The sequence below is a fragment of the Pseudomonas onubensis genome (genome assembly GCF_965653655.1).
GTDB lineage: Bacteria > Pseudomonadota > Gammaproteobacteria > Pseudomonadales > Pseudomonadaceae > Aquipseudomonas.
The window spans coordinates 1-44,919 of the sequence record NZ_CBFHAZ010000045.1 but is presented as its reverse complement, the minus strand read 5'-3'; the positions used below and the strand labels follow the sequence as shown (position 1 = coordinate 44,919).

General features: G+C 59.8%; 28 protein-coding genes and 4 tRNA genes. 18 read left to right on the top strand and 14 right to left on the bottom strand.

The features are described 5' to 3' along the window. Positions 1 to 169: 169 nt before the first annotated feature. Positions 170 to 928, bottom strand: a complete 759-nt coding sequence (locus tag ACTD9P_RS16290; protein ID WP_438868484.1) for a hypothetical protein — start codon at positions 926 to 928, stop codon at positions 170 to 172. A gap of 386 nt (positions 929 to 1,314) precedes the next feature. Between ACTD9P_RS16290 and ACTD9P_RS16285 the strand changes: the two genes are divergently transcribed. From ACTD9P_RS16285 to ACTD9P_RS16270, 4 genes are all read left to right on the top strand, one after another. Then, positions 1,315 to 1,390 (top strand) — tRNA-Glu (locus tag ACTD9P_RS16285). A 3-nt stretch (positions 1,391 to 1,393) separates the two neighbouring features. Next, positions 1,394 to 1,469: transfer RNA gene (locus tag ACTD9P_RS16280), tRNA-Gly, on the top strand. A 105-nt stretch (positions 1,470 to 1,574) separates the two neighbouring features. Then, positions 1,575 to 1,650 (top strand) — tRNA-Glu (locus ACTD9P_RS16275). Between the two features lie 5 nt (positions 1,651 to 1,655). Next, a tRNA-Gly gene (locus tag ACTD9P_RS16270) sits at positions 1,656 to 1,731 on the top strand. 19 nt (positions 1,732 to 1,750) lie between these two features. Here the strand turns inward: ACTD9P_RS16270 and ACTD9P_RS16265 are convergent. After that, entirely contained in the window at positions 1,751 to 2,950 is a 1,200-nt protein-coding gene (locus ACTD9P_RS16265; RefSeq protein ID WP_438868483.1) for an MFS transporter, read from the bottom strand. Positions 2,951 to 2,985: 35 nt separating this feature from the next. Continuing rightward, positions 2,986 to 4,329 (bottom strand): MFS transporter, encoded by a 1,344-nt coding sequence (locus tag ACTD9P_RS16260; RefSeq protein WP_438868482.1) that lies wholly within the window; start codon positions 4,327 to 4,329, stop codon positions 2,986 to 2,988. Between the two features lie 258 nt (positions 4,330 to 4,587). Between ACTD9P_RS16260 and gltS the strand changes: the two genes are divergently transcribed. Beyond that, positions 4,588 to 5,799, top strand: a complete 1,212-nt coding sequence (gltS, locus tag ACTD9P_RS16255) for a sodium/glutamate symporter (protein ID WP_438868481.1) — start codon at positions 4,588 to 4,590, stop codon at positions 5,797 to 5,799. Between the two features lie 8 nt (positions 5,800 to 5,807). Here gltS and ACTD9P_RS16250 read toward each other — a convergent pair whose 3' ends face one another. From ACTD9P_RS16250 to ACTD9P_RS16240, 3 genes are all read right to left on the bottom strand, one after another. Next, the gene (locus tag ACTD9P_RS16250; RefSeq protein ID WP_438868480.1) at positions 5,808 to 6,812 is read right to left on the bottom strand and encodes an NAD(P)/FAD-dependent oxidoreductase; all 1,005 of its coding nucleotides are present in this window, start codon (positions 6,810 to 6,812) and stop codon (positions 5,808 to 5,810) included. Further along, a complete protein-coding gene (locus ACTD9P_RS16245) occupies positions 6,799 to 8,979 on the bottom strand; it encodes a hypothetical protein (RefSeq protein ID WP_438868479.1) in 2,181 nt (726 codons plus the stop codon). Before ACTD9P_RS16245 ends, ACTD9P_RS16250 begins: the two co-directional genes overlap by 14 nt. A 116-nt stretch (positions 8,980 to 9,095) precedes the next feature. Continuing rightward, on the bottom strand, positions 9,096 to 9,887 hold the full coding sequence (locus ACTD9P_RS16240; RefSeq protein ID WP_438868478.1) for a response regulator transcription factor: 792 nt from the start codon (positions 9,885 to 9,887) through the stop codon (positions 9,096 to 9,098). 138 nt (positions 9,888 to 10,025) lie between these two features. Between ACTD9P_RS16240 and ACTD9P_RS16235 the strand changes: the two genes are divergently transcribed. The 3 genes from ACTD9P_RS16235 (at position 10,026) to ACTD9P_RS16225 (ending at position 17,950) form a co-directional block, all read left to right on the top strand. Beyond that, a complete protein-coding gene (locus ACTD9P_RS16235; protein ID WP_438868477.1) occupies positions 10,026 to 11,129 on the top strand; it encodes a polyamine ABC transporter substrate-binding protein in 1,104 nt (367 codons plus the stop codon). A 51-nt stretch (positions 11,130 to 11,180) separates the two neighbouring features. Next, positions 11,181 to 11,438, top strand: coding sequence for a hypothetical protein (locus ACTD9P_RS16230; protein ID WP_438868476.1), 258 nt, complete (start codon positions 11,181 to 11,183; stop codon positions 11,436 to 11,438). Between the two features lie 335 nt (positions 11,439 to 11,773). Continuing rightward, on the top strand, positions 11,774 to 17,950 hold the full coding sequence (locus ACTD9P_RS16225; RefSeq protein ID WP_438868475.1) for a hypothetical protein: 6,177 nt from the start codon (positions 11,774 to 11,776) through the stop codon (positions 17,948 to 17,950). Positions 17,951 to 18,068: 118 nt separating this feature from the next. On the opposite strand, the gene pdxR is transcribed toward ACTD9P_RS16225, so the two are convergent. Continuing rightward, positions 18,069 to 19,550, bottom strand: a complete 1,482-nt coding sequence (pdxR, locus tag ACTD9P_RS16220; RefSeq protein WP_438868474.1) for a MocR-like pyridoxine biosynthesis transcription factor PdxR — start codon at positions 19,548 to 19,550, stop codon at positions 18,069 to 18,071. Positions 19,551 to 19,627: 77 nt separating this feature from the next. On the opposite strand from pdxR, the gene ACTD9P_RS16215 reads away from it, so the two are divergent. The 7 genes from ACTD9P_RS16215 to ACTD9P_RS16185 all read left to right on the top strand — a co-directional run bounded on the left by ACTD9P_RS16215 (position 19,628) and on the right by ACTD9P_RS16185 (position 33,308). Further along, positions 19,628 to 21,289 carry a M24 family metallopeptidase gene (locus tag ACTD9P_RS16215; protein ID WP_438868473.1) on the top strand — a complete coding sequence of 554 codons (1,662 nt, stop codon included), beginning with the start codon at positions 19,628 to 19,630 and terminating at the stop codon, positions 21,287 to 21,289. A gap of 235 nt (positions 21,290 to 21,524) precedes the next feature. Continuing rightward, a complete protein-coding gene (locus tag ACTD9P_RS16210; RefSeq protein WP_438868472.1) occupies positions 21,525 to 23,303 on the top strand; it encodes a ShlB/FhaC/HecB family hemolysin secretion/activation protein in 1,779 nt (592 codons plus the stop codon). A gap of 9 nt (positions 23,304 to 23,312) precedes the next feature. Further along, a complete protein-coding gene (locus ACTD9P_RS16205) occupies positions 23,313 to 23,819 on the top strand; it encodes a toxin-activating lysine-acyltransferase (RefSeq protein ID WP_438868471.1) in 507 nt (168 codons plus the stop codon). A 42-nt stretch (positions 23,820 to 23,861) separates the two neighbouring features. Beyond that, positions 23,862 to 32,096 (top strand): two-partner secretion domain-containing protein, encoded by an 8,235-nt coding sequence (locus ACTD9P_RS16200; protein WP_438868470.1) that lies wholly within the window; start codon positions 23,862 to 23,864, stop codon positions 32,094 to 32,096. Positions 32,097 to 32,107: 11 nt separating this feature from the next. After that, complete coding sequence (locus ACTD9P_RS16195; RefSeq protein WP_438868468.1) at positions 32,108 to 32,422, top strand: hypothetical protein; 315 nt, start codon at positions 32,108 to 32,110, stop codon at positions 32,420 to 32,422. 62 nt (positions 32,423 to 32,484) lie between these two features. Then, on the top strand, positions 32,485 to 32,739 hold the full coding sequence (locus ACTD9P_RS16190; protein ID WP_040268219.1) for a hypothetical protein: 255 nt from the start codon (positions 32,485 to 32,487) through the stop codon (positions 32,737 to 32,739). Positions 32,740 to 32,759: 20 nt separating this feature from the next. Continuing rightward, entirely contained in the window at positions 32,760 to 33,308 is a 549-nt protein-coding gene (locus ACTD9P_RS16185) for a hypothetical protein (protein ID WP_438868467.1), read from the top strand. 72 nt (positions 33,309 to 33,380) lie between these two features. Here the strand turns inward: ACTD9P_RS16185 and ACTD9P_RS16180 are convergent, their stop codons facing one another. The 6 genes from ACTD9P_RS16180 to ACTD9P_RS16155 all read right to left on the bottom strand — a co-directional run bounded on the left by ACTD9P_RS16180 (position 33,381) and on the right by ACTD9P_RS16155 (position 40,879). After that, positions 33,381 to 35,120, bottom strand: coding sequence for a dipeptidase (locus tag ACTD9P_RS16180; protein ID WP_438868466.1), 1,740 nt, complete (start codon positions 35,118 to 35,120; stop codon positions 33,381 to 33,383). A gap of 360 nt (positions 35,121 to 35,480) precedes the next feature. Next, entirely contained in the window at positions 35,481 to 36,698 is a 1,218-nt protein-coding gene (locus tag ACTD9P_RS16175; RefSeq protein ID WP_438868465.1) for a phospholipase D-like domain-containing protein, read from the bottom strand. A 54-nt stretch (positions 36,699 to 36,752) separates the two neighbouring features. Further along, positions 36,753 to 37,400, bottom strand: coding sequence for a MotA/TolQ/ExbB proton channel family protein (locus ACTD9P_RS16170; RefSeq protein ID WP_219268178.1), 648 nt, complete (start codon positions 37,398 to 37,400; stop codon positions 36,753 to 36,755). Positions 37,401 to 37,425: 25 nt separating this feature from the next. After that, on the bottom strand, positions 37,426 to 39,711 hold the full coding sequence (locus ACTD9P_RS16165; RefSeq protein WP_438868464.1) for a TonB-dependent receptor: 2,286 nt from the start codon (positions 39,709 to 39,711) through the stop codon (positions 37,426 to 37,428). Positions 39,712 to 39,734: 23 nt separating this feature from the next. After that, entirely contained in the window at positions 39,735 to 40,469 is a 735-nt protein-coding gene (locus ACTD9P_RS16160) for an energy transducer TonB family protein (protein WP_438868463.1), read from the bottom strand. Between the two features lie 2 nt (positions 40,470 to 40,471). Beyond that, positions 40,472 to 40,879 carry an ExbD/TolR family protein gene (locus ACTD9P_RS16155; protein ID WP_200434511.1) on the bottom strand — a complete coding sequence of 136 codons (408 nt, stop codon included), beginning with the start codon at positions 40,877 to 40,879 and terminating at the stop codon, positions 40,472 to 40,474. A 190-nt stretch (positions 40,880 to 41,069) separates the two neighbouring features. Here ACTD9P_RS16155 and ACTD9P_RS16150 point away from each other — a divergent pair, with 190 nt between their 5' ends. Then, positions 41,070 to 41,624, top strand: coding sequence for a GNAT family N-acetyltransferase (locus ACTD9P_RS16150; protein ID WP_438868462.1), 555 nt, complete (start codon positions 41,070 to 41,072; stop codon positions 41,622 to 41,624). Further along, positions 41,621 to 43,195 carry an alkaline phosphatase D family protein gene (locus ACTD9P_RS16145; RefSeq protein ID WP_438868461.1) on the top strand — a complete coding sequence of 525 codons (1,575 nt, stop codon included), beginning with the start codon at positions 41,621 to 41,623 and terminating at the stop codon, positions 43,193 to 43,195. Before ACTD9P_RS16150 ends, ACTD9P_RS16145 begins: the two co-directional genes overlap by 4 nt. Here the strand turns inward: ACTD9P_RS16145 and ACTD9P_RS16140 are convergent. After that, positions 43,192 to 43,818, bottom strand: coding sequence for an alanyl-tRNA editing protein (locus tag ACTD9P_RS16140; RefSeq protein WP_438868460.1), 627 nt, complete (start codon positions 43,816 to 43,818; stop codon positions 43,192 to 43,194). The two genes, ACTD9P_RS16145 and ACTD9P_RS16140, sit on opposite strands and share 4 nt — an antisense overlap. 89 nt (positions 43,819 to 43,907) lie before the next feature. Here ACTD9P_RS16140 and ACTD9P_RS16135 point away from each other — a divergent pair, with 89 nt between their 5' ends. Beyond that, on the top strand, positions 43,908 to 44,840 hold the full coding sequence (locus tag ACTD9P_RS16135) for a LysR family transcriptional regulator (protein ID WP_438868459.1): 933 nt from the start codon (positions 43,908 to 43,910) through the stop codon (positions 44,838 to 44,840). Positions 44,841 to 44,919 lie beyond the last annotated feature (79 nt).

Here is a 44,919-nt window from a genome sequence, read left to right as displayed (position 1 = left end):
GGTCAGGAGAGACACGCAACTGGAACCCTATCGGGACGGTGTATCTGAACCCTGAAAGGGAGCTGACCGTGGTAATAAAAATCGCGTAGCGCGACGGTGGACGCGACAACTACCTTGAAAAACGCCGAGATCTTGATCTTGATTTTGATCTGAGGCGCCCCCCAAACCATCAATCGTAAATAGCTTTCTTCTTCCACTCCGCATCCGCATCCACAACTTTAAGCCCTTCAGTCAACTCATTGACCTCATCCTCAGCCGGCTTGCTGTTAGTCAGTACCGTCGAATTAGCACGGGCCAATTGATTCTCCAGCAATTGCAACTGCGCGCTATAGAGCACCGGCTCCGGCTGTTTACGCAGATACTGCACGCCACGCTCGAACGCCAGGCGTGCCTGACCAGGTTGATTCTGTTGCAGCGCATGCTGGCCAAGGTTATTGAAAAACTCAATGTGCAGCAGCACCAGGATATGACGAATTTCCTTGATCCAGTGCTTGGCCTCGTTGGTCGGCAGAAACCCGTCCTGCGCCGCGCGAGTCACTTGACCATGCAGGGCTTCAAGGAGGAAACGCACATCCTTGGCCTTGGCTTCAGTCTGGATCGGCGCCGGTGGGTTGGTCACCGGAATCGATTCGCCCTGGGCGATCAGCGCATTCAACTCACTGATACGCGCCTTGAGTGCTGCGCTGGACTTATTGAGGTGCAGCAGGCGCTGGTTGACGTTGAGCTCAAGGCGGGTGAGCAGCAGCTTGAGCGCCGGGGTCATCAATTGGCCAGGAAAGGTCTCGGTGATTTCTCCACACCGACGCAGCCGGTCATTGAGCTCGATCTCGGTGCGTTTCTTTTCCAGTTTGCTGTTTTCCACCACGTGGTTCATGTAGCCAATGGCGATCAGTATTACGATCCCGGCTATTACCAGCAGGGTGATCATGAGTGGTGTCACCGGTGTGACCTCTTTTATAGGGTTTGCTGTGGAGTGTAGTGACTGGGCCATCCGGCGGATAGGGCTGTTCGACCAGTTGTCCCAGGTAGTTCTTCTATATAGGTAAAAGCACCATGGGCAAGGGCTCCCTGCATGGATGCACATTGCCATCATTTGCTCGGGCGAACTATAGCGCCTTGTCGGGTGCCATAATATAGGCGTCAAAGCCTAGACGGACAGAATGCCCGCAAAGGCCTGGAAAGCAGGGCGAAGTCATTGATTTAAATAAATTTATCCTTGGGGGTTGACGACCTTTCAATCCATCCATAGAATGCGCGCCACTTACAGCGTAAAGCACACAGCGAAACGCGGTAGGGAGTGAATGTTGTACGTGTGTCCCCTTCGTCTAGTGGCCTAGGACACCGCCCTTTCACGGCGGTAACAGGGGTTCGAGTCCCCTAGGGGACGCCATATGCGGGAATAGCTCAGTTGGTAGAGCACGACCTTGCCAAGGTCGGGGTCGCGAGTTCGAGTCTCGTTTCCCGCTCCAATTTACAAGCAATGTGGCCCTCGGGCGGCATTGAGTGAAACCAGGGCATAATCTTCGGATTTAACCTCTGGGCACTGAAATACACACCATGTGTTTCAGTTGTGTGTCCCCTTCGTCTAGTGGCCTAGGACACCGCCCTTTCACGGCGGTAACAGGGGTTCGAGTCCCCTAGGGGACGCCATTTTTGCGGGAATAGCTCAGTTGGTAGAGCACGACCTTGCCAAGGTCGGGGTCGCGAGTTCGAGTCTCGTTTCCCGCTCCATATTTAACGAAAACGCCGATCAGCAATGATCGGCGTTTTTGTTTGCGCTGATTTTAATCAGCTGGGTCAGGAACACACCCAGGCCCACCGTGACCGCCGACATGACAGCCAGCAGCGTGACCGTCGTTTGTGCGCCGACCAGCGTCAGGAGATAGCCGCAGACCAGCGGTGTGATGGCCTGGCAGTAAAACACCGGTGCCGCCATCTTGCTGGAAATCACCGCATAGTCTTTTACCGGCACGATCGCCAGGGGCAGGGTGCTTCGCACGATGGCGCGAAGGCCATTGCCGGCGCCGTACAGCACCAGGCCAAAGGCCGTCAGGCTGGGCACGAGAGCCAGGATCAGGATACCGGCAGCCGTCGTGGCGACGCTGATCAGCATGGTCCAGACCGGGTGTTTGTCGCGGGTCAGCAGGTCGATCAGCCGGCACGCCACCGATGCCGGGCCGATGATTGCACTGAGTGCGATGGCAGTCGCCAGGGAATGGCCCCGCGCCTGGAGCAGCACAATGACGATCACCGAAATCGCTGTCATCAGCATCGCAGACAGTGAAAACAAGGTTGTCATCACCCAATAGATTTTCGGCGCGATGGATAGCGTGCCCGCAGCGTGCGTGTTGGCGGGGCGCGCCAGCGCTGGCTGCTTTGGCAGGCACAGCCGATAGATCGGGAAAACCCCGAGCAGCAACACCACGCCATAGAGCCAACACGTGCCCCGCCAGCCCAGGGTTTGCACGGCAATCGCCAGCAGTGGCCAGATCAGCGTGGTGCAAAAGCCGGAAATCAGCGTCACACCGGTAATCATCGGGCGGGCCTTCATGCCATAAATCGCCCCCAGCGTCGCAAAGAGCGCGTCATACAGGCCCGCCGCCATCCCTACGCCAGTCAACACCCAGGCACACAAAAATATCGGCAGTGTTTGCGCACTGGCCATCATCCAAAGCCCTGCCGCCATCAGCGCGCCGCTGCTGGCCAACACCGGCCGGCCGCCGTAGCGGCTGATCAAGCGCCCGCACAGTGGCGAGGCGATGCCCGCCGCAAGCAAACCAATGGACGCCGCGCCCAGCACCCATTCCCGCGCCCAGCCGGTTTCTTCTGCAATCGGGGCGGCGAGTACGGCCAGCAGGTAAAACGAGCCGCCCCAGGACACAATCTGCAACAGGCCCAGCCACACCGTTTTGCCGATCGATAACCGCTCTGCGTCGAGAGTGCTGCTCACAATGAATCCTTTACGTGGGGCGCCAGGGGGCAGTGCTAGGCGTGTGCTTTATGGGGAATGGGCTCGGCGATGGTCAGCAACAGCACGAAGCTGGTGAAGGAGCCAACGGCGAGGAAAATGAACACATAATTCCAACCCAGGCTGTCGAGCAGCAGGCCGGTCAAGAAGGGGGTGGCCGCAGCGCCCAGTTGCCCGACCATGTTCACGATGGCATTGGCGATGGGAAAACTGGCCCTGGACGCCAACCCCATGGGGTAGGACATATAGGATGAAAAACCCAGGCTCAGCACCACGCCGGTCAGCATCAGCAGCAACCCGTAGGCGATCGGCTCTGCGGGCGAGTTGATCAGCAGGTACATCATCAGCGAAGTGCCCAGGGCTGACAGCAGCATGCCGGGTTTGCGCCGCCCACCCAGGAAACGGTCTGAACAGTAGCCGCCCAGCAGGTTGCCCAGCACCGCGCCGACCCAGGGCGCCGCAGAAACGAGGCCCATGTTCATGATCGAGAAGTGTTTGACCGTGATCAGGTAAGTGGGGATCCACGTCAGCAGCACGCTGGACACGCCCAGCTGGAAGCAGTAACTGGTCGCACAGCCCCAGATATTCCACGATTTGAACACCTGGCGGCTCGAGGTGAGCGCAGGTTCAGCACGGCGTTTGATCAGCACATCGAGCCTGTTCAGCCAGCTCGCCACGGGTTTGGCGGCCACGGATGCAGTGGCTTGCGCCGGGTCGGGCTGATCAAGAATGTAATCAAGCTCGGCCTTATTGACGAAGCGACTCTTCGAGGGGTGATCGGCGACCAGCAAGTACCAGGCGATCGACAGCAGGATGCCGGGAATGGCGAAGAAAATGAAAATCTCGCGCCAGCCCCAGATCGAAATGATGATTGCGCACAAGGGCGGGACAATGACCGGGCCAAACTTCACCGCCGACAAGAAGATCCCCGAGGCTATGCCTTTCTCTTTGGCTGGGAACCAGTTGTTGATGGTGGCCGTCATGCTGATCGGCAATGGGCCTTCTGCCAGCCCCAGGCCAAAACGATAGATTTTCAGCATCAGCAGTGAGCCTGCGGTGCCGACCAGTCCGGTCAGCACCGAGGTCAGGATCATGGCCGACGGCAGGATTTTGCTCACGCCGATGCGGGCAAAGGCAAAACCTGCAGGAATTTGCGCCAAGGCATAAGCGAGCAGGAACAGGCTCATCAGGCCGCCTGCCTCAGCGTTGCTCATGTCGAACTCTTGGCGAATGAACGGCATCGCCACACCGAGGTTGGCGCGGTCGGCCGCCGCAATGGTGTAGATGACGAAAATCAAACCGGCGACCGCCCAGCGATAGCGGCTGCGTGCGACTGGCTGCGCAGACTCTGTATTAGCCATGGTGCGACCTTATTGTTGTTGGTATTCGGGCTTAATTTAGAGCGGGCAAACAGTCAAAAAAAGCGACAAAAACTCACCCGGTTCCATCGCTTTTAGTGGTTTTAAAGGTATTTCGACGAGTGAAAATCTCAAACCTGTAGGTCTTGTTGTTAAGTGAGTAGGAATAGTCTGTAGTTAATGGCGGGTGGGTGTGTACATGTCCTGCTGTCTTTACTCTGGCCAGCCCCGTGTGCCTGTTCACTTCGGAGAAATGCCCAGATGTTCCAACTCGATTTTTATTCAACCCTGGTCGCCGCCTCTCTGGTGCTGCTGTTGGGGCGCTGGCTGGTCGCCCGCATCAGTTTTTTACGCACCTACAGCATTCCGGAGCCCGTGGTCGGCGGCTTGTTGGTGGCGGCACTGCTGCTATTGCTGCGCGTATTGACGGACATCGAAGTTCGATTCGACGCCTCATTGCAAGCCCCCTTGATGCTGGCGTTCTTTGCCACCATCGGCCTGAATGCGGACTTTGCCAGCCTGAAGAAAGGCGGGCGCATCCTCGGCATCTTCCTGCTGGTCGTGACGGCCCTGCTGGTGGTGCAAAACGCCATGGGCATTGCCCTGGCCAAGGCGCTGGGGCTCGACCCGTTGATGGGGCTGCTGGCAGGTTCCGTCACCTTGTCCGGCGGGCACGGCACTGGCGCAGCCTGGGGGGCGGTGTTCAGTGAAAAATATGGTGTGGCCTCGGCGTCCGAACTGGCGATTGCCTCGGCGACCTTCGGCTTGGTGCTGGGTGGGCTGATAGGTGGCCCGGTTGCCCGCTTGCTGATCAAGCGTGTGCAGGTGCCCGGCGTCGAGCTGGCGCAGCCGCCCCAGCCCAAAGGTTTTGAGCAGCCCAATCAGGAACGCGTGATCACCTCGTTTTCATTTATCGAGACGCTGGCATTGTTGGCGGTCAGCTTGCAGGTCGGCACCTTCCTGTATGGCTTTATTAAAGGTACGGCGTTCGAATTACCCACATTTGTATGCGTGCTGTTTGTGGGCGTGGTGTTGCGCAACGGCTTGTCGGCGCTGGGCTGGCATCAAGTGTTTGAGCGTGAAGTGTCGCTGCTGGGCAATGTCAGCTTGTCGTTGTTCCTGGCGATTGCGCTGATGTCGCTCAAGCTTTGGGATCTGGCGGCGCTGGCTTTGCCGATCGTGATCCTGTTGGCGGCCCAGGCATTGCTGATGGCCCTGTTCGCGATCTTCGTGACGTTCCGGGTCATGGGCCGCAACTACGACGCGGCCGTGCTGGCGGCGGGGCATTGCGGTTTTGGCTTGGGTGCCACCCCGACCGCCATTGCCAATATGCAGGCGGTCACGCAGCGCTTCGGGCCATCGCCGATTGCGTTCCTGGTGGTGCCGATGGTGGGGGCGTTTTTTATCGACATTACCAATGCGGTGGTGATCAAGCTGTACCTGGCGCTGCCATTTCTGGGCGCTGCGGGGTAAGCCTGCCTTTATAGCCAGGCTGGCGGATAAGGATGGGCACGATAGAACTCGCGCAGGGCGAGCACGTCACGCTGCACTGTTTTTTGTACCCAGGCCTGATAGGCCGCTTGTACGGTCGCTTCGCCGGCCGGCCAAAGCAGGCAGTCGACAATCGCGGAGGTTGTTTGCAGGCCGGACATTAATGCCTTGATCACGCCATGGGAGGCGCAAGGGTCCAGTGTTGCTGCCGCGTCACCGACTAAAAAGAAACCAGGCCCGGCCGTAGTGCAGCACACTCTCCAGGATACGTCCGCACCGCGGACCTGGCCGATTGCCTTGCAGCGCTGCAGTACCTGTGGAATCAAGCGTTGCTGGCCTCCCTGGGTGAACGCCAGTTGGGTCCAGTGCAGGCATGTACGGCTGATACGAGCAATCCAGTGCCAGCCGTGTGGGTGGGCGAACAAGCCCATTTTGTCGTCTGCAAGGCTATTGTCCTCGCAGTATCCGAACCGCGCGATCAAGCGCGGTGAGAAACGCCGCCAGGGTATCTGCAATTGACGTTGCAGCCAGTGGTGCCGTCCCGTGGCGTCTACCACGAATTTGCCCGTCCATTGCAGGGTGCCCGCACGTACACCTTGCACACGATTGTGTTGCAGCAGCACTTGGCTGGCATGTTTGAGGTACGTGACCTGCACACCCACGGCTTGTGCCCGCTCCAGCAATTGTTGGTCAAGCACCGCGCGCGAAACCTGGAACCCTTGCCAGGCAATAGCGCGCCCCGGGCTGAAGGCATTGAAACGAGGCGGGCCATCCCAATGCACCCAATGACCAAGGTGACGTGGGCAGTTCTGGAGGTTGATCTGCAGTTGCTGCAGCAGTGGCTCAACGCCTGGATGCAGTGTTTCTCCGGGCCTGTATCTGGGGAAGCGGGTCTGCTCCAGCAGCGCGACTCGCATCCCCCTCTGCGCGCAGCCAATTGCTGTGGCACACCCGGCTGGGCCGGCGCCCACGACAATGACATCAAAGTGACTCATCGTGTTGCTGCCAAGCTGCACCGTCTTGGCGAATAAGCACAGCGTCCTCGCCCATATACAGCTCGATGTCTTGCTCTATCTCCACCTGACGCAGCTTGAAATTGTGCGTGGGTGTGGCGGTCTCGCCGTGTTTGAACAGCCTGTAGTAATGCACCTCGCCCTTTAGTCGCACGCCCGCTTCCTGTTGTGCCATTTCGAAAGCTTTGTCGGGTAATTGCACTGGGTAAAACGACAGCAACGGCCAGCGTTTTCTCTGTTCTTTGTCTGATCCGGCGCCTACTGCCTGATAAGCACGGCGCATCCCCAGCACTCTCTGGTGGTACTGCGCGGTACTGGTCTGCCCGGTGATGGCCAGCGACAGTTGACCCTCCAATGCGGCCTGCGTGTAGTCGCTGTATTCATAAGCGCCGTACTGCACCACTGTGCGCCCCTGGGATTCAATCAAGGTGGGACCGGCGCGACCATCCCATGCAGGGCTGTCGCCCAGGCCGATTTCGCTGTCTGTCAGCGGAATGACCGTGGCGGAAACATTGCGCGGTTCAAAACTGCGGGTGGAGTCCGGCGCCACCCCCGGCCAGTACGAGCCGAGTGCCGCACAGATGCGTGCATCCTCAGTGAACGGGCTGGCTAACTGATAACCGCACAGCATGTTCGTAAACGGAGCGTCTACCAGGCCCCGGCCCACTTCCCAGCCCGGGCCAAAGACCCCGCTGGCGAAATCCGGCAACCAGGATTGCCGTTGAGCATGCTGCACCGGCAGGGCCGAGCCGGGCGTTGTGGAAAACTGTGGGTGGGAGACGATGGCAGTGACGCCGCGGTCTTCAGGGGCGAAGAACCCACCGGCCAGGGCTTGATTGATATAAAAACGCACGTCGGACAGTGGGTTCACCCGCGTATGCCAAACCTCTGGACAGGGCGGCGCAGGGCAAGGGAAAACCCCAGGGTCACTGGACCATCGCTTGAGTTCCCGCTGCCCGCACAACGGAAAAAAATCCGGCGCACCGATGATGGAGTAGGCGGCGATGCTCGCCAGTTCCAAGGCCGGGCAGTGGGCACGTACCCAGCCGTCGGCCATGGCATCCTGGTAATGCAGGGCTCGGTAGCCGCCCGCCTTGACGATGGCGTCGACATCCTCACGCTGGTTGAGGTCTTCGATCGAACCGTCGTCGCGCAGATGATGGCGCCCATGCACCAACCCGCCGGTATTTGGCGGCATCATGAACGACAGCGGGCGGTCTTGGTAATAGGCCAGTTCCACCAGCGCTTCTTTGGCGTCGGGCATCAACAGCCCCGGCGCAAACTCATCGGTATTCGCCCAATGGCACAAGCCCTCGGTGATGACGAAAGGCGCGTTGAGTATGTCAGGCTCTTGCCAGCCGGTATCGGGAAAGCGCCGATGGATCTGTGCGATTTTTTCATTGATCTGATGGTTTTCCAGCTGCACGGTCAGGTCCATCCCGGCCAGGCACTCGTTGCCATCGAACACCTTGTGCAGGGGCACCCAGAACTCCAGATCCACATCGATAGTTTGAGCATCCATTGGGCCAAACCGCGTCGGTTGGCCGGTGTGCCGGGCAGCGATGAACGCGCCGTAGCGCGCCGGTATAACCCGCATCTGATTCGGCTGGCCTTCGACAAAGGGCAAAAAGCCTCGTTGCTGCGGGTTATACAACGCATTCGCTGTGCCGACCCGGGCCACCCCGGTGCGTGAGAAACACAGGTCTGCGTGGCGGCTGTGCACGGTTTCGGCGTAGGGCCGGTATTCATAGGCAAACACTGCAATCGCCAGTGGCGCCTCACCGGCCCGTTGCTGCAACGCCGCCAGGGTCGGGGGAGTGGCGCCGTAGACATAATTGAGGATGTGCTCGATTTCAGCGGCTGTGGGGAAGGCCTTGAGCGTTTCACCGTTAACCCCGGTGACCACATTGGGCGAGGCGAATGCATGAAACAGCAGGCTGTCGGCCGGGTGCCCAGGTTCTATGCCGCGTGTGGCAGCGGCGGAAAAATCCTCAAAGCCTGCCAGGGTGCGATCAATCTGCAGAGGCCTGGCGAGTTCTTCACGCAGGCTTGTCGAGGTGATGTCCAGGCCGTGATGCATCAGCAGGTCACGCCATCCTGCCGGGGCCAGACGTGTGCAAGCGTGTTCGACATCGCTGATCAAGGGCATCACGACTCCTCCGATAGAAATCAAGGGAAAGAGTACGCAAAGGTTTAAAGCGCGGTAACTGACCGAACGGCTAGGCCGCCGTTGAGGGCTTCCAGGCAGGGTGGGCGGTCGTTCGTCTAATTGACGGTGTAAACGTCCTGTTTGGGCATGAAAAAACGCGAAAACAGTTCGGACTGCGACTTGATGTTGAGCTTGTTGTAAATATTGCGCCGGTGCACCTTGATGGTTTCGGTCGACAGCGCCAGTTTGCCGGCGATCTCTTTATTGGAGAAACCACTGAGCAACAACTTGAGCACGTCCTTCTCGCGCGTGGTGATCTGCGTGCCCAATTGCACGATGGCTTCAGACCAGGGCGGCGGTTCACTGAGGTGTTTTTCTTCATCCACTTCAAAGCACATGCGTTGATGCATCAATGCCATGACCCACGGCTTGATGATATCCAGCGTGGTGATCTGCTCCGGGGTGTAGCGCGTATTACTGCCAAATGAAATACACAGGGTTCGATCCGCATCGAGCTGGACGTTGTATTGCACCTCATCGACGGACACATACCGGGCGAAATACTGATGGTAGTACTCGGTGGTCAGGAAGTGCTCGGGAGCAATGTCTGACAGATGGAAAAAACCGCTCTGGGGGTTTTCTCGGTTGGCAATGTAAAACGGGTCCAGCAGGTAAAGGCCTTTTACATACAGTTGCGTCAGGGCATCCACTTCGTCGGCATCCGCTACCTCGGTCACGCTGACGACATTGACCTGCTGGTTGCTGAACACCAGGACCACCCAATTGTCGATTTGCACATACTCATTCAAGACGCGAACCAGCGAGCTCCAGAAGGCTGGGCGGTTCAGCTCCATGATCAGCTTGCCGGCCGACCGATGCCAGGCGAGGTTGTGAAGGTCGAGTGACATGGACTACCCCTTTAGGGTTAGGGATTCATGGGGCTGAGCTAAGTATTTGTAGGTATTTACTATTCGACGACGCCGGGTATATTCACCCACCAGCGTTGATGGCCATGAGGGCCTGTCGTTTTTGACAAGGATAGTTATATGAATAAATCACATTTGCGAGCCCTTTTTTTAGCCTCGCTTGTCTGTGCGGGGGCCAGCACGCCCGCAGCGGCGGCAGAACCTCGGGTTAACCTGTACAACTGGTTCGGGTTGATCGCGCCAGAAACGCCGAAGGAATTCGAGCAAAAGACCGGCACCAAGATGCACATCGATACCTTCGACAGTGCCGAAGTCATGCAAAGCAAGGCCATGGCCGGGCGCACCGGGTATGACGTCGTTGTCGCCACCTCCAACGTGTTGCCAAGCCTGATCCAGGCGGGTGTGCTGGCCCCGCTCGATCGCAGCCAACTGAGCAACTATGCGCATATCGACCCGGAAATGCTGGCCTTGCTCGCCACTAACGATCCGGGTAACAAATATGCGATTCCGTACCTGTGGGGCACCACCGGCATCGGCTATGACGTGGATAAGGTCAAGGCCGCACTGGGCGATAGCGCCCCGGTGGACAGCTGGGACTTGATCTTCAAAGAAGAGAACATCAGCAAGCTCAAGTCCTGCGGTGTGGCGATGCTCGACTCGCCGAGCGAAATCATCTCAATCGCCTTGCATTACCTCGGCCTGCCGAGCAACAGCCAGAACCCTGAAGACTACCAGAAGGCCCAGGCGCTGCTGCTTAAAATCCGCCCTTACGTACTCTATTTCGACTCCTCCAGAACCGACGCCGACTTTGCCGATGGCAATATCTGTGTGGTCGTGGGCTGGGCGAGCGGGGCACTGACAGCCCAGGCCATCAATGAGAAAAACCGCACTGGCCGCAAGATTGCCTACAGCTTGCCGCGCGAGGGCGGGCTGGTCTGGTCGGAAAACTTTGTGTTGCTCAAGGATGCACCGAACGCGAAGGCCGGTTTGGCGTTTATCAATTACATGCTTGAACCCGATGTGATTGCCAAGAGCTCCAACCACACGCTGTACCCGAATGCCAACAAGGACGCCACCGCGCTGGTTGAGCAGAAGTTGCGTGATAACCCGTGGATTTACCCGTCCAAAGAAACTATCGCCACGCTGGTGCCGCTTGAGCCGTTGCCGTTGAAACTCGAGCGTATCCGCACGCGGGTGTGGACCAAGGTCAAGAGCGGTACCTGATTTTTAAGCGTTGATAAGGCCGTCGCACAGGTTGCAGGGAAGGAGAGAATCATGTGCCCACGCGATGATCGATACAACCTGGAGTCAGAGGAATACAACGCCTACAAGGAGATCGAGGAACAAATCGGTCTCTGCACGCCCGAGCAAGCCTGGGCCATGTATTACGTGTCGACCGGGATGGTACGTGAATACATTACGCGGGCGGTGATGGCGCACATCGGCCGGGGCAACCGGGCGCTGCTGCTTGAGTTTCCGGAACTGGCCCGTGTTGAAGATCGGTCACCTATTCGTTACCGCAGTAATGGATAGAGATGCCCTGCCCAACATCCTGCTTGCCCCAAAGGCCGCCATCACTTTGTGTCAATAGTCATATCTGTCACCAGGTACGCCTGTTGTTTTATCTGACGCACAAGGTGCGGCATGGATGGGCGATCTGTTTCCAAGTGCATCCACACGTTCGGATCTAACCCTGTAGGCAAAGGGTAAAACGTTTATCTGAAGGGGACGGGAAATCTGTAGTCAAGAATTGCAGGTGGAGTGGCCCTTTTCGGAATGCTAATTATCTCTCGTGGGATTTTTTGGCAGGGAGGCTATGAATCAAGCATTCACAGGCATTTCTCCCTCCACTCCACGGTAGACAATCAATGATTTCGACTCAATATTCCGTTTTTCCGATAACGCCTTCCCCTGCTTCTCAAGGTAAAGGCACGCCTAAGGCCACCGAGCCTGAATCAGAGGCAAAACAGCAAGCCTCGACTCAGCATGAGCAGCCGACGTCGCAGCCCGAGGGCAAGCCGACGCCATCTCAGCCGTTCGCCCGTGAACAGGCATTAACGCGACTCAAGCGTTCTTTGGTCGAGACCCTGAGCCTGCCCGGTGAAGACGCAGGCCTTGGGCCAATCCCTGCTCAAGCCGAAGATGACAGCGCGCTGGCGCAAGTCTTCGGCTCAATGTTGAAGCGGGTCGCAGGGCAGCCGGTTTCGGCGGCGGGTATTGTCGGCGAATTGCCCAAAGACGCTACATTCAGCCGCTGGTGGCGCCACTTTTACGACACCTTCCAAAGCCCTGATTATCAGGACTGGGCCAGGAGTATCGGGCTTGACACCTCCACCGTGGTGTATTCGCCCCAAGACGGCAGCCTCAGCGGGAGGGTCAATGGTCAGCACACCGTCTTTCAGCCGGGTGACGACTCTGGCTGGACTCAAGTGGCGGCCCCCATCTGGGCAGCCAGCCAAGTCGTTGCTCCAAATATCACCTCCATACCTATTGGCGACACGTTTAAAAGCGATGCGGCTCCCTTTGAAGCGATCGCCGATTTTTACGGTGAGCCGCTCGATGCCCCCTCGCACGTGGCTCGTGCACGGGCCGATCAGATACTCCAAAGCAAAGCATTTGCTCCCCTCGATCCCGATGATTTATCCAGGCAAGCCGCCGATCGCACGCCACAAATGCTCGATGGCCATGACGCTGCGCTCAAACAGCATCGCACTCAATACGCCGAACAAAAACGCGGTGACGGTCAGTTGGCCAGCCACTATGCAGGCTGGCTTGAAAGCAGGCCCGCCGATACGCAGGTAGAGTTGCCGCCAACGTCTGCACTCGGCACGTGGTGGCTGCACTTGCACACGACCTTTCAGGACCAGGCTTATGTGGAGTGGGTAAAAAAAACAGGCCTGGATCCAGCCTCGGTGACCTTTTGCGCTGTGGATGGCAGCCTGAGTGGTCAGGTCAATGGCAAACAGGTGCGCTTCACCCAGGACGACGACTCCGGTTGGGCCCAGGTATCTGAATTCATTTGGGAGGCAGCAAAGGTTGCGGCGCCCGGTGTGGATGCCATACGCGTCGGTACTGGCTTCAATGGCAGCAATGCACCACCTGAAGTCGTCGCGGCTTTTTATGGTGAGCAGCGCAACCCGTCTGCACAAGACGCGTTGGCTCGCGCGGCGGTATTAAACCGCAGCAAAGCATTTGCCCCTGTTGCGGCGAATGACCCGTTGAGGGGAGCGAATGCTCGCTCCAGGATGGCGCTTGAGGCTCATCAACAGGCCTTCACCGCCCATCAGCAGGACTATGCCACACGGGCCGCAAGGGCGGCAGGCGATAGCGAACTTGCAGGCAAATACCGTACAGACCTGCTGGCCGCACGGGCCGGAGACTCTCGTGCCAGTATCTACACATTGGGGATTCCCCAGGCTTCCAGTTTCGGCCAGGCCTGGCAGCTCTTTCACGACACGCTCCAGAGTCGGAACTATCTCGACTGGGCGAAAAAGACCGGGGTCGACACTGCTACGGTGACCTTTTCTGTGCAGGATGGAGGCTTCTCTGCCAGGGTTAATGGCGAGTTAAAGCACTTTACCCAAACCGACAACTCCGGCTGGGCCCAGGTATCCGGGCCTATCTGGAAAGCCGCGATGACTGCCGCGCCGCAAACCAAGACCCTGAGCACCCGGCCTCCTTTCGGTGCCGATGCCGCGCCCTTTGAAGTCATCGCCGACTTCTACGGTGAGCAGCACGACATCGCTCCAAGCCAGGCCAGGGACCGCGCCGCGCAACTCGCTCAAACCCCGACGTTTGTCCCACTTGACCCCAATGACCCGATGCGGCCGCCGGCTTTGCGCAGCCCCGCGGGGATTGAGCAACAGCGCCAGGACCTGCTCCAATACCGTGAACGCTATGCCGCGCACGCGGCGGCGGATAGCCAGTTGGCTGCTCGTTATGGCGAAACGCTGAAGTCTGCACGGGGCGGTGAGGTGCCTTCCGACGCCCAGGTCACGGGCATCTCGCCTCACTCGACGTTCGGCGGCTGGTGGCAGCAACTGTACGCTGTGTTCCAGAATCCGGAGTATCTGGACTGGGCCAAGAGAAACTCGGTCGATACGGCCACGGTAACTTTCTCGCCCAAAGATGGATCACTCACCGCCACCGTCAATGGCCAACTCAAAACCTTCACTCAGGCGCAAGACCCCGAATGGGCATACATTTCGCAGCCCATATGGGCTGCCGCACAGGTTGCCGCGCCCAAGGCATCCGTGATTCGCACGGATGCCACGTTTAAACCCGACAGCGCGCCCCTTGACCGCGTGGGTGAGTTCTATGGCGAAGACGTCGCGCTCACTGGGCTTGCGGCCACGGCACGCGCCGACGCGCTGGCTACCAGCAAAACCTTTACCGACACGGATCCGGACAACCCGCTGAGACGGCCGATGGACCGCACTCAAGTAGCACTTGAAACCCAGCGACTGCAGCTCATAGAGCGTTATGGCGACTACCGGACGCGCAAAACGGGTGACGCCGAATTGGCGGCGGCGTACGGTACTGCGCAACTGAAGGGGTTGGCTGCGATGGAGTCAGGCGACCCCAGCCAGGATACGTCCCCCTCTGTTTCTGTGCCTGCCGACTCCACCTTCGGACAGTGGTGGCGCCAGTTCAATGATGCGCTCCAAAGCCCGGCTTTTCTCGCTTGGGTAAAAGACAGCGGTCTGGACCCGACCTCCATGAAGCTGGACCCTGAAAAGGGCACGCTATCGACCAGGGTCGGCGGTAAAGAGGTGACGTTCAGCCTGCACGACTCGTCCGGCTGGGCCCAAGTGTCCGGGCCGATACGGGATGCCGGTAAGCTGTTTGTCGGCCCCCACCGAAGTCTCATCGACCTGTCCAGCCTGGATCGCCAACAGGTGCCTCTATTAACTGTTGCGCAGTTCTACGGTGAAAATTTAGGCGCCAACGTCGAGGAAATCCGGGCGCGCGCTACAAAGTTTAAGGCCGGCGAGACGTTTAGGCCGCCGTCGCAGGTAGTGGCCAGTTCACCGCAAGCATTGGCTCACCAGCAGGAAGTGCTTGCCGATGCCGCCGATAAACACAGCCTGCTTGTCGCGTTGATGGCGTTGTACAACGAGGCGAAGGAAGATCCGTCGGTCGACATTGCCAGCCGTTTAAAAGACACGAACATGGAGGTCGAACCGGGCTCCTCGTTCAGCAACAACAATGACCTGGGTCTGGAGGATCAAATCAGCCTGCACGGGTTCCTCTCCAACTGTGGCGTGTCTGTGCCGACCACACTGGCGCAACTGGCAAACATGGTCGCGGTGCTCAGCATCCCGTTGCCGACCGCGCCGGTAGACGCCAATTACTGGGGCTTGATGTCGCGCTCGCAGGCGTTAAGCAACGATCAGAAAACACATATCCAAGACGCCGCCCGCTCGGCTGCGCAAACCTTGGGAGCCCAACAAGGCGGCCTGTTCAACGCATTTGCCGAGGCAAACAGCAGCCTTGTTACCCCCATAGACCCGCAGGCGCTGCAAGGGCAGTCCCACCCCGAGGCCATCCTTTCACGCTTGCTCGCAAGCCCCGAAGCCCAGGCATTGGGCCAAAAACTGGAAGCCCCGCTGAGCGACGTTTCCCCCGCGAGCAGCAACAATGAGCGAGTGTTGGCTGCCCTGGTACTGGACCTCGACCCCGACGCCGGTAAACAGCGCAATCAAGTGGCCGGTTTTGACCTGGCAAGTCCCGCCAACAGAGGGCACACAGCGGCCACTATTTTCCAGCGCCTGGTGGACCACCTGGTCACCCACAAAAACATCCGGCGTGAGATGGCGCCTGCTGCCGCGCATTTGCTGCTGGCCGGCGCAGCGCCTCAGTTCCTGGTTAAAGACCTCCCGGCTGGCTTGCGCTACGGCTCCCATACGTGGGCCAGCATGAGTGCCGCCGTGTCCCGGATAGAACAGAGCAACGCCGGTGCCAGCAGTCGGATGACCTTTGAACAAATCATGAGCTATGGCAATACGTCGGCGGTCACACCCGAGTCGGTAATCGTCGAGAACCAGGCTCAAGCGGATGCTGTGGTCGACTGGGCTGCGAGCAAAGGGGTGATCGATAGAAATGACACCGAGACCTACACACCCGCTCAAGTCACATCGGCGTTGGAAGCGTTCAACATAGAGATAGAAACGTCGAACAAACACGCCGATGCATTCACTCAACCCGTTCCGTCGCTGCACGCCAAGGCCTTACGCATTCTGCAAGAAACATATGGGTATCAATATGACTACACCACGCCTGTAGCTCGCTTCATGACCGAGGAGGGGAAGGAAAGCCAGCTTCATTCTGCGGTCGACCTCTATATTGAACGCAAGCTGGATTCGGTTATAAAAACCGGACAGGGTATAGGTGTTGAAATTGGACCCGGGCGGTACATCAGCAGCTCCAGAGGACTACCTGACGTAGAGGAGGTGTTCAATAAGGATTTTGATGAGTACCAGAAAAAAGCTTTGCCCGCGTTGGCGTATGCCATCGAGCAAAAAATCTCAATGCTCCCGCAAGAGGAGCAAGACCGGCTGCGAACCGGCAAAGTCGAAGTGTATGCGTTGCATCAAGTCGACCAGAACGATCCGCCGGAGTTCACAGACGGCGAACTCTCACAATCGCCTGCCCGGCAAGGCGTGATTATAAAAGTCCATGGCAAAACGCCACAGGACCGCAGCACTTTCTATGAGTATTTCCCTTTAAACGGAGTGTTTCGAAGCCGCCCTGATATTCCCAACAACTTTCCCTATATCCGCACGCCTCGCAGACCAAACGAAGTTGGCAGTGAGGGGGCGTTTCGCGATCTTACCTACGGCGTTCCGTTGGATGTTGATTACAGTGCCTACAGTTCCGGAAACCCGCCGGAAGAGGGTAAAAGCTCAACGGGTATACGTATTGAGAAAATAGCCCCAGGGAGAATCGCCTACGGGCAAAAATCCATGGAAGCACTGACGCGGTATCTTTCACAGTCAATCGGTGGCTTTGTATTCGACAAAGCGTTCTGGCACGGGCAGAGCAGTGTCAAAACAGAGCAAAACACATTTATTGCCCGGATGGAGTGGATGAGAAGAATGTACATCCCCGGCATGAATACGTTTGAGGAATTCAAACAAAATGGCAACACCGGTGCGGCTCAGCTTTCATTGTTTATGGATCTTTTTGGTTTCGTTATTCCAGCGGGTAAAGCCGGGGCTCAAGTGGCAAGGTTTACCGGCCGATTGGGGCGCAAATTGTTTACGGCGCCAAATGCCGTGGTAAAAACAGTTGCGCGGGCTTTCAAGTCCGGCAGAGGGCCGAGTCATGTGATTGTGGGGGCTGCCAGCAATACACGGGCGGCGGGAAATGTTGCCGGGGCTTCGGTTATAAATCCTCGTACAGTAGCGGCTGCTAATAAAAGTTCGGGTAATGTCTTTAAATTATCTGGAACTATGGAGGGTTTTGATCCGATAGTTCCAGGTAAAATTCAAGTATTTACCGACTTGGCCAAGGGCGGTACATTGAGGCGTCTTAATATTGCCGTGCACGGAGAGGCTATTCCCTTGTATCAGGAAGTTCTAGGTATCTATACTAAGCCTGTGTCTGCGCTAGCGGGTAGCCAGAGGCTTACGCCAAAAAATTTAGTGGATATTTTGCGCCAGAATAAAATTAATCCTGAGAATGTTAAACAATACGACACCATTAGGCTGTTAATGTGTAACTCTGCGAATGGAGGTCGTAGTTCCTTTGCTGCGCAGTTTAAAAAACTAATTAATGGTCGGCCAGTAAAGGCGTTTGAAGGTAGTGTTACTGCGGGGGGTGACATACGGCCCGAGGGTTTTCTCAGGCAGGAAGCGGCATTAAGAAGGCAGCATCCCAATCTTGCCCCTGACGTTGTGCGCAGAACCATTATAAATGCCTATAATAATGGGATGTTTCCCATCGAGGTTGTTAAGCGCAATCCCTACTCTTTAAATCCATTGAGTGAGGCATATTCGCCGATCGATTACGTCACATTTGTATATAGGTCAGTGAAGTTTTAATGGTGTTTCTGCCTATAATTGAAGGTGTCTGAAGGGCAAGCTACTAACAGTTTTCCGCATTTCTGCCTTGTGGTTTAACGAAACGTCGATCAGTGATGATCGGCGTTTTCGTGTATGTTCAGCGCGTGTTCATGACCTGCCTCAGGCGCGACGTAGCCTGGCGGATTTCGTCTCGATCCAGCGAGGCAAACCCCAGACGCAACGCATTTTCCGATGAGCCTATAGGCGAAAACTGACGCGCGCTACGTACTACAACCCCTTGGCCCAAGGCGTTTTTTGCCAACCAGTCAACATCAGTTTCATCCTGAAAACGTACCCAAAGCGCCAAGCCACCTTCCGGCTCTCGCACGCTGATCCGATCACCGAACGCCTCGTGCAGACAGCTCTGCAATACTTCCCGCCGTGCGGCGTATTCTTTCGAAACACGGCGCAAGTGCTTCTTCAATTCACCCTCGTTGATCAGGTCCGCCAACATTTTCTGCGCGACGGCATCGGTGTCACCCACCACCAGTGCGGCGCTCTTTTGCAGCACTTCAATCACGTGGGCAGGCGCCACTACATAGCTGCAACGGAACGTCGATCCCAGTGCCTTGGAGAGCGAGCCGATATAGATCACATGGCGTTGCGCGCTGTCACTGGCCAGTGGCAAGTAGGGCCGCCCATTGAAGTGATACTCGTGGTCGTAGTCCTCTTCGATCACACAAAAATCATGCAGCGCCGCCAAGGCCAGCAGCTGTTGCCGACGTGCCGCGTGCAGGCTCACGGTGGTGGGAAATTGATGGTGCGGGGTGAGATAGATCATGCGCACCTTATGCGCTTGGCAGAGCTGCTCGATGTGGTCGGTGCGGCAGCCTTCATCGTCCATGTCGACCGTGATCAAACGCGCACCGAGCTTGCGGAAAATCTCCCACGCCGGTGGGTAACTCAGGCGCTCCACCAACACCACGTCACCGGGTTGGATCAGCAAGCTGGCGGTGAGGTACAGCGACACCTGGGTGCCCGGCGTGAGGCAGATATTTTCGGCGCCGATCATCAGCCCGCGATTGTTGCGCAGCATGTCGGCCAGCGCGCAGCGCAGGTAATAGCCGGTGCCTTCGCTGCCGTAGCGCACTGTGTTGGTGGTAAAGCTGCTGCGCAAGGCGTTGCGGTAGTAGCGATGCAGCACGGCCTGCGGCAGCAAGCGGTGATCGCAGGCACCATTATCGAAAAACAGCGCGTCATGCCGATGCTCCAGGGCAATCACCTGGGCGTTCTGGCTGAAGTAGGGCACGATCGCCTGCGGCACCAGCGCTGGGGCGAAAGACGCCTGCGAGCGAGTGGGCGCCGGCTTGGGCGCCAGTTGCGCATTGACGAAAGTACCCCGGCGCGGCTCGCTGATCAGCCAGCCTTTGGTCAGGGCTTCTTCGTAGGCCAGAATCACGGTCTTGCGGTTGACGTCGAGCAAGTGCGCCATCTCCCGTGTGCCCGGCAGCAGCGTGCCGGGCGGCAACCGCCCTTCGAGGATGGCCGCGACGAGGCCTTCGGCAATCTTGCGATAGGACGCTTGGCTGGGACCCTCGTCAAGCTTGAGCAAAGGACGCCATTTACGCATCTGGACCATCTGAAGTATCCAAAACTGGAGGTTTTAATGGGCCTAGTCTAGCGCAACAATCAGGCCTCACTCACTCCGAGGTCTTTATGAACACACGCCATGTAATCGAACTCTCGCCCTCGGGGAAAACCTTTGAAGCCGGTGACGAGCTGTTGCTCGACGCCATGCTCGCCAGTGGCTTGTCGGTGCCGTTTTCGTGCCGACGCGGTGCCTGTGGCTCGTGCAAGGTGGTGGTCACCCAAGGTCAATACCGGGCCAAGCAACTGGCCCCAGGCGCACCTGCGCCCAGCTATCCGTTGGCGGCCAATGAAATGCTGCTGTGCCAAAGCCATGCCTGCGCCGACATGCGCCTGGAAATTCCCGGCTGGTCGCTGGACACGCCCGCACTGGTCGTCGAGTCGACGGTGCTGAGCAAGCGCGCACTGAGCCCTGACATCATCGAGTTGGTGTTGATGCCGGATATGCCGTTGGCCGTACGGGCGGGCCAATACCTCAAGGTCCGCCTGGTCGATGGCGATTCGCGCTGTTTCTCGATCGCCAACCTGCCGGCCGAAGGCGATGGGCGCCTGGTGTTTCAGATCCGCCGGGTGAGCGGCGGGCTTTTTTCCGAAACCCTGCTGGGCAGCCTTGAGGCCGGCGATCTGTTGCAACTTGAAGGGCCTTTTGGTGCCTGCACCTGGCAGGACGATGATGCGGCGCCGGTCGTGCTGTTCGCCACCGGCACCGGCTACGCGGGTATCAAGCCGATCCTGCTGACCGCCTTGAAGCGGGATGTGGAGGTGACGTTTTACTGGGGCGGCGCGCAGGCCAGCGACTTTTACGACCGCGCATTCCTGGACCAGGCGGTCATCGACCACCCGCGTTTTCACTGGCACCCGGTATTGGCCTCCCAAGGCAAGGTGCAGGAAGTTGCGCTAAGCCACGGGCACCGCTGGGAAGCGGCGCAGGTGTATGCCTGCGGTAACGGCGGCATGATCAGCCAGGTGCGTGCCCAGTGCCTGGAAGCGGGTTTGCCGAGCCATCGATTTATCGCCGAAGCCTTTGTGCCCAGCGGGCAGTCGAGCGCCGACACGCTGCTCAAGACCCTGGATGACACCTGGGAAAAGGTCGGCCCAAGGTATTCGCTGGATGGCATGCTCGCCGCCCGCGAAAAGACCATCCGCGCCCTGGCGGCGATTGCCAGCCAACTCACAGTCGGCATGACCACCGGGGCAGCCCTCGACATGGCCGCCGAGCAACTGCACGCCATGGGCGCCTCCCACACCTGGCACCCGACGTACATCCGGTTTGGCGACGACACGGTTCGCCCACCGAGAGAAGGTATTGACCCACTGCGCACGCTGCGCCCCACCGATATCGTGGTGGTCGACCTCGGCCCGGTGTGGGACGGCTACGAGGGCGACTATGGCGACACCTTCGTCTTCGGCGCGTCAGCGCTGCACCGCGACTGCTTAACGGCCGTGCATGAAGTCTTCGATGAAACCCGCGAGGCGTGGAAGGGTGGCATGACCGGCTGCGAGCTCTATGACTTTGCCGAGGAACGCGCCGTTTCCAAGGGCTGGCGGCTGTCGCGTAACCTGACAGGCCACCGTATTGCGGATTTCCCCCACGCACTGTTCGGCAACAAGGAATTGGCGGAGCTTGAGATCACGCCAAGTGAAATGGTGTGGGTGCTGGAGATCCAGCTCTGTCACCCCACCGAGCCGGTTGGCGGGTTCTTTGAAGATATCCTGATGCTGGAGGCTTGAAGGGCTGCAATGCCAGGCTCTGACCGCAACGGCCTGAGCTAGAGCGGGTGCAGCTAAAAAACCAGTTGTGGCGCGTAAAGTAATAGGTGTTTTTTTGTAGGACATTTCCCGGTTTTACGTGAACTTTGTGAACGTTGTCCGCTCATACAGCCATTGGCCATCAAGGCGACTCCTGCTGTTCAAGTGCCGTTCTGGTGTTTGATGCGCCGGCAGGAAAATTTCACAGGGATGCGAAATGGAAGTGTTTTTCCGGTCACGGGAGTCTCTGGCCCGTTTTTGCACGTTGTACTCACCCGTTAAAAACCTGGCACCGTCTCATCAGTCGATGGCGGTGTTGCTGTTGGCAGCGCTCGGCAGTTGCGCCGCGCACGCCGCTGACCCTCCCGTACCTGCGCAGCAGTTGTTGCTGCAACAAGACCGCGAGCGCGCATTGCGTGAGCAACTGGAGCCGGCGCCTGACGTACGCCTTGAGTTACCGCCTTCGTCCCCCAAGGGGTCTTTGCTTGAGAAACGCGAGACGCCGTGTTTCCTGATCCGCAAGATCGCCTTGAACGGCGAACTGGCGGATGATTTTCAATGGGCGCTGCGCAGCGCTGACCCCAAGCATGATCCTGCCACCGGCCAATGCCTCGGTGCCCAAGGCATCAACCTGACGATGAAGCGTATTCAGAATGCGATCATCGAGCGCGGGTTTGTCACCACGCGCGTGCTTGCGCCGCCTCAGGACTTGAACAGCGGCGTGCTGCAACTGACCTTGATTCCCGGGCGCATTCATTCGATTCGCTTCGCCGAGGGCACCTCCACCCGCGCCAATGCCTGGAACGCCGTACCTGCCAGCGCCGGTGATCTGCTCAACCTGCGTGACCTTGAGCAAGCGCTGGAAAACTTCAAGCGCGTGCCCACCGCTGAGGCGGATATTCAAATCGCCGCCGCCCAGGGGATGGACGCAAAGCCGGGTGACAGTGATTTGGTCATCGCCTGGAAGCAGGCGCTCCCTGTGCGCTTGAGCGTGTCGGTCGATGATTCGGGGACCGATGCCACCGGCAAATACCTGGGGTCGACCTCAGTGTCATTGGACAATCTGCTGAGCCTGAATGACTTGTTCTATGCCAGCTTCAACCACGATCTGGGCGGTGGCGATTCGGGCAGTCGTGGCTCCAAGGGCCATACCCTGCATTACTCCGTGCCCTACGGTTATTGGTTGTTTGGCATTACGTCCAGCGAGTATGACTATCACCAGACAGTCGCCGGGGCCAACCAGACCTACCAGTACACCGGTGAAAGCAAAAACAACGAAATCAGTGCCTCGCGCTTGCTGTATCGCGATGCCGTGCGCAAAACCACGCTCAAACTCAGTGGCTGGACTCGCACCTCGCAAAACTATATCGACGACACCGAAATCGAAATCCAGCGCCGGCGCATGGCCGGTTGGGCGCTGGGCCTGAGCCACCGCGAGTTCATCGGTACCGCGACCCTCGATCTGGGCGCCAGCTACCGCCGTGGGACCGGCGCGCGCAACGCCATCGCCGCGCCCGAGGAGGCGTTTGGCGAAGGCACGTCGCGCTCGCAGATTATCAATGCCGACGCGCAATTCTCCGTACCGTTCAGCCTCGCCACACAGCGCCTGCGCTACACCGCCGCCTGGCGTGCGCAGTGGAACCGTACCGCGTTGGTGCCCCAGGACCGTTTTTCCATCGGCGGGCGCTATAGCGTGCGCGGGTTTGACGGTGAGAACATTTTATCCGCCGACCGCGGGTGGCTGGTACGCAACGACCTCGGCCTGGCGCTAGGCAACACCGGCCAGGAAACTTACCTGGGGGTTGACTACGGCAAGGTCGGCGGCCCTTCGAGCCGCTACTTGATCGGCGATCATTTGGCCGGCTATGTCGTGGGGTTGCGCGGTGGTTACCGACAAGTGTCCTACGACGTATTTGTCGGCCAGCCGATCAGCAAGCCCAAGGGTTTCGAGACGGCCAACACCACCGCAGGCTTCAGCCTGACGTGGGCCATGTGAGGGCTTGCCATGCAACTCGATAACCTTGAGCTGATGGCGCCGGCGTTCAGTGAAGAACCCTGGAACGAGGCTCAAGCCCTGGGCGCCGCCGTGTGGCTGTGGATGCACTCCACGAGCCATCGCGATGCGCCGTTGCACACACTGAACGCGCTGCTATTGCCGGCAATTGCCAACCGCCAGTTCATCATTGGTTACGAACACGGGCGCCCAGTGTTTTATGCCGCCTGGGCCTGGTTCAGCGTCGACGCTGAACAGCGCTACCTGCAAAACCCGGCCATCAGCCTGCCCGCACCCGACTGGAACAGCGGCGAGCGCTTGTGGTTCCTGGACTGGGTAGCGCCGTTTGGCCACAGCGCACGCCTTGCACGCCTGGTACAGCGCCACTTATTTGCCGACAGTCGCTTCAGCGCGCTTTACCACCGGGGCAATGAGCGCGGGTTGCGAATCAAGCGCTTTCAAGGTGCCGGCCTGGCGCGCACGCAGCCGCCTGTTCCAACGATTGCTCGCCATTCGTAGTGCTCGTCACGTTTTTACGCTTTTCAAGACACAGGGATCGTCATGAACAAAAACCTCTACAGGATCGTTTTCAACAAAGCCCGTGGCCTGCTGATGGTAGTGGCCGAAAACGTGTTGGGGAGCAATAAAGCCTCGGGTCGTGGCGCAGGCGTTGCCCCGGTGGTCTTGAGCGCTGAATTGACCTTGCGCCCCCTGCGGTTTGCATTGATGGCGGCTCTGGGCTTGATCACGCTGGCCTCGCCCCTGGCCTGGGGCGACATCGTCGCCGACCGTGGCGCTCCCGCCGGCCAGCAGCCGGTGATCATCAATGCTGCCAATGGCGTGCCCCAAGTCAACATCCAGGCCCCGAGTGCGGCGGGGGTGTCGCGTAACACCTACAGCCAATTCGACGTCAATGCCCAAGGTGCGATCCTCAATAACGCGCGCACCAATACCCAGACTCAGCTCGGCGGCTGGATCGAGGGCAATGCACACCTGGCCGGCGGCACGGCGCGGGTGATCCTCAATGAGGTGAACAGCAGCAACCCCAGCCAACTGCGCGGTTACATCGAAGTGGCCGGCGACCGTGCCCAGGTGGTGATCGCCAACCCGTCGGGTATCGCGTGTGACGGTTGTGGCTTTATCAATGCCAACCGCGCCACCTTGACCAGCGGCAGTGCGCAGATGCAGGACGGCCAACTGCAAGGCTATCGGGTCGAAAGCGGCAAGGTGGTGATCTCCGGCAAGGGCCTGGACGCCTCACAGACCGACTTTACCGATGTGATCGCGCGGTCGGTCGAGGTCAATGCCGGGGTCTGGGCCAAGGACCTGCGGGTCACCACTGGCGCCAATCAGGTGAATGCCGACAACACCCAGGCGACGGCCATCAATGGTGTCGGCGACAAGCCCCAGGTCGCCATCGATGTGGCGCAACTGGGCGGCATGTACGCGGGCAAAATCAAGCTGGTGGGCACCGAAGCCGGCCTGGGCGTGCGTAATGCCGGGCAAATCGGCTCCAGTGCTGGCGACGTGGTGATCAGCGCCGATGGCCGGCTGGGCAACAGCGGGCAAATCAGCAGCAGCCAGAACCTGCAGGTGACCAGCCAACTGGGCGTCGACAACAGCGGCTCGCTGTACAGCAAGGGCAACGCGACGCTGTCCAGTGGTGGCGATATCAATAACCAAGGCGTGATCGCGGCGCAGCAGGACTTGAGCCTGGCGGCGCGCAACATCAGCAACGCCAGCAAGTCCGTGTTGGGTGCAGGCGTGGCGGGCGATGGCAAGGTCAGCGGCAATGGCACATTGCGCGTCAGCGCCAGCCAGACGCTCAAGCATCAAGGCTCGGCCATTGCCGCCGGCGATCTGCACCTGGACGCGGCGAGCCTCGACCTCAAGACGAGTGAGACCGCCGGGCGCAATGTCACGCTCACTGCCCGCGCGGGTGGCGCTGACTTGAGCGGTGCGGCATTGGATGCCACGGCAACGTTGAATACGTCGGTGCAACAGGCCCTGACCACCGACAACGCCAAGGTCAATGCCGAAGGCATTCAACTGGCGGCCGGCAGCCTGTCCAACCATCAAGGTGAAATCGTGCAGGTGGGCAAGGGCGCCACCGTGATCACTGTGGCCGGCAACCTCGATAACGCCGACGGGCGCATTGCCAGTAACGCGACCGACGTGCGCCTGTCGGCTGCGACCCTGTCCAATGCCAAGGGCCGGATCGAACACGCCGGAGCGGGCACCTTGACCCTTCAGGGTCAGGCGCTCACGGGTGCCCAAGGCAGCCTGCAGAGCAATGGTCTACTGCAAGTCAGCGTCGCCGACGCGGTACTGGACGGCGCCACCACCGTGGCCCGACAGATTCAAATCGACGCCAACCAACTGTCCAACCGGCAGGGGAACATCCTGCAGACCGGCACGGATACGTTGCGTATCAACACCCTGGGTCTGCTGGACAACACCGGCGCTACAGTGGCCAGTGACAGTGACATCAGCCTGACGGCTGATCGCTTGCTCAATCAAGGCGGCACGGTTCAGGCGGCAGTGGCCGGCAACCTCAAAGTTACCGCGCATACGCTGTTGGACAACAGTGCAGGCACCCTGGCAGCGGCCAAGGGCGCACAGTTGAGTACCGGGCAGTTGCTCAACGCGCAAGGCAAGATCACGGCGGGCGACAGCCTCACGCTGTCCGGCGGGCAGGTGAACAATGACCACGGCACGCTGGCGGCCATCGGCGCACTCAGTGTCAGCGCCGACGCCCTGAGTAACCGCCAGGGCACCGTGGGCTCGGTCGGCGGGCCGCTGGTGCTGAGGGTGAGCCAGGGCGCGTTCGATAACATCGCCGGTGTGGTGCAGGCCCGGCAAGGCGTGACCATTACCAGCCTGGGTCTGAATAACGACGATGGGTTAATCAGCGGCGCGGCCTTGTTGCTCAACAGTGCCGGGCGCGGCCTGTCAAACCAGCGCGGCGCCATTATCGGCAGCGGCACCGTGGACCTGCACAGTGGTGAGCTGCAGAACCAGGCCGGGCTTATCCAGGGTAACGGTGCGATCACACTCGACACCCATGGGCAAACGTTGACCAACACCGATTCCGGCAGCGCCAATGGCATCCTCGGGCAGGCCGGTATCACGCTGCGCACCGGCAACCTGAACAACAGCGCCGGTTTTATCGGCAGCAAAGGCGACGTGGCGATCCATGCCGCGCAGGTTGATAACCTCGACGCCGGTGTACTCAGCAGTGAAAAGAGCCTGCTGCTGACGGCGGGCGGCCTGAACAACCGTGGTGGCCAGTTGCAGAGCCTGGGCAACGCGCGGCTGGACATCGGCAGCGGTCGCCTCGATAACGTCGGCGGTCTGCTGCGTGCCGGGGGCACCTTGACGGTCGATGCAGGACAGTTGGATAACCAGCAGACCCAAGGGAGCAACCAGGGCGTGGAGGGGCAGTCGTTGGCCCTGAACCTGGCGCAGTTGCTCAACCGCTCGGGCGCCATGCGTGCTGACCAGTTGCTGAGCGTCAACAGTACCGGGCAGTTGGATAACAGCGCGGGCCTGATCTCGTCGAGCAAGCAGGTGTCGATCCGCGCCGATCAAGCAGTGCTCAACAGAGCCGGTACAGTGATCGCCGGAGAACGGCTCGGTCTGACCAGCGCCAGCCTCAGTGGCGATGGCAGCGTGTTGAGCCTGGGCGATATCAGCCTCAACCTAGCTTCGGGGTTGGTCAATACCGGCAAACTGCAAGCCAACGGTAATCTTGAGCTGAGCCTGCAAGGCGCGCTCGACAACCAGGGTGGCGTTCAGGCCGGCAAGCAATTGCGGGTAGCGAGCGGTGTGATTGAAAACCGCGCCAACGGCGAGATCAGTGCAGCGCAAGTGACCCTCGATGTGGCCGATACCCTGAACAACCGTGGCTTGATCGATGCCCAGATCACCCGGATCAATACCCAAGTGCTCAACAACCTTGGCAGCGGCCGTATTTATGGCGATCACGTTTCGATTGCGGCGGGGCAACTGACCAATGACGTAGAAGATGCCAAAGCAGCCGTGATCGCCGCGCGCGAACGCCTGGACATCGGCGTCGGCACGCTGCTCAACCGTGAGCATTCCATGCTCTTCAGTGCCGGTGACCTGTTGATCGGCGGCGCGCTGGATGCACAGGGCCAGGCTATCGGCCAGGCGGCTCTGGTGCGCAACGCCAGTGCCAGCATCGAAGCACTTGGCGGGTTGAGCCTCAGCAGCGCCGAGTTACGCAATACCAACGAACACTTCAGCACCCAAGTGGTTGAGGTCAGCCGCGAAGGCGTCCAGGAGTTCCAGCACACCGGCTCTGCCAATCGCTATCGCCCGGATCAGATCTCACTCTACAACGACGAAGTCAGCCACTTGGTCAGCCCCGAGGGCGTGGCCGATAACTACAACCGCTACGACTACACCCGCACCACCACCCAGACCCAGATCCTCACCTCCGACCCGGGTGAAATCCTCTCCGGCGGCTCAATGTTGCTGACCGCCAATTCGGTGTTGAACGACAAGAGCCGGATCATCGCCGGCGGCGAGTTGGTGGGGACTATCGGGCAACTCAGCAACACTGAGGTCACCGGGCAGCAGACGGTGACGGACAGTGGCACGTTCAGCCATTTGTATCGTATCCATCGCAAGGGCCGTGACCGTCAGGGCCGTTCGACAGCCGCTTACAACCCGGCCGCCAGCGTCACCGATATTTTCCTGCGGCCAACCCAGTACCTGCAAAACACCACCCATACCGGCAGCGGCCTGCAACTCGGCACTCGCCTGACCAGCAGCGTCGATCAGGCTGCCGGCGGTGCCAGTGCGGCCAAGGTCAATGTGGGCAATGGCCGAGCGCCTGGCCCGGTGCTGGAAGTGGCGGCGCTGCAAGCGACGGCGGCGGGAGGCGTGGGTGAGTCAATCCGTACCGGCGGGCTGAATGTGCAGGTGCCGGACAACAGCCTGTTCCACCTCAACCCCCAGGCCAACCCCAACTATCTGGTGGAGAGCGACCCACGGTTCACCAGTTATCGTTCCTGGTTGTCTTCCAACTACATGCTGGACCGGCTGCAACTGGATCCGGGCCTGACCCTTACGCGGCTGGGTGATGGTTTCTATGAGCAAAAACTGATCCGCGAACAGATCGCCCAACTCACCGGCAGGCGCTTCCTCGACGGCTATGCCAATGATGAAACCCAGTACCGCGCGTTGCTCGACAGTGCGCTGACCTACGCCGGGAAGTGGAACCTGGTGCCGGGTGTGGCGCTCAGCCCTGAGCAAATGGCCCAGTTGACCAGCGACATCGTCTGGCTGGTCAAGAAGGACGTAACCCTAGCCGATGGCAGCGTGACCCAGGCGCTGGTGCCGCAGGTGTATGTGCGGGTGCGTGACGGCGATCTGGATGGCTCCGGAGCACTGATGGCGGGCAACGTGGTCGACCTCAAGCTACAGGGCGACCTGGTTAACCGCGGCACGATCGCTGGGCGCAGCGTGCTGGCGATTTCCGCCGACAACCTGCAGAACCTGGGCGGGCGCCTGTCCGGTGGCGAGGTGCAGGTAAAGGCCCGCACTGACTTGAACAACCTCGGCGGGTTGATCGATGCCACCACGCGCTTGAATACGGTTGCCGGTCGCGATATCAACCTGGTGTCCACCACGCGCAACACCGAAAGTGCCCAGGGCACCGCCACGGGTATCTCGCGGGTTGCCGGGTTGTTTGTCTCCGATGCCAAGGGCGAACTGGTGGTGAACGCCGCGCGCGATATCAACCTGAGTGCGGCGCAAATCGTCAGTTCCGGCAAGGACGGCAAGACCACGGTGGTTGCCGGCCACGATATCAACCTGGGCACGGTAACCCAGAGCCGTGAACAAAGTGTGCAATGGAACGCCAGTAACTGGCGCAAGGACGCGAGCCGCACCGATGTCGGCAGCGTTATCCAGGGAGAGGGCGAGGTACGCCTGATTGCGGACAATGACCTCAATGCTCGTGGCGCCAAAGTTGTCAGCGAGCAGGGCGGGGTGACCGTTTCGACAGGACGCGACGTCAATCTGAGCACCAGCCAGAGCTACAACTTTGTCGACGAGGCCCATAAGGTCACCGGCAGTAACAGCCTGTTCTCCAGCAAGACCACCACAACCCGCGACACCGTGAGTGAAACCCGCGCCCAGGCCACCACCCTCAGTGGCGAGACCACCTGGGTCAAGGCCGACAATGACTTGAATGTGCGCGGCAGCAACGTGGTCTCCACCAGCGGCACCACCCTGGTGGCCGGGCACGATGTGAATGTGGTGGCCGCCACCGACCAGCTCAGCGAACAGCACTTCAAGCAGGTCAAGCAAAGCGGACTGTTCAGCGGCGGCGCCATCGCGGTGACCATCGGCAGCCAGCAGCGCAGCGACAAAAACCGTACCGACAGTGAAACGGCGGCGGCCAGCACCATCGGCGCCACCGATGGCAACGTGAGTATCCTGGCCGGCAATGCCTACCGCCAGGTCGGCAGCCAAGTGACGGCGCCCAAGGGCGATGTGGACATTGCCGCGCGCTTGGTCGATATCCTTGAGGCCCGTGACCAGCAGCACATCACCCAGGAGACCAAGTTCAAGCAAGGCGGCCTCACCATTACCGTGACCAACCCGGTGATCGAAGCCGTGCAGACCGCCCAGCGCATGAAAACCGCGTCCGACCGCACCGATGATGGCCGGCTCAAAACCCTGGCACTGGTCAATACCCTGATGGGGGCGGGCAACGGCTATATCCAGTACGACAAGGACCCGTCCATGGCCGGCGGCATCAATATCAGCATTTCAGCCGGCACCAGCAAGAAGGAAAGTAAAACCGAGCAGACCTCCAATTCGGCGGCCAGCTCGTCAGTGTTGGCCGGTGGTGATGTCAACATTACCGCTGCCGGCGCCGGCAAGAACAGCAACCTGACCGTACAAGGCAGCCAGATCACCGCCGGCCATGACGTGAACCTCAAGGCCGACGGCGCTATTGCCTTGCTGGCCGCGCAAAACACGGTGCAACAGCGCACGACCGAAAAGGGCAGCAACGCCAGCCTTGGGATCGGCATTGCCATCGGCAGCCAAACCACGGGCATCAGTTTTAACGCCGGGGCTTCCCAAAGCCGTGGCAAGGCCGATGGCGATGATGTGGTCTGGAGCAATACCCATGTGGACGCCGGTAATAAGGTCTCGCTCGATTCCGGTGGCGATACCCGACTCAAGGGCGCAGTGGTGAGCGGCAAGCAAGTCACGGCCGATGTCGGCGGTGATTTCAGTGTCGAAAGCCTGCAGGACACCAGTACCTACAAAGCCAAACAGACTAGCCTGGGCGTGGGCGTGAGTATTTGCGTGCCGCCATTCTGCATCGGCTCATCGAGCTTCACGTTGAGTCAGAACAAAGGCATTCAGAAATCCAACTTTGAAAGCGTCACTGAGCAGAGCGGCATTCGGGCCGGCGACGGTGGTTTTGATATCCGGGTCAAGGGCAACACCCACTTGGCGGGCGGCGTGATCGCCAGCAACGACAAGGCGATTGCCGACGGCAAGAACAGCTTGAGTACCGGCTCATTGACCACCGCAGACCTGCACAACAGCGCCAAGGCCAGCGCCGACAGCAGTGGGCTCACCCTCAGCAGCGACTTTGTCGGCCAGGGCATGTACGGCGCCAGCAAGGCCTTGTTCAGCAACTACCTGGATGCAGGCAAGGCTTCGGACTCTTCCGAGGGCAACACGCGAAGCGCGGTGAGTGCCGGCAATATCCTCATCACCGATGCCTACCGCCAGCAGCAATTGACCGGCCGTGATGCCAGCCAGACGGTGGCCAGCCTTAACCGTGACACCGCCCATTCCCATGTCGGCGCCGAGCGCCAGGACCTGGACAAACTGCAGCGTACCGCCGAGGCGGAGCAGTCGATCAAGAATGAGGCCTATCGCCAAGGGGTGCAGTTTACCGATGAGGCGTACCAGACCATGTTCAGAAAACCGGACCAGATGTTTGTGCTGGATATGGATGAGCAAGGCAATGTCAAAGAAGGCCCGGACGACAAACCCTTGTTCCGTGAGGTGGTGGGCGCCGAGCGGGATAACCTGCAAGCCGACGCTGACAACGTCGTCAACGTGGCCCTCAATGGTATTTTCAACGACGCAAAAGCCGCGGCGAAATACGCCGCTCAACACCGAAACCCCGACGCTACGGGGCCCCAATATTTCCTGTGGTTTCCGACGGCGGGTAATGCCATGTCGGAACTGCTGGTGGCCGGGTATCAGAAGGCAATGGACAACGACTTCTGGGGCTTGACCAATTACACCGCAGCCACCCGGGAGCTACAGATAAAGTACGGTGCCACCGGTTTGCACCTGACCGAGCACAGTCGCGGCACCATGACGGGCGGCAACTCGCGAGATTCCATTGCCAATCTACCCGGTGCCCAAGGCATGCTTAGAAAAACTACGGTGTATGACTTTGGCGGTGCATACAATGTCTATCGCGCCGATGAACAGCTGGCCTATTTGCAAAATCGCGCATCCGTCACCGACCCTGTCGAACGGGCGAACCTGGTCCTCAAGTACGAGGTCCATAACTACGATCCGGTAGGTACGTGGTTCATCATGGGCAATAACCCAGGCACCGGCGGTGTGATACCCCAGGGCAGTAGCCTGTTCAAAGAACTTATCAACGTATTGAAGGGCGAGACGACAATGCACAGCTGTTACGCCTATGGCCCAAATGCCTGCACACGATACTGGCCCGAGGGTCGGCCCGTTCTGGTGCCGGTGAGCCCACGCAAATAAGGAGATTTAGGATGCGGCTTAAACATCTGGCGTTAATTGTGTTGGTTGCACCTTTTGTCAGCGCTTGCTTTAGCAAGCCATTCCAGCCCCCCACGGCCGATGCCGACTTGTGGGAGAAGCCCGGCGCCAGCCACCAGGATGTGGTTGCGTCCATGTTGGCGTGTGGTGAAAAGAATGGCTCCGGCATTGATCCCAAAGCCAGCTTCCAGGAGATGGCCCAGCGATTTGTGTGTATGAAGCGTGCGGGCTACACCCGGCGTGACGGTTTTGATATCTGTGCATTGCACCCCAAGGAGCCGTTGAGGGCCTGTGAGTCGGCGCAATGAAACCCCAAAAGAACCGCCCTGTTTTTAAGGGCTCGTCACTCAACACGATAGGGACATCACCTGTGAAATACGCAATCTGCGCCACCTTGCTGCTGTCACTGAGCGGCTGCCTGACCATGTCGGGTGAATACACCGTGACGGCTCACGACGCCTCCGGCGCCCAGATAACCAAGCTCGGCACCTTCACCGCCGAGGGCCATAACATTTACCCCATACGCAATGCGTTCTGCCTCAACGCACCGGGGGCAACGGTCATCATTCGCGATGCCCGGACCGGCGAGGAACTGCGCAGCGAAAGCCCTTATCACTGCCGTTAACCCTCAAAAAAAGGATGTCCATGAGAGCGTTTCTGATAGCCGGCCTGGCCGTGGCCGTGAGTGGTTGCGGCAACATTTCCAATATCCGTGCTTACAACACGCCCTATGTTGAACCCACAGCAGGGGACACCGCACGTTTGCGTGTGATCACCAATGGCATGGCGCGCGGCGTGCCGGGCCGTGACTGCATCGACTGGCGTGTGCCTGGCGCCGGGGTGATGGCCGTGTCCGAATCCGGTTTTGCGGGTCAGAATAATGGCCGCAGCCTGGGCATGCCCGAGAGCAACCGCCGGGTGGAGGCACAAGGCTCGGCGCGTAGCGAACTGAAGGTGCCGGCGAACAAGTCTTTTGCCATGAACTTCCAGAGTGAGGGCTATGTTTCCGGCGGCAATTCCTATAGCTGCAGGCAAAGCTTTCACTTCACCCCCAAGGCCGGGCAGGATTACGAACTGATCCTGCTCGACGGTGGCCAGTGCCTGATTGCATTGCAGCACCTGAACCCGACGGGGAAACCGCAGAACGTGCCGGTGCAGAAGGCCAAGCTGTGCAATGCGATGGATATGTTTTAGGTCGCAAGCAAGTCCTGGTTAACCACAACGCCGATCACGATTGATCGGCGTTGTGGTTTTTACCTGCGCTTATCAGAGCTTCGGCAGTTGCCCCACACGGCCGATCATTTCCGTGACGATCTGCAGGTCCAGCAGGAACTGTTCGACGGTCTTGAACTCACCGTCGGTGTGCCCGGTGTACTTCACGTCCGGCTTCGCCAGGCCGAATTGCACGCCATTGGGCAGCCTATGCACGGAGGTCGCGCCGGCCGACGTGCCGAACTTATGCTCCATGCCGAGGTTTTCGCTGGCCACGGCCAACAGCGCTTTGACCCATTCACCTTCCGGGTTGCGGTACATCGGCTCGGCCACCGAGTAAGTGACGTTCATGGCCACCTTGGTGCGCTTGTCCCAGGCGTTGATTTTCTCTTCGATCTCGGCCTTGAGTGTTTCCGGCGACTTGCCCTTGGGAATGCGCAGGTCCACCGCCAGCTTGAAGGTTTTGGCGTCTTGGCCGACAAAGGTCAGCGAAGTGGTCAGCGGCCCCATGAACGCATCGGAGAAGCCCACGCCCAGCTTGCCGCCCAGGTAATCCAGGCCCCAGTTGTCGGCGGCGTACTGCGCAGCGTCGGTGATGTGGTTGTGCTTGAGGGCAATCTTGCCGTCGACGCTGTGGATCAGCTCCAGCATGCGTGCGACCGGGTTGACGCCGGTTTCAGGTTCCGACGAGTGCGCGGACACACCGGTGACCGTCAGCTTGACCTCTTTGCCCACCACCTTGGCCGCTACCGTGAAGTCGCCGCCATGACTGTTGGCGTATTCATTGCCGGCTTTTTGCAGGCTGGCTGCCAACTCGGCGGGTGTGTCGCTGAGTAATGTAGCCACCGACACCGAAGGAATCTGGTTGGTGGCCGCGCCGCCGGTCATCGTGATGATTTCTGCGCCTTTGCCGTCACCTTTGCGCACCGGGAAGGTGGCCATGATGGCGCCGTGGCCTTTTTCGGCAATGACCACCGGGTAGCCGCCATCAAGCGCCAGGTTGTATTGCGGCGTTGGGTTGTGCGCGAAGTAGTAAGGAATGGCGTCGCCAGAGGTTTCTTCAGTGGTGTCCACCAGCAGCTTGAAGTTGCGCGCCAGTGGCAGTTTTTCTTCCTTGATGACCTTCATCGCATACATCGCCACCACAATGCCGTTCTTGTCATCCTCGGTGCCACGGCCGTACATGCGGTCGCCGATCAGTGTGACCTTGAACGGGTCAAGTTTGGTGCCGTCCTTGAGCACCCAGTTTTCCGGCGTCACCGGCACCACGTCGGCGTGGGCGTGAATACCGACCACTTCATCGCCGCTGCCTTCCAGAGTGATTTCGTAGACGCGGTTGTCGACATTACGGAAGTTCAGGTTGAAGGCTTTGGCCAGGCCCTGGATCTTGTCGGCGATCTTGAGAAATTGCGGGTTCTTGTACTGCGGCAGGCCGTCGACGTTGAAGGTCGGGATCTCTACCAGCTCGCGCAGGGTTTCCAGCGCGGCCTTGCCGTACTTCACGCGGGTGTAAATCCCCAGCAGGCGATTGATTTCGTTCTGCTGGTCGGCGCTCAGGGTTTTGTTGGCGAGAAAGGCTTCGATGGCCGGGCCGACGTCGTCGGTTTTTGCCAGGTCGCCCTTGGCCAGGGTGGCGAGGAAACCACGGAAATCGGTGGCCGACGCTTCGTTGAAACTCTTGATAATGGCGGTGCTTTGTTCGGCGCTGATATTGGCGGAGACGGGCGTGGCGACGGCCGCGAAGCTGGCGGCGAACAGGGTGGCAGCCACCCGTTTCTTGAGGGGAAAGTGCATGGTCAGAGGCATTCCTTTGCAGGCAGTGAGTAAGAGGTTTCTGATCGATCTGTCAGAAACATTTCCACACACTACCATCACCAAGGCCGGGATAGGGAGCCTCGGCCTGGGAAATGTCCTACTCAAGTAGCAGAGTTGTCCAGTAACCAAATGTGGGAGCTACAGTGAAGTTTGAAATGGGTGCTCAAGGCTTGCCCTAATGCCAGTCAGTTAAAAGCTAGAACTGACAACTAGCGGCCTGTGGCGAGGGAGCTTGCTCCCGCTGGGGCGCGAAGCGGCCCCAAAAATGGGACTGCTACGCAGTCCAACGGGAGCAAGCTCCCTCGCCACAGTTACCGGCTATGTCTTAACTGACTGGCATTAAGGCTTGCCCGGATGCGGCTCCGGGTACTGCGCCATCACGTCCAATGCCTTGGCATACGGCCCATCCCACAACTGCTCGTGCAACTCGCCGATGCGCTTGGCCATCGCCGCGTCATGCATCACCACCTCCAAATTGCGCGAGTTATCCAGATACCCGCCCAGCCAATTGCTGGTGCCGACCCAGGCCACTTGCCCGTCGATCTCCATGGTCTTGCTGTGGATCACCCGCGCATAAGGGATAAACCCTTGTTTGGCCTCGGGCAGGGTGACGATCTTGACCTCGACGTTGGGCAGCACGGCCAGGCTTTTGAGGTAGGGCAGTTCGAGTTTGTCGGTGTTCCAGTTGGACACCATCAGCTTGACCGATACCCCACGCGCAGCCGCGGCGCGCACGGCGTTGTCGATCACTGCGTAGTAGGGGCGGGTCCGGTCCGGTCCGTAAGACAGCGGCGCGTAGTCGAGCAATTGCACGCGCACTTCTTTCCTGGCTTCGCTCAGCAGGCGCGGCAGTTCCAGTTGTGAGTCGCCCACGCCTGGCGGGTTGTAGCGCTGCGGGCTGGCCACCAAGTAGTTGCCGGTGCGCGCAGGCTCCGGGCTTGCGGCAGGCAGCGGCACCGGTTGCTTGTCCGCGAGTGCGGCCTGGGCCTGCCAGTCCTGGTTAAAGATTGCCTGCACCTGGCTGACTACCGTGGCATCGCTGATGCGCAAGCCAGTCTCGTGGATATGCTCCAGCGAGCGCCAATCGAAATTCTGACTGCCGACAAACGCCTGCTTGCCGTCCACCACCATGTATTTGGCGTGGATGATGCCGCCGCTCAACTGCCCATAGGCCAGTACGCGAAAGGTCAGGTTGGGAATCGCCCGCAAGCGTTCCAGGGTAGACGCCTCCGACAGCCGAATGCCTTTTTCCTCGAGCAGAAAGCGAATTTTCACACCCCGTTTGCCGGCAGCTTCCAAGTGCTCAATCACCTTGTCCATCACCGAACCGGGATGGTCGGCGGCATAGAACTGGCCGATATCAATGCTGCTTTTGGCACCATCAAACAACTCGATCCACACCGGCCCTGGCTGGCGCAGGTCGGCAGTGCCCAGCGCGGTGTCCACTGGCACGGTGTGCACCAATTCAAACCCTGCAATTGAAAAGTCCGCTTGGGCAAGCGGACTCAAAAGAAGGCCGGTCAGGCCGGCGATACGCAACTTCATCGAGAGGGACATAGACGTCTCATCGGGCAAAAGAAAGGCGGGTGCACTACGCGCCCGCCTTGAAGGTTATGCGGTGCGGGTATGCAACGGCGTCGGCACCAGGTGTGGCACTTCACCCTGAACACGGGCACCGCTGGCCGCGCGGATCAGCAGGATTTTCAGCTGGTCGTTGATGCGCTCCAGGCTGTCCTGGAAGAAGTTGTGGAACACCACGCAGAACAGCGCGATGGCGATACCCAGGCCGGTGGCGAACAAGGCCGTACCGATACCACCGGAGATCTGGCCTGGGTCGGACACGCCGGCACTGGCCAACGCCTTGAAGGTGTCGATGATGCCGAGGATGGTGCCCAGCAGGCCCAGCAATGGCGCGGCGGTGGTGATGGTCTCGATGATCCACAGGCTGCGCGACAGCGGCGCGCGGGTCTTGAGGTACTGGGTTTCGATTTCGTCGTCCAGGTCCTTGCGCGAGCCGTTGGAGGCCTTCTGCGCGAGGATCGGCAGCACCATGTTCAGGGGCAGGCTGTCGCGGCGGGTGAGGCTTTGCGGCAGGTCGCGCTCGCTGTGTACGTTGGCGCCGAGCACGTCGGTCAGGGCGCGGGCCTGGCGGCGCACGTAGGCGAAGTAGATGCCCCGTTCGATGGTGATGAAGATCGCAATCGCCATCGCGGCGTACATCACATAGAAGGTGATTTGGTGCAGCAGGTCCATGTCCATGAGTGTGTTCCTCTCAGGTGATTAATCAGAAATTCGCTTCCAGGGAAACCGTGACGGTACGGTCCAGGCCGACGATGTAAGCCGGGTCGCCATCGCGGAAACCGCTGTAGCTCGCCGCGTTGGTCTTGGTGGTGTACACGCCGTCCAGGTACTTCTTGTCAAACAGGTTGTCGACGTTCAGACGCAGGGTGGCGTCCTTGACCACTTTCTTGTCCACAGGCAGGTAGATACCGGCGCCGAGGTTGAAAATGGTGCGCGCCGAGATGGCTTCGTCGTTGGTCAGATCGCCGTAGAGCTTGCTGGTGAACTTGCCGCCGAAGGTGCCGTAGAAGCGCCCGTCGTCGTAGCCGATGTTGGCCGCCAGCATGTTGGTCGGCACGTTGGCGAACTGCTTGCCGCTGGTGGGCAATACGATCGGTTTGCCGGCGCTGAAGACGGTCAGGTCGTCCTGCTGCTTGGAACTGGTATAGGTGTAGGAGGTGTAGTAGTTGAAGTTGTGCGCCAGCTTGCCGCTCCACTCCAGTTCCAGGCCTTTGTTGATCACGGTGCCAGCGTTGATGTCGGCCGAATCGCCGTTGCTGTCCAGGGACGTGAGCTGGCGGTTCTTGAACTGCATGTAGAACAGGGTGGCGGCGAGGGTCATGTCTTCGCCGGTGTAGCGCCAGCCCAGTTCCTGGTTCCAGCTCAGTTCCGGCTTGGAGTCCAGGGAGCCCACGCCTTTGTCGTACAGCACGTAGTTCTGCGGGATACGCATGTTGCGCGAAAGGCTGTAGAACAACTGGTCACGCTCGTCGAGCTGGTATTTCAGGCCGGCGTTGGGCAGCAACTTGTTGTAGGTCTGGTTGGCCTTGCCCGGTTGTTCGGTGAGGCTGCCGTGGTTGGTACCCTCACGCTCGACATTCATGTAGGCAAGGCCGGCGATCAGGGTCCAGTCCGAGTTGATGTACCAGGTGTCCTGGGCCCAGACTTTTTGCGCCGGGGTCACGGTGTAGCGGTCGCGACCTTGTACGGTGTTGCCATTGGCGTCGACCACGGAGCTGGCGTCCGGCCAGGTGTCGCTGGGCTTGCCGCTGTTCTTGAGGGCAATGAACGGCTGGGTCTGGCTTTGGCGCGCGCGCTCGTACCAGTAGCCGAATTGCAGGCTGTGGTCGCCCAGGTCCCAGTTCAGCTTGGTGGTGATGCCCGGGCGCCAGGTCTGGGTGCGCGAAGGGCGGTAGTAAACGCCCGTCGTTGCCGAGCCGTCGGCGTTGTATTGGGCCTGCGTCGGCAGGTTGCCAAGGTCGAACACGCCGCCTTTGTTGGAACCGCTGTTGAGTGCATAGGCGGAGGAGCCCACGCCGCTGCCGTTGCCGTAGTAGTAATACGGGATCACCGAGAGCGACAGGTTATCGCTCAGCTTGTACTGAGTGTTGAGCACGGCGGTGAAGGTCTGGAACGGGTTCTGTGCCAGGTCGTAATAGCTGCTGACCTTGCCGTTGGAACCCAGCGCCGGTTTGGCCGGGTAGGGGTCGTACTTGCGGCCGAACTGCTGGAACTGCGCCTTGGTCAGTTGGCTGTAACTGTTGTTGTCCTGCTCGTGGTACTTGAGGATCAGGTTGGCGGTGTTGCCGTTGCCGGCGTCGAAAAAGCTGTTCCACTCCACCTTGTCCGCACGCACCGCGCCCGAGCCGCGCCACATCTGGCCTTCGGTGTGGGAGGCCGACAGCCAGTTGCTCAGGCCGTTGACTTCGCCGGTGTTGAGGCGCGCGAAGGTCTTGCGAGTGGCGTTGCTGCCCACCACTTGTTTGACGAACGCACCGGTTTCCTTGGTCGGCCGAATCGTCACGATACCGATGTTGCCACCGCTGGAGCCGATGTGCGGGCCGTCGGCTTCCGACGAGCCCTGGGTGACGAAGATCTGGTCGATGTTTTCCGGGTCGCCGAGCAAGTTAGAGTACAGCGCGTAGTTGCCGGAGTCGTTGATCGGCATGCCATCCACCGACATACCGACCTGGTCGGAGTTCATGCCGCGCATAGTGAAGCGAAAGCCCGACAGGCCGGTGTTGTCCTCACTGGAGATGTTCAGGCCCGGCGTGTACTTGAGCTTGTCGATGGCATTGCCGGTGGCGGTTTGCTTGTCCAACGCTTCCTTGGTGATGGTCGAGCGGCCCTTGGCGCTCTCTTCCTGGACCATGTAACCGCCCCCCGCGGTTGCCTTGCCTCCTTGAACTCCGATCGTGCCGACGTCACTGTCACTGGTATCAGCCATAACCACTCCATGGGTCATGCTTGTCGCGGCAACAAGTGCCAGATGAATACGTGTGAACCTCATCACTGTCGTCCTGGTGTCGGTGCTTATTGCACGCTGTAGTTGAAGGTGGCGGTGAAGCGTTGTTCGTTACGTCCACCGAAGGCTTGTTCGGGGAACGGCTTGACCTGCTTGATGCGGCGCAGGCTATTGGTAGCGGCCCGATTGAGCAGCATGCTCGGCGCCGGGGTCTGGATCCCGGCATCAAGGACGCGGCCTTGTCGATCCACCATCAACCACACCACCACCTCGCCACTGGGGCGTTCGAGGGACGCCTGGCGCCCGGTGGGGTATTGCTTGTAAGTGTCCAGCTCGTTGCGCAGCCCCTTGAGGTAACCGCCTTCCAGTGCCTGGCCATCCACTTTGGGCGGTGCCGGTGGCGCGGGCGGCGCCGGTGTTGGCGCGACGGCGGCCTGTACCGGCTTGGCCGCGACCGGTGCGACTGGCGTTGGAGTCGGAGTCGGTTTGGCAGCCACCACGGGCTTGGGTTTGGGCACAGGCTTGGGCTTGGGTTCAGGTTTTGGCAGTGGCTTTGGAGGTGGCGACGGCGGGGCCGGTTCGGCCTCTTCGTCTTCGATCACCGGCGGTGGCGGCTCTTGCTCGACCACAGGCTCTGGAACCACTTCGGGTTCGGGCTCGACCAGGGCGAGCTCGACCGCCGACTCGTCGTACTGCGGCTGGATTTTCAACGGTTGGGACTGGATACCCAGTGCAATCAGCACCAGGGCGAGCAGGGCCGGGACACTGCCCAGCAGCTGACGCGCACGAAACAGTACATACATGATCAAGACTTACGCGTGGCAATGGACACGGAGGTAAAGCCACCCAGACGCAGGGTGTCCATGACTTCCACCAGGCGCGAAACCTCTACGCCTTTGTCGCTGTTGACGATGATGGTCGACTTGGTATCAGGCTTTTCTGCGGCCTTGAGCGCCGGCACCAACGCATCGACGGTGAGGTCCTTGCCGTCCAGTTGCAGCTGGCCTTGCAGGCCCAGGGTCAGAATGAATTTATTCTGCGGCTTGAGTTGCTGCGAGCTGCTGGCGCTCGGCAATTGGGTCTTCATGCCGAGTGCCGGGATCACGTTCAAACTTACCAGTACGAAAAACACCAGGAGGAACATCATCACGTCGATCATGGGGATCAACTCGATGTGTGCCTTGCGTTTCTTGGGTTCATCCCAGGTTCTCATTCTGTTACCCCGTCGTTGAATTAGGGGCGACACGCTAACAACCAAAAATGACCGAATGGTTAACTTTAATTGACGTTTTAAAGGCTCTAGGACGCGTCTTTCAGAGTTTTTACCTGACGGTTTCATGACGTAATGCAATTGACACGAAGGCGGTACACTCTGGGAGAATTTACTTGAAGAGCTGCCGCGTATGACCACTGCACTGCCTCAATTGTCGACCCAGCGACTACTATTGCGGGCGCTGGAAATGGACCAGGCCGAGGTGCTCTTCGGCCTCGTCAACGAGCCGGCCATCGCGGATAACACGGCGAATATTCCGTCGCCCTATACCTTGGAAATCGCGCAGAGTTTTATCGCCGGTGCCGCAGAAAAATACCGCACCGGCGAGTTGTTGAACCTGGGCATGCATGTGCGGGAAACCGGCGAATTGATCGGCATGATCAGCCTGCGTGTCTCGGCTCGTCATCACGCGGGGCACTTGGGGTATTGGGTGGGGGCGCACGCGCGCAATCGGGGGTATGCGGCAGAAGCGGCGAGTGCGGTGATGGACTTCGGGTTCACTGAGCTGGGGTTGCAGCGTGTCGGCAGCCAATGCTTTGGCCGCAACAAGGAATCGGCGCGAGTCATGCAGAAAATCGGCCTGCGCTACGAGGGTTGTCTGCGCCAGGCGTTTCTCAAGAATGGCGTGTATGAAGACCTGCTGGGCTTTGCCACCGTGCGTGAGGACTGGGAGCGCGCGTTGTGACTGGCGCAGTGGACCACGGCCGGCGCCGCGTCCTCAGCGGGCTGGCGGTCGCCACTGCGTTTTCAATCCTCAGCCCGTTCGCGCGCAGTGCCGGGGTGGATTACCCGTTCACCCTCGGCGTGGCCTCGGGCGACCCGCTGCCGGATGGTTTTGTGATCTGGACACGCCTGGCGCCGTTGTTCAACGCAGCTGACGGGCAGGGCGGCTTGAGCCGCGCCGTACCGGTGCGCTGGCGGGTGGCCAGTGATGCGGCGATGACGCGCATCGTGAAGCAGGGCGAAGTCATGGCGACTGAGCGGTTCGCCCATTCGGTGCATGTTGAAGTGGCCGGGCTTGCGGCAGGCCGGCCGTATTGGTACCAGTTCGAAGGCCTCGGCGCACAGAGCCCGGTGGGTCAGGCGCGCACCACGCCACTCTTGCAGGCGATGGCCTCGGCTCGGCTGGGGTTTGTTTCCTGCTCGCATTGGGAGCGCGGTTACTTCAGCGCCTATCGCCACCTGGCAGCGGAACAACCCGACCTGGTGTTTTTTCTCGGGGACTACATTTACGACAGCTCTTACGCAGCCGACTCGGGAAAAGTCATTCGGTGCCATGGCAGCGGTAACGCCAAGAGCTTGAGCGACTACCGCAACCGCTACGCCCTGTACAAAACCGATCCGGACCTGCAAGCCCTGCACGCGGCCGCCCCCAGCGTGGCGACCTGGGACGACCACGAAGTGCAGAATGACTACGCCAACCGCTGGTCCCAGGACCCGAAGATTCCCGTGGCGCAATTTCTCCAGCAGCGGGCGGCGGCGTACCAGGCGTTTTACGAGCACATGCCGCTGCGCGCCAGCAGCGTGCCGAAGGGGCCGGACATGCGTATTTACCGGCGCCTGGACTACGGCCGCCTGGCGCGTTTTCATGTGTTGGATGGGCGCCAGTATCGCTCCGAGCAACCCTGCATCCAGGCCAACGGCAGCCATCAGGGGCATATTGCCGCCAACACTTGCAGCGACCTGCGCGACCTCGGTCGCACCCTGCTTGGCTGGCAACAAGAGGCCTGGCTGGACCAGGGATTTGCCCAGTCGCAGGCGCAGTGGAATGTGATCGCCCAGGACTTGCTGGTGGCACCCTTGATCCAGCGCGACCTGACCAGCCACAAGGTCGGTCACTGGACCGATGGCTGGGACGGCTACATGGCCAACCGTTCACGGATGCTGGCGTCCATCGAGCGTCACAAGGTCAGTAACCCGGTGTTCTGGGGCGGGGATATCCACTCGTTCTGGACCACCGACCTGCATGCCGACGCCAACAACCCGGACTCGCCAGTGATCGCCACGGAGTTCGTCGGCAGTTCGGTGACCTCCGATGGCCCGCCCTTTGAGGCGTTCAGCAAGATCCTGCCGCTTAATCCGCATGTGAAGTTTTTCGACAGTCGCCAGCGTGGGTATGTCTCGGTAGAGCTTGCGGCCCAGAAGATGCTGACGAATTTTCGGGTGATAACCGACCCGCGCGATCCCAATGCCATGGTGTCGACCCTCAAGTCGTTTGTGGTGGAGCCGGGGCGGGCGGGCGCGATTGCGGTTTAGTCGAGGCTGTAACGCACCGACAGCGCGCCTTTTTTCTCCGACAAGGCCAGGATCGTCACCTGGCCCAGTTCGCTCAACGCTTGCACATGGGTGCCACCGCAGGCGTAGGCGGGCAGTTCGCCGAAACCCACTTCACGGGCACCGTCTTCCAGGGTCATATGGCGTGGGTAGTCGGCGGCAATCCATTGGTTGACCTGTTGCTGGATCGCCTCGGCGTCGATGGCCTGGGCTATTTCGCCACGGATAAAGGTGATTTTGCATTCGCCCGGCCAATGGTGGGCCTTTATCGGCATCCAGCCGAGGCTTTCTCCCGCATTGCCAATCAGGTGCCCGGCCGAATGCAGGCGAGTGTGCAGGGCGCGGCGCTGTGCGTCGACCCGTGCGGTGACCGGGCCGGGCTCCAGAGGCTGGTCAACATAATGCACCACTCGGTCGGCTTCCTGGGTGACGCGCAGAATCTGGCTATCGCCAAGCCAGCCGGTGTCGAAGGGTTGCCCGCCGCCTTGGGGATGGAAAATAGTCGACTGCAAGGTGACGGCAAACAGACCGTCGTGTGGCGTGCAGCTCAGCACTTCAAGCTCGGCAGTCAGATGGTCGTGGGTGAAAAACAGGCGCTCGGTCATTATTTACATCCGCATCAGAGTTCTACGGGCAGTATAAATAGTGCGTGGATGGGTGATAATCCGTTCAATTATCAATGGACCTGTGCGTCATGAGCATCAATCTTCCTTTGCCACTGCTGGGTGAAATGGCGATTTTCGTCAAAGTCGTGGAGACCGGCAGTTTCTCCGAAGCGGCGCGACAACTGAGCGTTTCACCCTCGGCAGTGAGCCGCAGTATCTCGCGCCTCGAACAGGCCCTGGCCACGCGGTTGCTGCAACGCACTACGCGCAAGTTGCGCTTGAGCGAAGGCGGTGAAGAGGTGTTCAAGCGTTGCCAGGAGATGGTCAACGCGGCGCGTTCGGTCATGGAGATCAGCGGCCAGTTCACCCATGAGGCCGAAGGCCTGGTGCGGATCAGCGTGCCCAAGGCGGTGGGCCGGTTTGTAGTGCATCCGCATATGCCGGAGTTTTTGCGGCGCTATCCCAAGGTAGATGTGCAGTTGATCCTGGAAGACCGGCATGTGGACCTGATCGACGACAACGTGGACCTCAGCATCCGCATCACCGACAGCCCGCCACCGGGCCTGGTCGGCCGCCAACTATTGCCCATCGAGCATTTGCTGTGCGCAACACCGCAGTACCTGGCTGGGCAGGGTACGCCTGAACATCCCCATGATTTGCTGGAGCACAGCTGCATTTACCTGGGGGAAACGCCGGGGGATTCACGCTGGAAGTTTCGTCAGGGCGCCAAGGCGGTGACCGTGGGCGTGCGCGGGCGCTACGCCGCGAACCATACCGGCGTGCGCCTGGATGCGGTGTTGCAGCATGTGGGGATTGGCAGCTTGCCGTACTTCACGGCGCGCCATGCCTTGGAGGCGGGGAGTTTGGTGCAGGTGTTGCCCGAGTGGGATTTTATTGCGTCCTACCATGGCGAGGCGTGGTTGCTGCATTCGCCTACACGGTATTTACCGCCGAAGTTGCGGGTATTTATTGATTATCTGGTGGAGTGTATGGAACGCGAACCCACACTCCGCCGTCGGTAGGAATGCGGTCCAAATGTGGGAGCGGGCTTGCTCGCGAAAGCGGTGTGTCAGTCGCGAAAGAAGTTGACTGAACCACCGC

Excerpts from the sequence above, each read along its gene's own strand:
- ACTD9P_RS16225 (WP_438868475.1), top strand. The coding sequence starts at position 11,774 with ATGATTTCGACTCAATATTCCGTTTTTCCGATAACGCCTTCCCCTGCT.
- ACTD9P_RS16230 (WP_438868476.1), top strand. The coding sequence starts at position 11,181 with ATGTGCCCACGCGATGATCGATACAACCTGGAGTCAGAGGAATACAAC.
- ACTD9P_RS16165 (WP_438868464.1), bottom strand. The coding sequence starts at position 39,711 with ATGAGGTTCACACGTATTCATCTGGCACTTGTTGCCGCGACAAGCATG.
- ACTD9P_RS16140 (WP_438868460.1), bottom strand. The coding sequence starts at position 43,818 with ATGACCGAGCGCCTGTTTTTCACCCACGACCATCTGACTGCCGAGCTT.
- ACTD9P_RS16205 (WP_438868471.1), top strand. The coding sequence starts at position 23,313 with ATGCAACTCGATAACCTTGAGCTGATGGCGCCGGCGTTCAGTGAAGAA.
- ACTD9P_RS16160 (WP_438868463.1), bottom strand. The coding sequence starts at position 40,469 with ATGTATGTACTGTTTCGTGCGCGTCAGCTGCTGGGCAGTGTCCCGGCC.
- ACTD9P_RS16135 (WP_438868459.1), top strand. The coding sequence starts at position 43,908 with ATGAGCATCAATCTTCCTTTGCCACTGCTGGGTGAAATGGCGATTTTC.
- gltS (WP_438868481.1), top strand. The coding sequence starts at position 4,588 with ATGTTCCAACTCGATTTTTATTCAACCCTGGTCGCCGCCTCTCTGGTG.
- ACTD9P_RS16150 (WP_438868462.1), top strand. The coding sequence starts at position 41,070 with ATGACCACTGCACTGCCTCAATTGTCGACCCAGCGACTACTATTGCGG.
- ACTD9P_RS16200 (WP_438868470.1), top strand. The coding sequence starts at position 23,862 with ATGAACAAAAACCTCTACAGGATCGTTTTCAACAAAGCCCGTGGCCTG.
- ACTD9P_RS16210 (WP_438868472.1), top strand. The coding sequence starts at position 21,525 with ATGGAAGTGTTTTTCCGGTCACGGGAGTCTCTGGCCCGTTTTTGCACG.
- ACTD9P_RS16250 (WP_438868480.1), bottom strand. The coding sequence starts at position 6,812 with ATGAGTCACTTTGATGTCATTGTCGTGGGCGCCGGCCCAGCCGGGTGT.
- ACTD9P_RS16215 (WP_438868473.1), top strand. The coding sequence starts at position 19,628 with ATGAACACACGCCATGTAATCGAACTCTCGCCCTCGGGGAAAACCTTT.
- ACTD9P_RS16180 (WP_438868466.1), bottom strand. The coding sequence starts at position 35,120 with ATGCACTTTCCCCTCAAGAAACGGGTGGCTGCCACCCTGTTCGCCGCC.
- ACTD9P_RS16175 (WP_438868465.1), bottom strand. The coding sequence starts at position 36,698 with ATGTCCCTCTCGATGAAGTTGCGTATCGCCGGCCTGACCGGCCTTCTT.
- ACTD9P_RS16240 (WP_438868478.1), bottom strand. The coding sequence starts at position 9,887 with ATGTCACTCGACCTTCACAACCTCGCCTGGCATCGGTCGGCCGGCAAG.
- ACTD9P_RS16185 (WP_438868467.1), top strand. The coding sequence starts at position 32,760 with ATGAGAGCGTTTCTGATAGCCGGCCTGGCCGTGGCCGTGAGTGGTTGC.
- ACTD9P_RS16195 (WP_438868468.1), top strand. The coding sequence starts at position 32,108 with ATGCGGCTTAAACATCTGGCGTTAATTGTGTTGGTTGCACCTTTTGTC.
- ACTD9P_RS16290 (WP_438868484.1), bottom strand. The coding sequence starts at position 928 with ATGATCACCCTGCTGGTAATAGCCGGGATCGTAATACTGATCGCCATT.
- ACTD9P_RS16260 (WP_438868482.1), bottom strand. The coding sequence starts at position 4,329 with ATGGCTAATACAGAGTCTGCGCAGCCAGTCGCACGCAGCCGCTATCGC.
- ACTD9P_RS16245 (WP_438868479.1), bottom strand. The coding sequence starts at position 8,979 with ATGCCCTTGATCAGCGATGTCGAACACGCTTGCACACGTCTGGCCCCG.
- ACTD9P_RS16170 (WP_219268178.1), bottom strand. The coding sequence starts at position 37,400 with ATGGACATGGACCTGCTGCACCAAATCACCTTCTATGTGATGTACGCC.
- pdxR (WP_438868474.1), bottom strand. The coding sequence starts at position 19,550 with ATGGTCCAGATGCGTAAATGGCGTCCTTTGCTCAAGCTTGACGAGGGT.
- ACTD9P_RS16235 (WP_438868477.1), top strand. The coding sequence starts at position 10,026 with ATGAATAAATCACATTTGCGAGCCCTTTTTTTAGCCTCGCTTGTCTGT.
- ACTD9P_RS16155 (WP_200434511.1), bottom strand. The coding sequence starts at position 40,879 with ATGAGAACCTGGGATGAACCCAAGAAACGCAAGGCACACATCGAGTTG.